Source organism: Phycisphaerales bacterium (assembly GCA_020852515.1).
In the GTDB taxonomy this organism is placed as follows: domain Bacteria; phylum Planctomycetota; class Phycisphaerae; order Phycisphaerales; family UBA5793; genus UBA5793.
In genome coordinates, this window is record JADZAS010000015.1 from 1 (window position 1) to 56,335 (window position 56,335).

Here is a 56,335-nt window from a genome sequence, read left to right on the forward strand (position 1 = left end):
ACAGCATCGCCAAGCTCGCGCAGTTCGGCGGTGGCGGACTTTTCGCGACCGTGCTGACGCTCGCGGCGACGACTGATATCCCGCCGTCGATTCTCATCACGGCGCTCATCTGCGCCGCGCTGCTCGGACTGGCGCCCACGCTCCACTACATCGCCAGCCGCCGCGCACTCAAGTGCGAGCAGTGCCGGGCCCAGGCGGATGTGAACAAGACCATCGTCGCGAAACAGGCCGCCGCAGCGGGAAGGGACACCGCGCGCACGGCCTGACCTATGGGTGGCTGGGAAAGCGCACGGAGGCGCTCCCCGGCCTTGAACGTTTCACGCAAGGAACGCGATGTTCACACTCGCAACGAACTCGATGGGTTGGAACAGCCCCGCCTGGCTCATCGTCCTGATGTGCCTCGGCTCGTTCCTGTCCTTCGTATCCGCCGCCGGCGTGACCGTCATCGGCTGGTACATCTACGGCGTGCGCGATCGCATGGGGCGCATCGAAGACCGCCTGGAGCGCGGTGATGAGAAGTTTGAAGAGATCGTGCGCGACCAGGCGACGGCCGCCGTCGACGTCGCGATGAAGAACGGCGACGTGCGCGAGCAGATGTACCGGAACTTCGTCACGCGCGAGGAGTTCGAGAAGCACGCCGACCGCATGACAGGCTTTGAAACCGAGACGCTCAAGGGCATGGCCAGCGTCGGCACCAAGCTCGATCTCCTGCTCAGGCGAGAGGAGGCACGTCATGACACCTGAGCAGGCCGCGCTGCGCGATGAGAAGCGGCAACGGCGCGGACAGATCCTTGAGGCGCTCGCCATGTTCCGGGAACACGGCAGGGCGAGCGTCTCTCTCAACCAGCTCGAATCGCTCCTACGCAACGTGCCGCGCGCCGAGATCGAAGCGCACATCGACTTTCTCATCGAGGCCGGCTACGTCCAGGACGCGGCGCCACCGACGAACGTGCGAGTGCGCCACCAGGTCACCGAAGTGCGCATCACCAACAGTGGCAGCATTCTCGTCGACGGCTGGAAGGGCGACGACGGAGTCAAGTTCGGAGCATGACCAACCAGGTCAACAGCACGATGCCCGCTCCCGGCGAGATTCGTCTCGACCGGGATTCGCTCGTGCGCCTGGCGCTGGAGCGCATGTCGATGGAGACGCGGCGCGGCACGCGCAGCGCCATCGACGATCTGCCCGAGGGCGTCAGGCACAGCATCGGCATCCTCAAGGCCCAGGGCTGGAAGCATGCCGACATCCACACCGAGACGATCAAGGCCCTCGGGCTCGAGCCTGATGATGACGAAGCGCCGAATTACCACGCGATCAACCGCTGGCTGGTGCGCTACGAGTTCGTGTACAACCTGGTCCGCGCCGCCGAGCGGAGCAAGCTCGTCGCGCAGATCGAACTGGCCAAGGCGACCGGAGATCTCCGCGACGGCACGATCATCGCCAACCAGATGATCCTCCAGCGCATCATGGACACGATGGCCGAGTGCCCGGACTTCCGCGATCTCAACAACGGCCAGATGGGCAATCTCATCAGCGCCCTGAGCGTGGCGACGAAGGCCGGCCTGGATGATCGCAAACTCGACAAGGCCATTCAGCTCGCCGATGCGCGGATTGCGAACCTCACCACGCGCACGGTCGAACTCCAGACGAAGATCGACAATCAGCGCAAGGCCGTCGAAGCGGCCAAGGCGCAGCTCGAAGCGAAGGCGCAATCCGGCGACGGCAAGACGGTGGACCTCCAGTCCGTCGCCGCCATGCTCGATCAGATCATGCGGGAGGCCGCATGACAGAAGCACCCATTGTCATCACTCTTCCGAAGGCACGCAGCCCGCTGCTGCCGTACCAGCAGCGGTGGATGGCCGACGAGTCGGATCTCAAGATCTGGGAGAAGTCGCGGCGCATCGGCGCGACCTACGTCGAAGCGTGTGATGTCGCGTTCAGCCGCCTCAGCGGCAGGCGCAACGAGGATTACTGGTTCTCATCCGCCGACGAGTCCGCCGCGTTCGAGTTCATCGAGTACGTCAAGTTCTGGTGCAAGGTCGCCGGCAGGGTGCTCGAATCGTTCACTGAGCAGGTCGACGACGGCACCCGCAACGGCGCGACGGCGTACTGCGTGCGCTTCCCCAGCGGCAAGCGCTGCACCGCGATGAGCAGCAATCCGCGGCGCTTCCGCTCCAAGGGCGGCGACGTCGGCCTGGATGAGTTCGCCTTCCACGAGCAGGCGAGCGAGATGTACAAGGCCGCATCGCCGTGCACGACGTGGGGCGGGCGCCTGCGCATCCTCTCCTCACACAACGGCGAGCAGAGCAAGTTCAACGAGTTCGTGCAGATGGCCCAGCGCCACGCCGCCGGGAGCCCCAAGGCCGGCGATGTGAAGTTCAGCCTGCATCGGACCACGATCGAAGACGCCGTCGCCGACGGACTCGTTGAGAAGATCAACGAGGTCAAGGGCACGACGTACACGCGAGAGTCATTCCTCGCCGATTGCCGCGCCAAGTGCGCCACGCAGGATGACTGGCTGCAGGAATACATGTGCGTGCCGTCGGCCGAGACCGAGGCGTACCTGCCCTACGACCTGCTCAACACCTGCCTTGCCAGGCACGGCCTGTGCGCGGCGCCGACGGATGACCTGGCGAAGTATGCCGACGACCTGCGCGCCTACACGTCCGGCGCCTCGGCGATTTACGCCGGCAACGACATCGGCCGCACCAATGATCGCTTCGTGCTCTGGACGATTGCCCGCTTCGGCGGCACCTGGTCGACGGCGGGGCTGCTCCGCTGGCAGAATCGCAAGTTCAGCGCGATGGAAGAGGCGATCGCCGCGACCATGAACTTCCGCAGCGCCGATGACAAGCGTGTGCGGCGCATCTGCATCGATCGCACCGGCCTGGGCATGCAGCTCGCCGAGCAGGCGTGCGAGAAGTTCCGCACCCGCGCTGAGGGTGTGCATTTCGGAAACGAGACGAAAGCGGAGATGGCCCCGCGCGTGCTCGTTGCGTTCCAGGAGGGGACGATCAAGATCCCCGATGACCGCCTGCTCAAGGATGACCTGCACAGCCTGCGCAAGAGCATGACGAGCAGCGGCAACGTGCGCTACGCCGGCGAGCGCGGCGCCAACGGCCACGCCGACCACTTCTGGGCGCTCGCTCTGGCGCTCGAAGCCGCCGACAAGCCCGTCGCCCAGGGCCGCGCCGTCACCGTCACCGGAGGATCGATCTAATGGCGATCGCCACCGCGACGAACCTCCGCGAATCCGCCGCCGACAAGGCCCGCTACAACGCCATGCGCGATCGCGTCTGCATGGGCCGCAAACTCTTCAAGGGCGCCTGGCGTCAGCTCCTCAAGGACCTCAGCCAGTTCTACTTCCCCTCGATCAAGAATCATCGCGGCGTCGTCGAAGAGCTGATGGCCAAGGTCAACGCGTACCGCCTGGCGGTCATGACGCACACCAAGTTCCTCGCACTCAACGAGCCCACCATCACCTTCGCCGACGGCTTCGAGATGCAGGCCCAGCGCTGGGCCGAGATCTCGCGCGACTGCCTGTTCTCGCAGCGCGTCTTCGAGTCGATCCTCACGCAGTACCGCGACAGCGTGTCCTGGTGGCGCATCACCGCGCGCGAAGGCAGCGCCTGCCTGAGCGTCGCCGACGCCCTGCAGGTTCATCCCCTGGGCGCCTTCGGGCACGACGACCAGCCCACCGCGGTGGATCTCCGCTGGGTCATCACCAAGACGATCGACCGCAAGGATGTGCACTACCTGCTCGTCGAACGGCACACGCCAGGGCTCATCGAAAACGTCGCGTACCAGGTCGACAGCAAGTACGCCTGCGCCATCCCCGACAAGGCGCAGCCGGTCGATCTCAAGAGCGTCCTGGGCGATGAAGCGCCCGAGCCGATGCAGTCCACCGGCGTCGATCGACCGCTGCTGTTCCGCGCGGCGCTGTGCGTGGTGGATGATGAACCGCTGGCGCTGATCGAGAAGGAAGACTTCGACATCCTGGACGCCAACGCCAAGGCGCTCAGCCAGCTGCTCATGAATCAGGATCGGCACGGCTCGCCGTTCCTGCGCGTGGACGAAGGCCATCTCGAGAAGGACGGCACCTTCGACGCGAGCAAGCGCGCCCGCATCGACCCCGACAAGCAGCTTGAGTTCGTCGAGTTCGACGCCAAGGTCGTCGAGGGGCTCGACGCGTTCGCGCGCATCCTTCGTTATCTCATGATCCAGCTGGAAATGTCGCCCGAACTCATCGGCCTCAAGGAAGGGGCGGCCGTTGAGAGTTACGAGAAGCTCATGCTCCAGGCCGTGGTGACCACGAGCCGGGCGCAGCTCACGCGGCAGTACAACGAGCCAGTCATCGAGCGCGTCATCGACACCGCGTGCGCCTTCGACGCCCATCTCCATCCCCTGGGCTACGCCACGGCGCCCGTCGATGTGACCATGCACCCGGGCCTGCCGCGCACGCCCGAGGAAACCAACCGCGGTCTGGCTGAGATGCACGCTGCCCGTCAGATCGACGGCTTGAGCATGCTCGAACAGATCCACGGCCCGGTGAAGGCGAAGACGATCGCTGAGCGGCTGCAGGCGGAAGATGACCGCCGCGCCGCCGATCTCATGCGCGGCTTCGAGGCGGCGGCATCGACAGGCGGCGAACCGGGCGAAGGTCTCGACACAGAGAACACGGAGAGCGCCGAGCGAGGCACGGCGCCGGCGGAACCCGGGATCGATCCCGTCACCGGCGAGCCGGCCGACGTCGCCCCCGCCGTCGTCACGACCGAGCGCGTCCTCAACGGCGCACAGATCCAGGCGGCGACGCTCATCGTCCGCAACGTCGTCGACGGCGTCATGCCGCGCGACGCCGGAATCGGCCAGCTCATCACGCTCTTCAACCTCACCAACGAGCAGGCCGAGGCGATCATGGGCACCGCCGGCAAGGGCTTTGTTCCCAAGGTCATCACTCAGGAGACTGCGCCCGCATGAAACTCTTCGTGCCCCTTTGTGTCCTTTGCGCCATTGTGGTGAGGGTTCTCATGGTCGACCTGCCGCAGAACTACAACTCCGGCGTGCCGAATGCGGCCGTCGCTGAGATGGTGAAGATCTACGACCGCGCCGCGAGCGAGATCGTCAAGGCCCTGGCCGTCGCCATCGACACGACGAATCCGAGCGAGCAGTTCAAGCGTGCCCGCGCCGCCCGGCTCGCCCTGGCGATCGACAACGCGACGCGCCGCTTCGGCGCCTCGATCCGCCCGCACATCGAAGACGTCTCGAGGGAGTCGTATCAGCTCGGCCTGCGTCAGGGCATCAGCCAGTTGAAAGCCCTGGGCGTGCGCGACCATGACACGTTCCGCGGCACGTTCGCCGGCGTCGATGAGCGCGCTGTCGAGATCATCGCGCGGGACATCGCCGTCGCGAGCGTGCAGGCCGTCGACCAACTCGGCCAGCAGAGCCAGCGATTCCTCCGCGCCATCAGCGCCAAGGAGATCTCCGATCCGGCCGTGAGCCGCGCCATCGCGCAGGGCTTGGTCACCGGCGATCCCCGCATCGCCATGCGCGAGGTGCGCGAACTGTTCCGCGAGCCCGGCAGCCAGGAGGATTTCCGGCAGCTGGGCAATCGCCAGGTCAAGGTCGGCAAGGCGACGATGTCTGTTCGCGCGTACAGCGAGATGCTCGTGCGCACGCGGACGCGCGAGGCGACGGTGCAGGCGCGTCACAACCGGCTGCGTGAGAGCAACGTTGACCTGGTCATCATCACCGGCCGCGTGAGCAAGTGGTTCTGCACTTCCTACCTCGGGCTGATCTGCTCGATCGACGGCAAGAGCGGCAAGTGGCCGGCGCTCAGCTCGCTGCCGGGCGGCGGCCCGCCGTTTCATCCCAACTGTTCGAAGGGCACTCGACCGTACGTCGAAGGCCTGTCAGACCCGGCCGAGGAAGAGGCGGGGTTGCGGGCGCTCAGCGAGTTCCAGGACCGCGGCTCATCGCGGCAGCCGCTGAGCCCCGACGAAGTTTCCGCCGCGCGAGGACGAATCTAATGGCACGCACCGCACTCACCGTTCAAACACTCGACCCCGCTTCGCCCACGGGCCTCACGCCGGCGCCAACGGCCGGCCAGGCCGATGGGCATTACTTCGCCAACGCGGCGAGCAACGCGCGCTACGGCACGCACTTCGCGCTGGTGACCAACAACGGCGTGGCGAGCCGCGACATCACCTTCCAGACCGGCGCGACGGTCGAAGGGATCGACATCGAGGAACTCACCTACGCCATTCCCGCGGGCGCGACGCGGATCATCGGCCCGTTCACGCCGCGCGTCTTCAACCGGCCCGCGGGCGGCGCCGATCCCGACACCGTCTACGTCGATTATGACGCCGGCAACGAGGCAGACCTGGACATCGAGATCTTCGAGATGCCGGTCTCGTAGCGCACATCAACTGGCACGGACACGCCACACACGTCAACACGAGCAACACCAGAAAGGACGCTCACCCATGACACCCGAAGAGATCAATGCAGCGATTCAGAAGAGCGTGACGGATGCGCTCAAGCCCATCACCACGCAACTCGCCACGTTCAGCGAGAGCATCAAGCCCATCGCCGCGCTCCAGGAGCAGGTGAAGGGGCTCGTCGAAGCCGATTCGGCCAAGACGATCGAGGGCAAGGGCAAGGCGCCCGAGAAGGGCAAGGAGACGGACGCCGCCGCGACCGGCGCCGGCCTCACCACCGAAGCGGCGACGGCGCTCTTCCAGAAGATGCTCGCTGATCGCGACACGGCGGCGCAGACCACGGCGCAGCAGCAGGCCGCGCACGAGGCGTGGATCAAGAAGAACGCATCCAAGCTCGCCGGCACCCCGACGGGCAAGCGCATCTTCGCCGGCTGCAAGACCGACGAGGAGCGCAAGGCCGCGCTCGACGAGTACGTCGCCGATCTCAAGGCCAGCGGCGTCAAAGCGCCCGACCTGGGCGCGACGGCTGAAGGCGAGGGCGGCGCCGCCACCGCCGCCGACACCGCCGAAGCGAAGAAGGCCGCCGCACTCGAAGCCGCCAAGGGCCTCAAGCCCGTCACCCTGTAACACGCCACAGGCCGCCGGCCTGAGACCTCCGGTCGGGAGAGAGAGCCCGGCGGGGAGAGAGATCAAACGTACCCCTCAACTCTGAATCGAAAGCGAGAATGCAATGAATCCCAACACGACCAAGGCCTTCGGCGGCGTGATGTACCCCGAGGTCGCGCAGCAGATCTTCGTCAACATCGCGGCCAAGGATGCGCCGCTCACCGCCATCCTGCTCGGCACCCAGCGCGAGCGCCCGACCTCCAAGCCGGAAATCAACTGGTACGGACAGGGCCTCGCCACGCGCACGACGCAGATCAATGAGGCCGCAGGCTACCTGTCCACCGACACGGTTCTGACCGTCGACGCCGGCGAGGTGTTCGTGGCCGGCGATCTCATCCATGTCGAGCGCACGAACGAACTCATGAAGGTCGTCTCCGTCGCCGGCGATGATGTGACGGTCGTGCGTTCGTTCGGCTCGGTCGCCGCCGCCGCCCTCGTCGATGACGACTACCTGCTCAACATCGGCCCGGCGAAGAAAGAGGGCGACACCAACTCGGACATGCGCACGAACGCGACGACGAAGTACACGTCGTACACGCAGATCTTCCAGCGCTCCGTGCAGCTCACGGGCACGCTGGATGCCAGCACCACCAACACCGAGCAGGAACGCGCCCGCCTTCGCCAGGAGCAGATGTACGAGATCGCCCGCGACATGGAGCTGGCGGCACTGTACAGCAATCCCGGCGAGTACACCACCAACGAGGTGCGCCGCTCGACCTCGGGCATCATGTCCTTCGCCACCGCCAACGTCGCCGACGCCAACGGCACGCTCACGAAGGCCGAGTTCCTGGACTTCCTCTCCACGGTCTTCGCCAAGGGCAGCCAGAACAAGATCGGCTTCGCCGGCCCGGCCGTCGCGGCCATTCTGACCAGCCTCTGGTCCTCGACCGAGCGCACGACCGTGCAGAGCACCGTGGTCGGCCTCACGTTCCAGCGCATCGCCACGCCGTGGGGCAATCTCGATCTCATCGTCAACCCGCACATGACGGGCACGACGCACGGGGCCGAGCTGCTCGTGGTCGATCCCGAGCAGTGCGAGGTGCGCCCGCTGGTGGGCAACGGCAAGGATCGCCGCCTCAAGCTGCTGGAGGACACGCAGGCGAAGAACACCGACGCGGCCGAGGACAGCTGGTTCGCCGAACTGGGCTTCACCTGGGGCAACCCCGACGCCCACGGCATCCTGAGCAACATCGACGCGGCCGGATAAGCCGGCTCCTGACGCGGGGGTGCGGGCAGGAAGAAGGGCCTGCCCGCACCATACCGCGACGACCCTTCAACGCCTCTTCGAATTCAACTCAACCCCCACACGACACGCAACGGAGATCATCCATGAGCAAGAACGAAACGAGCAAGGGCGCTGGATCATCCGGCGTCACCTTCGCCAGCCGCAGTCCGAACTTCACGCTCTTCCTGGACAGCGGCCGGCCGGTGCCCGGCCAAAACGGGCAGATCGAGTACAAGGACCGCATCACGATCCGCTTCCAGAACAACCGCTACAGCACGAGCGATCGCAGCGTCATCACGGCGATGCGCATGTGCAAGTCGTACGGGAAGCAGTTCCAGGAGGTCAACGAGCCGGCCCGCGCTGAGGCCGCCGGGGCCGCTGCGCCCGCCGCCTGACGATCGAACCCCACGAGAGGCCGGCTCGGGCGGAAACGCTCGGCCGGCCATTTGATGAGCGACAGCAAGTACTACATCGTGCGCAATCCGATCGAGCAGACGTGGGATCGCACGCGCACGACGCGCGAGGCGTCCGACCGGCATCGCTTCATCGGCCAATCGCGCGAGGCGACGGCTCGCACCAACGCCGACGGCACGCAGTCCATCGTTGAAGTGGCGCCGCGCGAGGGCGCGCCGCAGGGCGTGCGCATCGTCGCCGGGCCAATGACGTCGATCGAGTGCCGGGACTATCTGGCTGTGCACCGCCGCGACTGGCTGGCGCTGCTGCCCAATGAGGAGGGACGCTGATGGCCACGCCCTTCTCTGATGCGCTCAACACCATCTTCGGCGCGAATCTCGTGCGCCACTGGAAGATGTGGGAAACCTCCGGCACCGTCGCAGACGATGCGACCGACAACGTCGACGCCAACTATGTCAGCGGGCCAACGATCAATCAGACCCCACTCTCGGCCGACGCGGGCGCGAAGTCCGTGCTGCTCGATGGCGTCGATGACGCGGTGAGGCAGGCGACGGGCGGCATCTTTGGCGCGACGACCGGCGCCGAGTGGACGTGCGGCGTCCTGTTCAACAGCAGCGATGCCGCGCAGTTCGCCGCGATCATCTCGATGGGCCGCACGAACACGTCTTTCGGCCACATGATGCTCTACGTGCAGGACGGCGATCTGAAACTCGGCTACTGCAACACCGACGGCACGTCCTGGACGACGCAGTTTAACTGCACGGTGGATGTGTGCGACGGACAGACGCACCTGCTGACTTTCACTAAGACGACCAATATCGAGAACCGCGTCTACGCCGACAACGACAAGACAAGTTCAACATTGGGCACCGGCAACCCGGTGGACAATTCGAACTTCCGCATGTTTGTGGGTGAGCCGACGCGGGCGCTAGCCATTGGTCCGACCGACCGGTTCGACGGCAAGGTCGAGCAGTTCTTCTTCGCCAACCAGGCCATCACGGATGAACAGGTGGCGACACTGGTCACAGCGATCACGCCCGCCTCGGGCCAGCCGGCGCGGAAGCGCTGGGGCGGGATCAACTACGCCGCCGCGGGACAGAGAGGGGTGTGGTAGATGGCTGAAGTCACGGCCATGCGCAACAACGCCCTGCCCTATCCCGTCTACGCCGCGCCGTACGCGCTGGTGTTCCCGATCCTCGACGCCGACGGCGATCCCGTCACCAGCGCGGTCACGCCCGACTCCGAGGTGAGCAAGAACGGCGACACCTTCGCCGACTGCACCAATGAGATCGTCGAGATCGGGGCCACCGGCATCTATTACCTGCTGCTCACCGCGGCCGAGATGACCGCCGACGTCGTCGCCGTGCGCGTGACGACGGGCTCGGCCAGCGCCAAGACTTCGGTGCTCACGCTCTACCCGCGCAAACTCGTACCCCTTCGCAGCGGCACCGCCCAGGGCGGCGCGGCCGGATACATCACGCTCGACGCGGGCGCGGGCGCTGTCAATGACAAGTGGAACGGCGTGCTGTGTGTGGCCACCATCGACGGCAACGTCGAAGCCCGCATCATCGACGACTACGACGGCTCGAATCAGCAGGGCAGCGTCACGCCCGACTGGAACGTCGCGCCCGACGCCGATGACACGTTTGTGCTCTACCTGCCCGAGGGCGTGCAGATCCCCAACGGCGAACCGATGCGCGGCACCGACAGCGCCTTCCTCGCCGCGAGTGCGCCCGACAACTTCTCCGCGCTGCTCATCAACGCCAATGGCCACATCAGCCGCGTGAGCCTCGTCGATCTGCTCACACTCATCGACACGAACGGCATCCCCGCGGCCGCTCTGAGTGCCGCCGCCGTCACCAAGATCGAAGCGGCGCTGCTCAACGAGGGCGATGGGCAGGCTCTGATTGACGCCATCGTGCAGGCGATCGACGCGGCCGACATCGACACGGACATCCTGCCCGCGCTCATCCGCGACGCCATTTTGAATCGCGTGCTCGCCGGCAACCACGACACCGCCGGCAGCGTGGGCAAGGTGCTCCAGGACATCATCGCCGACACCGGCACCGACATCCCGGCGCTCATCGCAGCCCTGAACAACCTCAGCGCCGCCCAGGTGCGGACCGAGGCCGACGCCGCGCTGGCCGCCTACGACGGCCCGACGAACACGGAGATGAACGCGCGAACGCTGGCCAGCGCTTCGTACGCCACGGCCGCCAACCAGACCACGATGGACGGCAAGCTCGACACGCTGCTCACCCGCATCACCGCCACGCTGTTCGCGGGCATCACGAGTCTGGCCAACTGGCTCGGCGCCATGGCCGGCAAGCACGCGCCCGATGCAACCGCCGAAACCGAGATCAACGCGACCGGCGCCGGCGGCGGTGACTTCAGCGCGGTCACTGACTCACTCCAGGCGAATCGCGACAGCGGCGGCGGCGGTGGGGGCGGCACCAACGTGCACGTTGAGCAGCAGAGCGTGGTCATCAAGGGGAGCGCCTCGTAATGACCGACCTGAAACTCCGCATCGTCGCCAGCGAAGGGGGCAGCCCGCCCGATGCCGTCGTGCTCAGCAGCGCCGATGGAACCTTCGGCGTGCGCCGCCAGGACACGCTCGCCGTCATCGTCGCCGATGGCACGGCGATGGTGCAGGACGCTGGCGATCCCACGGTGTGGACGTATACCGTCGCGGGCGTCGTCGCCGGCGTCGTGTACGAGTGGGTTGCCGAAGTCCAGTTCCCCAACTCGACGCATCACTTCGAGGGCGAGGTCACCGCGGCGGCCGAGGCCGACTGCGCTGCGATGATCAGTATCGCCGACGCCGATGCGCTGCTCGCTGTTCACGTCCTCAGCAGCGAGCTGGCCGACTGGTCGGGCCTGAGCAGCGCTGACAAGGGCGTGCTGCTCTGCCGCGCGCAGCAGATGATCGAGGCCGGCCGCTGGGACGGCGTCGTGTACGACGACGACCAGGCGTACGCGTTCCCGCGCAAGGATGACGACGGCGATCTCATCGGCGATGACAATCCCGCCGATCCCGACAGCCCGCTCGCGCCCCTGGCCGTGCGCGAAGCGCTCGCCCTGCTCGCGTTCAGCTTCGTCAACCGCGCCGATGCGTGGGAACAGCACGAGTCGCGTCTGGCCGGTCTGGCGAGTCACAGCGCCGGAGGCATCTCCAAGGCCTACACGACGCCCGCAGGCCGCAGCCACGCCCAGCAGGCCCTCCAGGTCATCCCGGCCGTGTGGACCCGCCTGGCGCGATTCTGGTTCCGCGGAGGGCGCATCGTATGAGCCTCACCTCCGGCCTCACCGGACTCACCAACGCCAAGCTCACCTCGTGGCGCAAGCTCGAAGCCGCCGACGAGCAGGGCCGCGCCCAGTACGGCGCTGAGCAGATCGCCGCCTGGCAGCCGCGCATCGTGGTGAGCCTGCCCGGCTACAAGCACACGAAGACCGCCGAGGCCTCGGGCTTCGCGGTGTCGGCTGTGCTGCTCGTGCCCATCAGCCTCGATGTCAACGCAGGCGATCGCGTCATGAGCGATCATCCCGACGTCGCCGGCAAGGCGCTCATCATCCGCCTGCGCAAGACGGTCAACGTGCCCGGCCTGAAGGCGCGCGAACTCCTGTGCGAATGGGAGGTCGGCGCGTAATGCCTGGCGAGACCGGAATCAAACTCGACCTGACCGAGTTCAACGCCAAGCTCGAGGAGTTCGTGCGCATCAGCGACGGTGAGGCCGCGACGTTCACGGTGCAGGTCGGCGAGGCCATTCTCTCGCGCGCCCAGAAGCGCACGCCCATTTTGACCGGCTTCCTCCAGAATTCGAGCCTGCGCGTCGAGGTGAACGGGAGCAAGGGACTCGCCCACGAGATCGGCTTCACCGCCAAGTACGCCGCCGCGGTGCATGAGCGGCCCGAACTCACGCACAAGCAGGGCCAGGCGTTCTACCTCAAGGCCGCGATCGACGAAGACGGCCCGGGCATCATGCAGCGCGCGGTGCCGCTCATGGCCCAGCGCATCGCGGGGAGGCTGGGCTCATGAACGCGACGCCGACCAACCTGCTCACCGAACTGGCCAAGGTCGTCGCGACCGCGACGACCTTCATCCTCGATCCCGGCCAGGGGCAGAGCCGCAGCCTGTACATTCATCACCTGCCCGACACGCATCAGGGCTGGCAGCGGGATGCGGTGCTGCGCATGGCCGGCGGCGCGGCCAAGGCGCACGACCCGCTCGACCGCCTGAGCGTGCAGATCATGGTGCGGGCGGCGGACCAGGCGTTGGCGTGGGACGGGGCGTGGAGCATCTACAACGCGTTCGTCGACAGCGTCGGCCTGCCCAAGCGCCGCGTGAGTCTCGGGGACAACTGGCTCGCGCTCGAACTCGACATCGCCGCGCCGCAGTCGATCGGAATCGACGGAAGCGGCCGGTACCTGATCACGATGAACCTCAACCTCACCGCGGGCCAGCTCGCGTAGGAGAAGTGCAATGCCGTTTCATCTCAAGAGCAACTTCTGGAATGGCGAGGGCGTGCAGATCTTCGACGGCGCCGCCGCCGGCACCAACATCGGCATCACCGCCGAGGTGACCATCGAACGCGTCTACACACTCAGCCCCATCAAGGGCCAGACGACGGGCGAGACGATTCTGGGCCATCGCGTGACGGGTTGCTTCTACCGCGTCACCGTCGACTTCACCGAGATCGGCGAAGCGAATCACTTCCTCAACTACTGGTTCGACGGGCACGCGGCCGCCGGTGGCGTGATCGACCTGCATCCGGGCCGGAGCTTCACGCTGCCGACGCGGCGCATGCGCTTCCACCCGGTGAGCATGGCCGCTGACACGACTCGCGACTTCGTGTTCGAGGCGCTGGCGCCCGTGAGCGGACCGAGCGCCACGTTCAACGGCTCGGGCGAGCATCGCCACCGCGTCGTGTTCGAGAGCATGCCCGTTGAGGCGGATCTGCCCACGCTCAACGCCGGCAAGTTCAACTACGTCCCGGCTTGATGACGCGCCGTCGACGGCGCTTTGACGACTGTTGAATCACCCATCGTGGAGGCATCATGCGAGAGATCATCGACATCGACCAGCTCAGCCAGTGGTGTGTGCCAGTGCGGGTGCGCGGCCATCTCATCGAGACCCGCAATCCCCTGCGCGGCGACATGACGCTGCTCGACACGCGCATCAAGCGCGGCGACTACGAATCGGATGCGGAACTGTCCGCGGCCCGCAAGAAGCTGCTCGACGAGATGATCGACGCAATGTTCGTCGGCGACGAGTGGGGCAAGCTCAAGGAGAAGATCGCTGCGGGACAGGAAGAGCCGCTGTCGATGTTCGAGAAGCTCTCGATCGTGCTCCAGTACAGCATCGCGCATGAGTTCGCGGTGAATGGGCGCGAAGCGGCCGCCCGCCTGGGAGAGCGCCCGTTCACGCTGATCGAAGACGAATCGCCGGTCGCGCCGGCAACCGCGGCGTCGCCGGCAGTGCGCAAGCGGGATCTCCCGCCGGGCCTGATCATCGGCGGCGACGGCGGCGAGCGACCCATCAGCGAAGCGAACCTCGGCGTGGAGGAACTGGCGGCTCACTGACTCGATGCCTCGCGCCTCGATGCCTTGATGCCTGAGTGAACCAACATGCCCGGCTTCGACCTTGGATCAATTCGCGCCACGATGGGCCTGGACAACAGCAACTTTGTTGCTGGCATGCTCGACTCGCGCACCGCGGCTGGGATCTTCGGCCAGGACATCGTCAACCTGGTCAACAATCCGCTGCTGGGCACGATCAGCATCTTCAAGCGCGTGGCCGTCGGTGCGGCCGAGGTCGTGAAGGAAACCGCGTTCGCCAATCAGGAGTTCGCGCGGATGGCCGATCGCACCGGCGCGAGCATCCGCACGCTCACTGGCCTGCGCGTCGCCTACGAAGACTTCGGCCTCACCGTCCAGGACATCGAAAAGACCTTCTCCGAACTGGCCAAGCGCATCGAGGAGACACGCACGAGCGAGGATGCCAAGAAGCGCTTCGCCGACCTCGGCGTGCAGGTCAAGGACACGCAGGGCAACCTCCGCGGCATCGACGAGATTCTGCGCGACGTGTCCGACGGTCTGGCGAACATGGAGGACAAAACCCGCGCGATGGCCATCGCGCAGCAACTCTTCGGCGACAAGGGTGTGCAGCTGCTCTCGATCTTGGGGAAGGGGTCTGAGGCGATCGACGACTTCCGCAAGAAGGCTGAGAACATGGGTTACGTGCTCACTGAGAGCGCCGCGAAGCAAAGCGACCGGTTTGCCGGCGCCCTCGGCGATCTCAAGTTCTCGATCGACGGCGTGAAGGAGGCAATGGCCACCGCATTTATCGAGGGATTCGCCGGCAACCTCACCGATGCGCAGCTTACCTCCGACGGTCTGGCGAGGGCGATCAAGGACACGCTGGTGCCGGCGGTCAAGGAACTCGGCGAGGCGATGTCAACACTGCTCAAGATCCTGCAGCCTGTGCTCCAAATCCTCACACTGCTCCAAAAGGCGGACCTCGGTCACAAGCTCATCGGCGGGCCGATTCTCAGCGGGATCAACAACCTGCTCGACCGCGTCGATCTGGACGGTGATCCGGTCGAGTCGGTCCGACGCATCCTCAGCGCCCAGCAGCGGCAGATTCGGGCGCTTGAGTAATGGCCCCGACGCAGACCCAACTTCGCACGGTGAACAAGTTCACCTTTGGCAGCGCCACCCACCGCGTCCTCGGCTCCACCATGACTTCGCGCCTGGAGCGGCGCGGCGCCAACCACGACGCCTTCCGTGTCTACACCTTCTCGATCCGCAGTGAGATCGAGGGCGCGAGCAAAGCAGACCTCAAAACGCAGCTTGACACGCTCCGCAGCGAGTGCATCGCCTCTGCCCAGAACTTCAGGCTGTACCGTGAAGATCAGATCACGTATGAATTGCTCACCGCCGACTGCCATCATGGCCCGGTGGCGACGATCCAGGCGGACGGGCGCGAGCAGCACGGCCTGATCGAATCGTTCACGCTGAACGTCGAGGCCTCGGTTCCTGTGAGCGTCGATGGTGAAGGCCTTATCGCCCATCACTACACCGAGCGCATCAGGGAAGATGAGGATGGAACGGCCGAGACCGTCCGCACCGGCCAGGTGACCACGGCCGCGGGCGACAGCGCCGCCGACTGGATCAGCGCCAACGTGCCCGCCCAACCGGCCGGGTACCTGCGCACGCTGGAGATCAGCGCTGACGACACCGACACGGAGGCAACCTACACGCTCACCGATGCGCGCAGCGATCGCCGCAACGTCTCGGCGACCGTGCGCAATCACATCTACACGCACGCCACGGTCAAGATCGACGGCGACCTGACGCAAGAAGTCTGGAGCGGCAGTGTCACGATGGCGCCGGCCAACAGTGCCCGCGCGTTCATCGAAGCGAACCTTCCAGCGCAGGGTGAGAAGACGAGCCGGACTGTCCAGATTGCCAATGCCGATGATGATCTCACCGGCACCTACACCGTCACCGATGTACCTGCTGAGTGGAGCACACTCCCGGGCATCGAAGAGGGCAGCCAGTCCAACCAGGTGGAGACGGATGAGCACAACCGGCTGCGCTACGTGCGCAGCGGGTACTTCATCGGCGCCACCGCGCAGCAGCAGATCGACCAGGTGCGCGAGACGCTCGCGGCCCTTGGCCGCATTGTGAGCCAGACGCTCACCTATGACCTCTACGGCGATCAGCGCATCACGTTCCAGTTCACCGCCCTTGCCGCGTCCGACGGCACGGGCATCATTTCCTGGGAGGAGAGCGTGAGCCGGCGCGGCGGCCGCAAGCGCCGCGTGGCGGATCTCTCGCCCGATCAAGAGCCGTATTTCTTCTTCGACCTGACCCAGCCGATCGTCGTCGAGATCGTCGGCCGCGCGGTGGCCTTGCGCAATGCCGACGGCACTGATCGCTACGTCAAGCCGCCCCTGCCACCCATCCTCGAAGGCGGCATCTTCTACGCCGACTGGCAGGACGGAGACACCGAGTACGAACTGGCGCGCGTCGATGCGCATCACTGCCAGACGACGTGGCGGCAGACGTTCTTCGTCCCTGTTGGCACGCCCATTCCCGTTCCCCGAGGCCCCTTACCCGACTTCTTCTGATGCCACAAAGCCCGTACCTCATTCATCATCTGCTCGTAACCTACGGCGACGATCCGCCGCAGAACGTCACGGTGCGTGGCATGGTCAAGGGTGCTGTCGCGCGCGGCCTGGGCATCTGGCCCGAGCAGGTCGTCGTGAAGATCAATCAGCCTCAGCGCGACCTGCTGCCCGCTGACCTGAGCACCATCAACGCGATCACCTTGCGCATCGGCCTCAGCAACACGGAGTATGTCGACATCGTCGGTTGGGAGATTGTCGATGTGCGCGAGGCCGAATGGGGCTCGACGACGAGATCGGGCAACGCGCTGCCGCGCGTGTGGGATCTGTACCTCGAAGATTCACGCTCGAAACTCAATGGCGGTCGGGGTGGCTGCCTGTTCGACGGTCTGCTCAATCCGGTCGATCCCACAGGTCAGATCGTCACACCGATCACCACGTGCAGCGCCCTGGTGGCCAAGTGCATCGACGCCATTGGCGTGCTGACCTATCGCGAGGGCTCCCTGCCAGGATCGCTCATCGAGTCGCTCGATGTGTTCGACCCTCCGATGGAGATCCTCTGGGCCGGTGCTGATGCGCCCGTGGAATTGCAGCGTTTGCTTGAATGGACGAGGCACGCCTTCGCGTTCAATCAGGATGGCACCTATTCGATCGTTAAGCTGGTCGATCCGCCCACGTCGCCCACGGCGCCCGACGTTGGTGTGCCGCCGATGCCATCGGCCGAGATCGCCATCAAGCCCAACACGCCGGGCAAGTGCATCATCACCAGCGCACCGACGCGCCATCTCATCGAACGCAACCGCACGCTGGTTAGCGGCATGGGCGAGTTGCCGATGGAGTTCGTCGGCCTCGACGTGGATGGATCGATTGCGCCTCTCACGACCCTTTCATGGTGGCCCAGCGGCAAGACGGCGATCGAAGTGTTCCGCAACGAGTACGCCGCCGTCGCCGAGGAGCATCGCGGCCTGGCTGAGGCGTCGATCTACCGCATGTTCCGGCTGCACGCGGATGACATCGCCGAGGGCTGGACGTTCGTCTCGCGCCTCATCGACGCCGCGGGCGATGACCCGGCCAAGTTCATCCTCAAGAGCCGCGCCGCCCGCGAGGACAACTTGAAGATGTGGGCGAACCCGGCCAATGACGCCGTAGAGAGCGGCGCCCAGTTCGACCTGCGCAATGGCGTCATCACCACTCCGCGCCCGCTCGTGCGCGTGAGCGGCCGCACCGCAACCTTGAACGCCGCCGCGGTGCAGCTCGGCGATGATGAACTCGACTTCACCTTCGGCCATCATCCCAGCGCTGGCGACTACACCGATTACTTCATGAGTGTGTTCTACTTCACTGGCGGCGGCGCTGTGGTTGGAGATGACACTCCCTCAGTGATCGATGATGCGCTGGCTGAGGGGGTGCCGGTGTACAAGTTCACAGATCTGCAGGTGCAGTATCGTGAGACGCCTGGCACGCCCGGCCCGGTCACCGAAGTTAACCTCGATGAGATCAAGGCGATCGCCCTGCAGTACGCCACGGCGCTGCTCAAGCAGCAGAGCGCCAAGATCCAGATCAAAGAGTACCGGGGCATGCACGACGTCGATCCCGACGGCTCGGTGACGCGCGTGGCGTGGGTGGCCAGCGGCGGCGTGCTGCGCACCGTTGTGCACTTGGGCATGCACGATCAGATCACCAGTGAGTACCTTCAGCGTGTGATTGCTTCGCGAGCATCGCGCGGCCCGGGCGTTGGCGCGGCGGCAGCCCGCGGTAATCTGATGGGGGTGAGCCGAGCCGCGTCTGGCCCGGCCGGATCGAAACTCTCCGGCCCGTCATCGGGCGCACGCGATGGTGTCACGCACGCGCAGGCGCCGGCGCCTCCGGCCACGCGCACGCCCTTGCTGCCGTTCAGCGCCAAGATCACCTCGCAGACGCCTGGCACCAACGTGTGGACCTACGGCTTTGAGGAGGTCTACAAGAGCGACACCGGCTTCGGATCATCGAAGTGGACGACGGTTAGCGGCGGCATCAGCGGCAACGCGATGAACCGCTTCGAACTCATCAACGACGCCACCGGCGCCAACTACCTCGGAATCGGCGTGACGAATGACGAGTTGAACGACACGGCCAACAGCGGCGCCTGCGCCCTTGACCTGCGGCCCGTGCCCATCGGCATGATCGTGCAGATGTGGCCCGAGGTCGTGCGCAAGAGCGATGGCACCGTGGCCATCGAGTATCTCTTCACCTGGGCCAATGGAGTGTTTGAAGAGTAATGCCCCTGCTGCTGCGACGAGAACGGTGCTGCAGGTGCGGCGATGTCTGCACGGCATGCTGCTACGCCGGCGAGTCGGCCGGCTTCACCGAGCGCTGCTGCCTCGGCCTCAAGTCGATTACGAAACCGCACGTGACGGCGTGGTCGGCCAGCTGGAACGTCGAGAGCAATGACGGCCCGCTTTCGGGCGAGACGGCCAACGCGTCATTCACGATGGCGGGCGGGCCGTACGAGATCACCAAGCGCATGGACGGCGACTGCGAAGTCACCATCAACGTCAACGGCAGCTGGACCAGTTCGCTCTCTGAAGACGTACAGACGTTCACGAATGAGCCGCTCACGATCCGCCTCGATCGATTCTCGGGCTGGTGGACGATGGACTTCCCGCATCACCCCGACTCGGATGTCGATTGCCTCGCACCGCACAACTGCATCACCGGCTCGGTTTCCGGCGAGCACACCTGCAGCGGCGTCGACTTCTCCGCGCCCGGCAGCGAGATCGTCGACTGCGAAGACTGCCTGGGATTCCCGCTGGACGTGCTCAGCGCGGCCTACGAACTGACCATCGGCGATGCGCAGCTCGATGCGTGCGAGTGGGACTCGCTGGAGGGCTGTGTATGCCTGTGACGCGGCAGGAGATGATCGAGGCGCTGCTCAAGCGGCCACGCAAGGCCAGCGGCCGAGCGTGCCGGCGATGCGCACCCGTCGATGCTCACGCGGGCCGTCTGCTCCAGGTGAGCATCGAGGGCCGGCGCCATGACGTGGCGCAGTGGTCGCGGATCTGCCGGGTGATGAGCGAGCGGCCGCTGGAGTGCGCGCAGTGCATGCTTCTCACCCGCTGGTCCGGGCTGTACTGGTGTGGCGCGCCGTGGCCGGTGCGCCAGTGGCGGCGGTGGATCGCCCCGCTCCTGGAGGAAGTGACGTGCGGCCTGGTGCCGGCGATGCGATCGACGCACGACGCCGGCTGCGCATGCTGCCTGAATGTGAAGTGGAGGATGCTCACCACGCCGCGCACCTGGTGGCGCATGGCGGTGGCGACGGTGCGATCGCTCGCCCTGGGCGAGCCGTGGGAGTGGGAGGAGACCGAGGCGGCGTGTCCGTTTGGACGATGGCCGGCCGCCCTTTGACGGGTGTTCGAATGGCCGTTCAGCGGCCCTTCAAACGCCCGTCGACAACCCGTTGAGGGCTGGCTCATCAGCCCACGAAAAAGCCCGGGCAAGGCACCCGGGCGATGTGCTGCGCTAGATGGTCTGGCGGTTTCGTGTCGCATCTGGCGGTTTCGGTCGCGCCGCTACGAGAAAAGCCCGGGCAAGGCACCCGGGCGATGTGCTGCGCCCTGTGGTGTTGCCACTTTGGTTCCCAAAACGCCACTTTGATCGTCCCGCTACGCCTGAACGACCGCTCGATCGGCCGGAGTGAGGAACAGCGCGCGATGCAGAACCCAGTCGTCATCGCTTCGCTGCTCGGGCCGCTGGTCGATCAGCACGCCGCGCCCGGGGTTATTTTGAGAATTCGGATCCGCCGCCGCCACGTTCTGGAGGAATTCGCTTGACATGACGGCAGTAGTATGTTAGGCTTTTATACGGTGTCAAGAGGAGAGTTTACGAAGTCGTGAACAACGCGCGCCCCTGTGCGCGAATCTGAAGCGGGAACCATCACGGCCAGAGCGGAAGAGACTCCAACAGAATCCGTAACCGGTTCGGATCCAGAGTCTTACGTCCGCAACGTGCTCGCCCGGCCGTGAATGGTGAGTTTGAGCGGAGCGACACATGCCCGGAATCGGATGCATGATCAGGCAGCGCCGGCGGTCTCTGGGGCTCACGCTCCAGCAGGTCGCCGATCGTGTCGGATGCGGCCGGGCGTACCTGTCGATGATCGAGACTGGCGCCCGCTCCACCCCCGGCGAGCCGCTGCTGGCGGCGCTCGAGCAGGCCCTGAACCTCGATCCGGGGCAACTGGTCGATGCCGCGTCATGGGAGGCTACGCCGCGCCCCATTCAGCGCGAACTCGAAGCGATGCGCCAGCGCGAACAGCGCGCCGCCGCCGTGGCCCGCTGCCTCATCCAGAATGGACCGAACCTCGATGCCCTGCTCGAAACCGGCATGTTGCGGCGGTTCATCGAGGACCACACCGCCAATCTCGACGGCCCCGAGCCGTTGCGCATGCGCGTGCCGGTGATCAACGACGTCGCCGCCGGCGTGCCGCGCGACTTTACCGACCTGGACTACCCCGCGGCCATCGCCGATGACTACCTGCCCTGCCCGGACCTGGGCGACGCCGACGCGTTCGCGGCGCGCGTGGTGGGCGACTCGATGGAGCCGCAGTACCGCGAAGGCGATGTGATCGTCTTCTCCCCCGCCGCAGCCACGCCCAGCGGCAGCGACTGCTTCGTCCGCCTCGAGCGCGACGCCGAGACGACGTTCAAGCGCGTGTTCTTCGAAGGTGATGACGAGCGGCTCATTCGCCTCCAGCCGCTCAACGGCAAGTACGAGCCGCGCCTCGTCGATCGCGAAGAGGTCGCGGGCCTGTACGCGGCGGTATACGTGATGCGCCCGGTGGGGCGCTGAGCCATACGATCCAGCAGCGGCCAGCGCGAGCCGGTGCCAACCGACTCCGGACTCAGTCCCTGGTCGCTACTTTTACATCTTCGACACGCCATACCCGCCCCATGACATGAGCGCGGTCCACAGCGTAAGCAGTACGAGCACCACGGCCAGCGCCCACCAGCGGCGCGAGGCGAGGTAGGTGGCGCCGCCGAGGATGATCAGCGTCGCCGCGCCCATGACGATGAACTCCAGCGGCTCGCGGGGATGGAGCAGGAAGCCGAAGTAGAAGCCCGGCATGATCGGCCAGAGCCAAAGCCACACCTGCTGATGCTGGAACGGAATCCAGAAGGCGAACGGCGCGTAGGCGCAGATGAGCACCGCGATCAGCACTGCCCACCAGCGCGGCCGGCGGATGGACTGCTCTTTCGCCAGCGCCGCCGGGTCGAACGGTTCGCCGCACTCCGGGCAGCGGTTCTCGCTCAGGCCCGTCAGGTCGTAGCGGCACTTGCGGCAGTGCAGTTTCACAGGAAGTCACCGGTGTTGAGCGAGTCGATGTCGATCTCAGCGCCGTCTTCCAACGCGTCAAACGGCGCTCGCTCGCGTGATCGCGTTTCAGCCGCTTGCGTGTTGCCACGATGATCGCGCTCGCGCCGCAGCGCCTTTGGCGCGTGCGTGACGCGCGGCTCCTGCTCGGCCATGCGCGGATCGAGGCCGAAGTACTGCCTCCACCACTCGATGCTGCCGGGGTCGAGCGGGATGCTGTACGCCTGCGTCGGCGGCGCGGCCTTGCGTCCCGCGCGGCGCCAGTCGGACTCGAGCGTTTCAAGAAAAACTTCCGAACCCATCACGCGGCAGCGCCGCCGGCGCGCCGCGCGCACGATGCGCCGGTCCGATGACACCACGTTGAGCCGGTGTGGATCGGTGCAGGCGCGCACGGCGCGCTCGATGTGCGAGTCCGCATCGCGGTGATTGCCCGCATAGTAAATCGTGATGCCGTGATCGACGGCCGTGCTCGCCTCGTCGGGGCCGCGCACGCCCGGGCCGAGCCCGTCGCACACGAGCACCACGGGCATGTGGCGGAAGCGGCTGGTCAGGATGAGATCGCGCAACTCGAGCACGCCCAGCCCGGCCAGATCGGGCGGCAGCACGCCGGTCGTGTGCAGGACGTTGTAGGTGTCAACGAGCAGCGCCATGGGCGATGGTAGGGCGCGGCAGCGCTCCGCTGCGCAGCGCTAGATGCCTCGATGCCCGCACCCCCTCCGCCTCACACCGCCGCGGATATGCGCGGCGTGAGGTCGGCGCCTGACGGGCCGCCGGACTTCTTGTTCTGCGGCCCGAGGCGCAGATCGCGCGGCGCATTACTGAGCGACTTTCCCGACTGGCGGTCCTTGTCCTGCTGAAGTTCATCGGAGAGTTGCCGGTCCCACGGTTTCATGCCGTCAATGTGCGCCGCCTTGGCGAGCATGTGCGAGCCGACCGGCGCCGCGACGAAGGCGAAGACGATCGTCATCAGCGCCTTGGTCGTCACCGCCAGCGTGCCCACGTGAAACACCGCCGCCAGCGCCAGGCCCATGATGCCCAGCGTCGAACACTTGCTCGTCGCGTGCAGGCGGTTGTAGGCGTCGGGCAGGCGCACCACGCCGATGGCGCCGACGAACATGAAGAAGATGCCCGCCAGCGCGCAGAAGATGCTCAGCGCATCGCCGATCGTTTGCCAGATCATGATTCCGTCCGCCTCTTGAGGTTGCCGATGTACTGCGCGAACGCAAGCGTGCTGGCGAAGCCGATGATGGCCACGACCAGCGCCGCATCGAGATACACGGTCGATTCGAGCCGCACCGTGAGCAGAATGACCAGCCCGACCACCTGAAAGGCGAGCGTGTCGCCCGAGAGGACGCGGTCGGCCAGGTGCGGCCCGGACACCATGCGATAGAGACACAGCATCATGCCCGCGATGGCGAGCACGGCTCCGAGTTCGAGGACGAAGAACAGCACCGGCTGCAGCGGGCTGGCCGCGTGGCTTGCCGAGACGAACTCGTGCCCCGCCGGCCCTTCGGCCAGGGTCAGGATCATGGAGCGCAAGTGGTTCAAGTGAACACCTCCTGCTTGAGCCGGTTGTGGAGATCGCGCAGTTCGGCGATCGCGCTCGACCGGTCGAGAGCATACATGCAGTGGACGTAGAGCCACTTGTGGTCGTCCGAGACGTCGATGACCAGCGTGCCGGGTGTGAGCGTGATGCTGTTGGCCAGGATCGTCAGTTGCGTGTCGTTCAGGTCCGACACGTCGTGTCGGAGGATGCGCGGCGTCTGCGAAAGCCCGGGCGTGATGCACTCCCACGCGATCTTCAGGTTGGCCTGCACGAGGATCTTGAGGAAATACGCGCCAAAGCGCGCCAGCCGCCAGACCTTCCCGGGATAGGTCGGCCCCTTCCTGGTCAGCCCGGAGACCGAGATCACGAAGAAGCCGATCGCAAAGCCGACGATGACGTTCGGCGTGGACGAGTTGGCCGTCAACATGACGTAGACGACCGTCAGGAACAGGTTGAGCAGAAACCCCCAGATCATGGCGTCACCTCCACGGCCGCTGCGGCCAGCGCCGCCGACTCGGCGCGGGCCCGCGCCAGATCCGCAATCACTTCGGGGCCGAGCACAGCCTGAATATACGCCTCAGGCGCGGCCAGTTGCTCGCCGGCGCGATAGGCGATCTCATACACCGGCTGCGCGCCGAAGCCCAGGAACAGCGCCACGCACACCAGCAGTGTTGCCCCGACGTATGCCGGCCGCAGCGAGCTCGTGTTGGGCATGTTCGCCGGCGTGCGCTCGATCGACTCGCCCGAGGGCGACGAGAAGCAGTAACTCCAGATCTTGAGCATCGACAGCAGCGTGAGCGCGCCCGTGAGCAAGCCGAAGATCGACAGCCACCACATGCTCTCGCGCCAGCCTTCGCGGATGATCACGAGTTTGCCGAAAAAGCCGCTCAGCGGCGGTAGACCGACGAGGCTCATCGCGGCGATGAAGAACACCACGCCGAGGTACGTATCGCGCTTGAGCAGCCCGCCGGACTTGTCGAGATCATCCGTGCCCGTGTGGCGCTCGACGATGCCGCAGCACAGAAACAGGCAGCTCTTGACCACCATGTGCTGGATCATGTAGAACAGGCAGCCGGCCAGAGCGACTCTGGTCATCAGCGCCAGGCCGAAGACCATGTAGCCCACCTGGCTGATGACGTGCACCGCGAGGATGCGGCGGATGTTGTGGTGCGATACCGCGCCCAGCACGCCCAGAAACATCGTAAACGCCGCTGAAATCGCCAGCAGCGGCATGACGACTTTGGCGGCGTCCGAGTTGCCGTGCGCGAAGATCATCGGGAAGGTGCGGGCGATGGCGTAGATGCCGACCTTGGTCAGCATGCCGGCAAACAGGCCCGCGATCGAGACGTTGCAGGTGTAGTACGTGTCGGGCAGCCAGAACCACAGCGGGAAGATGGCGCCCTTGAGCCCGAAGACCAGCAGCAGCGAGATGGACAGCGCCGCAAAGCCCGGCGGCAGCGCCTCGCCGCGCGCCTGCCGCTCGGCGACGAAGCGCGCCAGGTCGGCATAGTTCAGCGTGCCCGTCATGCCGTAGACGAGCCCGGCGCCGATCACGAACAGCGTGGAGCCGACAAGGTTGAGCAGGACATACTTGTACGCCTGGGTCATCTGCAGCCGCGTGCCGCCGAAGGTCAGCAGGCAGTACGACGCCATGAGCATGATCTCGAACGAGACGAACAGGTTGAACAGATCGCCCGTGAGAAATGCGAGATTCACCCCGAACATGAGCAGCTGCACCATGGGGTGGAAGTAGCGCTTCTCGGCGACGGGATCGACCGTGGAAAACGAGTGCACGTAGCAGGCCAGCGCCACGACCGACGACGCCGCCAGCAGCAGGCCCGACAAACTGTCGAAGACGACCGAGATGCCAAACGGCGCCGGCCAGGCGCCCATCTGCGACACGAGGATCCCCGTCGGATCCGAGCGCAGGTGCACGAGCAGGCCGATCGCCAGCGCCGAAGTCGCCAGAAAACTCAGCACGCCCAGCACGCGCGCGAGCTGCACTCGCTGCTTGAGCAGCACCCCGATGACGCCCGTGCCCATCGGAATCACGATGAAGAGGATGATGAAGTTCTCGAGTTCCATGAATTCAGTCGTCCTGCGTCGCCACGACGCCGAGTTCTTCGATGCTCAGCGTGCCCGTCTTGCGCGACGTGAGCACGAGCAGCGAAAGGAGAAAGGCCATGACGGCAAAGCCGATGACGATCGCGGTCAGAATAAGCGCCTGCGGCAGGGGATCGACGATGCTGCTCATGGGATGAGCCGGATCGAAGCCCTCTGTGAGGATCGGCGCGCCCTTGAGCAGTTGGGGCTCGTGCCGCACCGGGGTGCGGCTCATGGCGATGATGCTCAGGTTCGCCGCGTGTCCCAGCAGAAACACGCCCATGGCGATGCTCTTGAGTTCGCGGCCGGTCATGAGATACAGGCTCACGGCGAACACGACCGCGACGCAGATGGAGAGGATGACGGTCATTCCAGTTCCTCGCTCAGTTGGCTGATCATCCCGACCCCCACGCCCACGACCACGAGCATCACGCCAAGGTCAAAGGCCATCGCCGAGGCGTAGTGAAACGCGTGGCCGCTGAAGGGCAGGTGGAACACGCCGACGGCCGAGCGCAGAAACGGCTCGCCCAGCAGCAGCGGCACGGTGCTCGTTCCCAGCGCCAGGCCCAGGCCCAGGAAGATGAACACGCGCGGGTGCACGGGCATGAGGCGCAGCTGCGCCGCGAAACCGTGCGACATGCGATAGGTGCAGATGGCCGTGGCCATGATCATGCCGCCGATGAATCCGCCGCCCGGCTCGTTGTGCCCCTTGAGCATCGCGTACAGCGCGTAGAGCAACATGAGCGGCAGGATCAGCCGCATCGAATTGCGCAGCACCGGTGAGGAAATCGTCATAGCGCCACTCCCCTGGCCATCTGGTCGTCAAACTCGAGTTCCGTCGGCAGCGGCTTGCGGCGCGGGAACAGCGAGAACACGCCCAGGGCCGCGATGGACAGCACGGTGATCTCGCCGAGCGTGTCAAAGCCGCGGAAGTCAACGAGGGTGACGTTGACGATGTTCTTCCCGCCCCCGCCCCGCCCGTCGGTCATTTCCGTGCCGCTGTAACTGTGCTGTGCAAAGAACGCGCCCAGCCGCGGCTCGGCCCCGCTCTGCGCCGAGACCAGCGTGAGCCAGCCGATCGCCACGCCCGTCAGCGTGCCCAGCGAGAAGCGCCACCAGCGCCCGCTGGCGCGGTCCGTCTCGCCCTTGTCGGGCAGCATGCGCAGCACGAGCACGAAGAGGATGACCGAAATGATCTCGAACATGAGTTGCGTCAGCGCCAGGTCGGGCGCCTGGTAGAGCAGGTACATGCCCACCACGCTGAAGCCGCACGAGCCGAGAATGATCACCCGCACCACGCGCGACTGCACGATGGGCATGAGAATCGCCGTCGTGCAGATGATCGCTCCCAGCAGCATGCCGGGGAAGAACTCAAACGGCGATTCGACCTGCGGCCAGTCAAGCATCGTCGGATCGAGCACCATCGACGCGACGTACGCCGCAAGGAACGCCAGAAGCACGAAGACCAGGTAATTGCGGAATCGCCCGGTCTGAACAAGCCGGAACGCCCGTCCGCCGCCGGTGACTGACAGCCAGTACATCGCCGGGTAGATGCGGTCGTGGATATCGACGATGGCGCCTCGCATCAGGCCGCTCAGGCCGATCGACACGCCGCAGATGATCGCGATGAGCGACACATAGAGCGGCACGCCGGGATGCGTAAACGCGTGCAGCGCGCTGGGCACGCCCTCGGCGAAGTGGTGCATGTTCGTCTCAAGCGGCGCAAACCACTGCGACCACAGCCCGGGCGCCAGCCCACCGACGTACTGCAGCGACACAAGCGCCAGCGCCGGAATCCAGATCATCTGCGCCCACGGGCCGTGCTCGTGCTCGCCGTGGCCGTGACCGTGACCGTCATCATGCCCGTGGCTTGCCGCCGGCTTCATCCCGCCGGGCCAGCCCATGAGCGTGGTGAGCAGGCGCACGAAGATCGCCACGTTGCACATCGCCGTCACCGCCGCCATGGCCATGAGCAGCATCCACCACGGCCCGATCGACTCGGCCGACTCGTGGATCGCGTGCAGGAAGAACTCCTTGGCGGGGAAACTCACCGTGCCCGGCCCGGCCGCGAGCGCGTAGCCGCCCAGCAGCATGGTGAGCACCATCCACGGCTGCTTCCTGAACGCGCCGTTGAGTTCCGTAATGTCGCGCGAGATGTAATGCCCCAGCGCGCCGGCGATGATGAACAGCGGCGCCTTGTAGAACGCGTGGTTGGCGATCTGCGTGATGCCCCACTCGATGTTCGGATGCCCGCCCGCTTCCATGCCGCCAAGGCCGTACACGCACATGAGCAGGCCGAGCTGGCTCACCGTCGTGTAGGCGAAGATGCGCTTGAGGTCATGCTGGTTCAGCGCCACCACGGCGCCGAGCACCATGGTGAAGGCGCCCAGCGGCACGAGGATGTTGCTCCACAGATGCAGCACCGCAAACACGGGAAACATCCGCGCCACCAGAAACACGCCGGCCTTGACCATCGTCGCCGAGTGCAGGTACGCCGACACCGGCGTCGGGGCCGCCATCGCGCCGGGCAACCAATAGTGGAACGGCCACTGCGCGCTCTTCGTCGCGGCTCCGAACAACATCAGGGCGAACGATGCGATGATGAACGGATCGCTCGGGCTGATGCGGCCCGGGCCCAGCGCCAGCACCTCGCTCCAGCGCCATAGCCCGCCACCGCCGTGGCCGATGTCCGTGGCAAAGCCGAACATGAGTACCCCGCCCATGAGAAACATCCCGCCCAGGCCGGTCGTGAAGAACGCCTGCATGGCGAGTTTCACCGCGTGCTTGTCGTAGCGGTCCCAGCCGATGAGCAGGAACGAACTGATCGAGGTCAGTTCCCAGAACAGCACTGTCACGAGCAGGTAGTCGGAGAGGACGATGCCCATCATCGCCGTGGTGAAAAAGCCCAGCGTGGGGTAGAAGCGATAAAGCGATGCTTCATCGGGTCCGAAGTAGCCGCGCGCGTAGAGCACGATGAGGATGCCGATCCCCGAGACGAGCAGGCCGAAGAACGCGCCCAGCCCGTCGGCCAGAAACGACAGGTTCATGTTGAGCAGCGGGATCCACGAGATGACCGGCGTCGCGACCGGCTCGCCCGCCACCGCCACGCCGTGGCTGCTCAGGTGCTGCCCCAGAATGACCATCGACAGCACCGGGCCGGCCAGCGCCAGCAGCGTCCGCACCGTGATCGCCTTCCTGGGCAGAAACAGCGTGGCCAGGCCAAGCAGCGTCGGCGCGAGCACGCACAACAGAAGCCAGATCGTCGTGGATGCGGTCATGATCTTGACTTGCACTCCTTGAGCGCGCGGCCCCGTGTGCCTCGGCCGCGCCGATGCCAGACGAACCGTCCGGATGGAATCGGAGCATCCGGCACGGGTCCGGGAATACATCGTCAAAAAATCAGGCCCCTCCGCGAAATCGCGCAGCGCACGGGGTGAATTACCTCAAATGGACGATGCGCTCGCGCGGCACGCGCAATTCCTGCGCCCTGCCCCGAAGACCGAAGGCCGAGACGAGCCGCGCTTGTCAGGGTCTGTTGCCCAAAGGTGCGCCGGCACCGTCATGCCTGCGCAGGCATGACGGCATGCGCCGCGACGGCGCATGCCGGAGCCCTTCGCGGCTCACCCCACCGGCAGCACGCGCTGCAGCCGGCGGACCACCTCGACGATCACCTCGACTGCGCTTTCGATCTCCGCATCCGTCGTCTCCTGGGCGAGGCTGAAGCGGATCGAGCCGTGTGCCAAGCGCTCTTCGATCCCCATCGCCAGCAGAATCGGCGAAGGATCGAGCGAGCCGCTGCTGCACGCCGCGCCCGCCGAGGCGAACACGCCGCGCTCGCTCAGGCCGAGCAGGATCGCCTCGGCCTCGAGCCGGTCAAAAGCAATGTTGGTCGTGTTCCACAGCCGCCTGGCCGGGTCCGTCGCACCGTTCACGGCGCAGCCGGGCACTTCATTAAGGAGTCGCTGCTCGAGCCGGTCGCGCCGCGCCGCAGTCTGCCCGGCCGCGGGATGATCACTCTGCAAGTGCCGCAGCGCCAGCTCCGCCGCGACTCCCAGGCCGATGATGCCCGGCACATCCTCCGTCCCGCCGCGCCGCTCACGCTCGTGCGGCCCGCCGAGGATCTGCGCCTGCAGTCGCACGCCCTTGCGAACAAACAACCCGCCGACGCCCTTGGGCCCGTGGAACTTGTGCCCCGCGAAACTCAGCAGATCGACCGGCAGGGCCCGCACATCGCACGGCAACTTGCCCACCCACTGCACCGCGTCCGTGTGAAAGAGCGTCTTGCCATCCGCCTCGCGCACCGCACCGAGCAACGCCTCCATCGGCTGGATCACGCCCGTCTCGTTGTTGGCCCAGATGATCGACACCAGCGCCACGCGCCCGGCGTGTTCCGCCATGGCCGCGGCGAGATCATCCGGCCCGATCAGCCCCTCGCGTGACACCGGCAGGCGAACGACCGTGAAGCCTTCCTTCTCCAACCGCTCCATCGGCTCGCGCACCGCCGAATGCTCGACGGGCGTGGTGATGATGACATCGCGCGCGAGGTGGCCCTGCTCCCTCCCCCGGCTCTGCGGGGGAGGGTCGGGGTGGGGGCTGCCTTTGTCATTCCCGCGCAGGCGGGAATCCAGTCTCCCTCCCCCGGCTCTGTGGGGGAGGGCCGGGGTGGGGGTCTTCTTCCCCTGCTCCCCTGCTCTCCTGCTCACCTGTCTGTATGCCACTCCAAAGATCGCCAGGTTGCACGACTCGGTCCCGCTGCTCGTAAACACGATCTCGCCCGGCGTTGCGTTGAGCAGCCGCGCAACCGACTCGCGGGCCAGCTCCACTTTTGCCCGCACCTGCTGGCCGAAGCGATGCACGCTCGACGGATTGGCCCAGTCGCAGCGCATCGCCTCCGCCATGGCCTGCACGACTTCATCGGCCGGCCGCGTCGTTGCGTTGTGATCGAGGTAGATCGCCCGCATGGCGGAGAATCATAGATCGCAGCGCGGCAGCGCCCGCTGGTGCCAATCGCCGTCGCGCACGGCCAGCTTCACGGAGAATGCATACAGGGCGGCGTGGCGCTTTCGCCCCGGAGGGGCGCCAGTGTGTAGCCACGGGTGGAGCGAGCCGAGGCGCAGCCCGGCGAGTGGAACCCGTGGTCGGCGGCGCGCAAAGATTTCACCGCCCCGAAGGGGCGGCGGAGGCGTGCGCCCGCTGCACGCACAGGACGAACGAAAGCGCGCGCCTGGACTTCGACCGTCTCCATCGCCCCATCCGGGGCGAGTCGAATCGAAGAGCGCCCGCATCCACGGGTTCCGCGATGCAAAGCATCGCTCCACCCGTGGCTACCCTCCTGAACCCCTCCGGGGTCAAATCCAACAACTCCGCGCCCGTGCCATAAGCCTGGACTACAGGCGCACCGCCCACTCTGACTCACTCATCTCGCTCAAACCCGTACGCCTCGGCCAGATCGATCGTGAACGACACCGTCGTCCACGGCGAGACTTCGATGACCTCCGGCCGGTAGTCGTTCACATCCTCGCGCGGCAGCATCCACGGGTCCACCGCCTCAACCGGCAACTTCGCCGCCCGTTCTCGCGCGGGTCGCTGTTGTCCGTTGTCGAGAACCACACGCGCGGGCCCAGGTGCAGGTAGCGGCCGCGGCCGATCGTTCCGATCTCCTCGAAGCGCGCGTGCGCCAATGGAAGCGGCACGCCATCTTCGAACAGCCGCAGCCCGGTCTGCCGGTCGTCGCGCTCGTTGGGCGCGAGCAGGGGAATGCGGGCGACGTAACACAGGCCGCGCTCGGCCTTGATGTCCGTCAGCGGCAGACGGACCTGGTCGATCGCCTCGATCGCCGGCCCGCCGCCCGAGGCCGACTCGGCCGCCGCGGGCGACTGGGCGCGCAGCACTCCGTAGCCGCCGGCGCCGACAGCCATCACGGTCAGGATGACCAGTTTGAGGCGTGTTCGAAGCGTCGTGTGCATTCGAGCGACCTCCGCTCAGGGGCGGCCGGGGCTGGCCGCCGGACCCCCCCGTGCAGGGCAGGGATCCGTCGCATACTAGCCCACCGGGCACGACGGGGCCCGCCTTGGCGCGTATCATCTCCGCTCAATCCGCAACGCGCCGCGCATCCACGGCGGGAGAAAAATCATGAAGTCCACCGAACTCCGACCCGGCAACGCCGTCCGCATCGACGGCAACATGTACGTCATCACCCAGTTCCAGCACATCACGCCGGGCAACTGGCGCGCCATGGTCAACCTCCGCCTCAAGAACGTCCAGACCGGCCTGGTCATGGAAAAGCGCTTCCGCTCCGGCGAAGACATCGAGCAGATCGACCTCGACCGCCGCGAGATGGAGTACCTCTACACCGACGCCTCCGGCCACGTCTTCATGGACAACGTCACCTACGACCAGTTCACCTTGTCCGACGAATTCCTCGGCAACGCGATGCAGTTCATGAAGCCCAACACGACCGCCAACGTTCTCGTGTGCGAAGGCAAGCCGCTGACCATCGAACTGCCCGCGACGGTGGACCTGCTCATCACCGAGACCACCCCGGCCATCAAGGGCGCCACCGCGACCAACCAGCTCAAGGAAGCGACCCTCGAAACCGGCCTCAAGACGCGCGTGCCCCCCTTCATCGAAGAAGGCGAACTCGTGCGCATCAGCACCGCCGACGGCTCCTACCAGAGCCGCGCGAAAGAATAAAGAGCAGGCGCACGCCCAAGTCCGTCATTCCTGCGCAGGCAGGAATCCAGTCGAGCGTGCTGCCAGGTTCGTTGGAGCCTGCCTGCGCAGGCATGACGGCACCCTCTACCGCAGCGCCAGCGTCAACCCATCGTTCATCCGCTGCTCGCCGAAGGTCGCCGTTACCTTCAGATGCGCTTCATCAGGCAGGCTCTCGACGCCCTCGAGACCGAGGCGGAAGAGGTATGTGCGCGTCACGTCGTCGTAGTGGTCCATGCTCGTCTCCACGGCGCGCACATCGATCTCCCACTCGGCCAGGCGCCGACCGCCTTCGCCGGCGCTGAGTTCAAACCGCACGAGCGCCAGTCCCTTGGTGGTGTCGCCGAAGCGGTCAAAGAACTCGAGCCTCGCCTCAATGATCGACGCGGCCTCCTCGCCGCGCAGCGCGTGCGTCAGCGGGTGAAGGCGCATCGACTCGGGTCGAAACGGCCAGTTGATGGCGCGGCCCTGGCCGCCGGCACCGGAGCGATCGGGCCGCTCGGAGCTCGCGTTTGTGCGAGGGGGGCCGTCGTCCCAATGGGTGGTCGGTTCGAGCGGCACGTGCTGCTCGGCGGTGTCGGTGATCCCGCGCTTCTGCCCGCACCCGGGCAGGGCACAGGCGACGGCGAGGATCGCAACCGGGATGCTCTGCAGGAATCGTCGCATGATCGAAGATGGCCGCGCGCCCCGCCCCGGGCGCCATCCTCCAACGATAGATGCCCTCAGCCCGCCTGATCCAACGGCCGGGTCCGCGGAAGGGCCGCCCGCGACTGGCGCAACTCCCCCGCCACCTGCTCGCACGCCTGCGACAGCCGCTCCTGACCGCTGTGCACGGCGGCCAGCGCCGCGGTGTTGTCCTTCACCACGCCGATGAGTTCGCCAAGTTCGGTGCGGCTTTCCATGAGGCGAACGTGCGCTTCGGTCAGTTCGCGCTCGCGCTGCGCCCCGTGCCGCCGTTCGAGCACCCAGAGCAACCCCATGAGCCCCGCCGCCCCCAGCTGGGCAAGATGTTGAACGATGGTTTCTTCCATTGGTGCGAGCCCCTTCCATCACTGCCGTGAAGCGCTCCGCTCGGCAAAGCCTCCGCGTCGTCATTCGACCCTGAGGCTCATGACCCGAAGGGCGGCGAACTGAGCGCCTGCTGCCTCGGTCCCTTCGATGCCTTGATGCCTCGATGCCCCGATGCCTTCTTCCTCACCACCTCACAAACTGCACCACGTTCAGGTGCCGCACGACATCGACCTCGCCGTCGCCATCGAGATCGAGCCGCACCCGGGCCCGCTGCCGCGCCGACGAGAAGCGGTCGCGATACGACGCAGCCCGCAATCGCAGATACGGCTCATCCGCCAGGATCGACGCCGCCGACGCAAAGATGCCCTCCAGCGCACCCAGCGCTTCGACCATGGCGATCTCATCGCCGTTGAGCACTTCATCGACCATCGGCGCTTCGCTCGGCTCGCCCAGTCCATCCGGCTCGATGCCGGCGGCGCGCATGATCTGCCGGTGCAGCATCTCCAATTGCGGCCGAAACGTCCGCACGCCATAGGTCAGCGCCGCTCCGGCCGGTGGCGGCACGGCCGGATCTTCCGAGTGCGCCCGCAGCAGCGAGACCGTCAGTTCGGTGCCGGAGACGACTTCGATAACTTCCACCGGCACGTCGCTCACGAGCACGACGTGCCCGGCGTCGATCCCGGCGGCGACAAAGTCCGCCGACGCTGAAGTGAACGACGTGCCCGACACGACGCCGTCCGTGCCGCCGGCGAGCAATTGCGAGGCGAATGCGATGTCGCGAAAGAGATTCGGTTCGAGCACGAGCAGATCGCGGTCGGTTGCAAATGCCATGAATGGCCTCGTTTCGTTCGGAGTGGGGAAACCGGCCGCGAGCCTTTCGGCCCGCGACCGGGAGCGGGAGGAGAGATGAGTTACGAGCTGGTCGTGCCCAGGGCGCGGATGACCGCGTGGGCGTTTTCGTTGCGCATCTCCAGCGTGTACTCGCCGATCAGCTGGCCGACCTCCGAGTCGCCCGTGCTGCTCAGCGGTTTGTAGTGGAAACTGCGCCCGCCAAGGGGCATCACCGCCAGACGCGAGCGATCAAGCAGCAGCACCGTGTCCGCCGGCACCCAGCGGCTGAGGATCACGCGGCACACGCCAAAGTCCGACTCGTACACCGAGACGAACTCGCGCAGCCGATCGTCGTCGGCCGAGTAGCTGCGGTTCGGAAACAGCATCGAGTTGATGCGCCGCTTCTGGAAGCCGTTGACGACGATCGTGTCGATGGTGCCCGAACTCGACTCCCACGCGATGCGCAGGGCCGCGTTGAGAATCTCCTCGGTGAGCAGGTCCGAATTCGTGCCTTCGCCCGGCGGGATCTCGCCCACGCCCGGCTGGAAGATGTTCGTGCTCACGCGGCGGATGATGCCATCCATCGTGCGCCGCACCGTGCTCGAACCTTCCGGATCGGCAGACGGCGACGTGCCGTTGATGACACAGTTCTCCAGGTCGCGCACGAGTTCGCGCAGGCGCTGCTGCTTCTGGTAGTCGGCCTCGTCGGCGATGGCGTGCTGCCGCGCCGCCTGCTGCGAGCCTGAGACCTCGACGCTGGCGGTGAAGATCTGCGTGAAGTTGCGCTGCCGCGTGCGATTGGTAAAGCGGCTGGTGGGCCGGTCGGCGCCTTCGAGGGCCGCGTTGCCCAGGATGTGCAGCACCTGGTTGTCGGCGAGATTCTCGGCCGTCGTGCCACCGTAGCCGCGCACCACCGTGATCGAGCCGAGGCCCGTGTTCACCGTCGTCACGAGCATGACCTCGCGGCTGCCCTCGACCTGGATCTGGTCGCCGACCTTGAAGATGTCTTCATCATCGACGCCGAAGGTCGTATCCGCCATCGGATCGGTGTAGGTCGCGTCATTGATCTGCCCGCGATTGGGCAGCAGCGTGTCTTCGAGCCACTCGTGAATGGTGCTGACCGCCGGCCGCTGAGCATCGCCGAGATGATCGAGCAGCGGCGTCTCGTAGGGGCTGACAATTCCGATGATGTCGGCGACGTCTTCGACGAGTTCGGGGAGCGTGGCGCCCGCGCTGTACGTCGCCTTTCCGGTAAATGGCATGTGCTGTTCCTTTCAATGATTCGCTGGTGTTTGAGTTGTCTTGGGGCGCCTGTCCCCCGAGGTGCAGCGACGGTGCGAGACCCGCTTGCGTCTTCGCCTCTTCCGCACTTCAACGCGGCGCGCTGCGCCGCAGATTCATGTAGTGCATCACATCCGCGTTGTGTCCGCTGCGCCGCGCGATGTTGGCCGCCCGCTGGATGTCCCGACTGCCGTGGTCGGCCGCGTGCACCGCCGGCCCCATCGCGCTGCCCGCCGCCGCGCCGGCCGCGCGGAACAACTGCGGCCGCTGCCGCCGCACAGCCTGCACCGCCGCGGCGACTTCCAGGCCGGCATCTTCGCTCAGCGCCGCCTCCACGAGCAGGTGCGCCGCCTGCAGGTCCGCCGCGCCCGCCTCGGCAAGTTGCGCATCAATCGCCGCGCGCCGCTCGACCTCCGCCAGGCGATCCTGCACGGCCTGCGCCTCCTGCTGCGACTCGTTCAGTTGCGTGCGCAACTGCTCCAGTTCCTTCTCCGCCGCCTGGGCTCGCTTGCGATAGCGGATGGCTTCGGCCACGTTCACCAGGCGCGGCGATGGCGTCTCCGCATCGTTCGCCTCCGCCTCGCCTGCCGGATGAGCCTCGCTCGCCTCGATTTCCACCGGATCCAACTGCTGCCGCACGTCATTCATGGGTTCAACTCCGTTGTTTCGAATGTGTCAGGCCGTCAACTGCCGCCTCGGCGCGGCGAAGCACCGGGCCGGTCGCCGTAGCCCAGTTCAGAGAGAATCACTTCACTCGGCACGCCGAGGTCGCGCTTGACCAGCGCATCCGCCAGCACGCGCGACTCATCCTGCGGGATCGGCGGCGCCCACAGCGGCTCGACGCAGCGGTCGCACTGCTCGGTGCGCAGCCAGCCCGCCCGGTCGAGCGCCGTCAAAGCCATGGTGATCAGATCGCTCAGGCCGCGGCCGTAGAGCTGCCGAAGGCGCAGCGTCTTGCTCAGAATGCCCAGCAGCGAGATGCGCATCGCGTTCTCGCTCGAGAGCGTGCCCACCTTGGCGCGGATCAGCCCCGCCGCAAGAGGCGTCACCGCCGAGATCTTGTCGAGCGCTTCGCGCACTTCGCGGATGTGGTTGTCTTCGCTGGGGCTCTCGGCGTCGCCGCCGAACGCCTGGATCGACGCCTCGGGATTCTCCGTGATCCACATCTGCCCCGGCGAGACGGGCCGGTCGCCGAAGCCGTCGATGCCGCGGCCGAGATACATCTTGAAACTCTGCAGCGTCACGCGGTTGGCCCGGTCGCTCAGGCGGGTGTTGAGTTCGTTCTGCAGCGCGATGAGCGGCTCGACCTCGCCCAGTCCAGCGTACTCGAACGGCCGACGCTGGTGCTGGATGTGAATCGCCGGCACGAAGCCCAGCGCATTGGGCTCGCTGAGCACGAGCTGCTCATCCTCGTACACCTGCCGGTGGGTCGCCGAGATGATCTCCGTCACCGTCGTCGTCGCGCGCCGGGGCGGCGCATCGACCCGGCTGCGCTTCATCCACAGCCCGAGCCTCGACAGGAACCCGCCGTCTTCCACGTCGTTAAGCCATCGCTCGTGATGAATGATGAACGCATCGATGCGGCGATAGTCGCTCGCGTTGAGCAGCGCCAAGGCGCGGGGGCGCTCGATCACTTCGATTCTCATGGAGCGCGCGACGTCGAGGAGCGCCTCGAGGCCCGCTTGCGCCTTCGCTTCTCGCCGCGGCAGTTCGCCGACGCGCAACACCAGGTCCACGTGCCCGTAGATGGCGCCCAGCAGAACCGCCTCCTGGATCAGTCCCGTGCCGCCGTTTGCTTCGAGCAGCGCCTCGACGACTTCGCCGACGATCTGCGCCACCTCGCCATCGCGGGCCCGCGGCACGAAGGACACCTCGCGCCCCGCGACGTAGTCCACCACCGTCTGCACGCGCCAGCCGATGTCGTTCTCGATCACGATCTCCTTGGGCGGCGCGCCGTCGATCGGCCGCGTCAGCCGCTCGGGCAGGCCGGCGATCTGTGCCGGCCGCCAGTTGACGGCCCCGTCGCGGCCCGGCGCCGGCTCCTCGTCGTTGCGAAAATACGACAGAAGTCGATCGCACGCGGGCAGCGTCGCCTCCTCGTGCTCTTCGATGAGCAGCCGCAGCAGCGATTCGGTGAGTTGGATGTCGGCAAAGGGTGCGAGTTGGTAGGGCACGCCGCGCTCCTCGTGATGCATGTGGCCGGCGCATCGCCGAGCCTCTGCACCACGCTGCGAGCGCGCAGCGGCGCGCGGCGGCGGGCGCGCCGGAGATCGAATCGGCGCCCGCGCCATGCGGGACGCGCCTTGCGAAAGCCCTTTGCCGCCATTTTCAGAAAAGCACAACGTGCGCGGCGGGCGGTGCGCCCCTGCGCGCCGGCGGAACTACGCGCCGTGAGCCGGATCGATCTGCTCGATCAACCGCTCGATGTAGCGCCATGCGTTGAGTTCGTGGCGGATCGCGCGCAGCGGGCTGTCGCCGTCCGCCTGTTCGGCCTGGCCAAACAGTTCGCCCACGCGCCGGTGATGCTCCGCCCGCTGCGCATCAGCCCACTGCTCAACCTCGCGTCGGGCTTGCGCATCGCCGGCTTCCATCGCCTGCTCAAGTTGCTGGCGCACGTCGAGGATGTCCATGAGAAATCCGTCGGGCAGGCTCTTGTCATCGCCCTTGCCCGGCCCGCCCAGCAGCGCCAGCAGCGCCTCGGCGCGCTGCTCGTCATCTTCGAGGATGTCTCGCGCGCCATTGACCTCGGCGGAGCGCTGCTCGGCTTGCCGCCGCTCGACCGGGTCGGCGAAGCGATCAGGGTGCCACTTCGCCGCCTCGGTCAGATACGCGCGCTGCACGCGCGCGCGATCGACGTCGTAAGTGCGCTCGAGTCCCAGCACGGCAAATGGATCGAACATGGGCGATGATACGTCCTCGCCCGCGCAGACGGTGGAGTTCCCGCGCTGAGGGAATCACGCCGGGCCCGCTGCTGCGAACGTCAGCCCGCAGCGCGCGTGGCGCTTGGCCGCCCGCCGCGCGCCTGGCGCTTGCTCGACGAGGCTCCTGCGGTGCCGCCTGGCTTGCCGTGCTTGCCATTGCCCTTGCCATTGAGCAGGTGGCAGCCGAATCGGCCGCGCGCTTCGATGAAGAAACGGCTCGGCTTGTCGCCATTGATCTGGTCGTTAAGTTTGCTCAGCGCCTCGCACTCGATCTGACGCACCCGCTCGCGCGTCAGCCCGATCTCCCGGCCGACTTCTTTGAGCGTGCGCGGCTCGCGCCCGTCCAGGCCGAAGCGCAGTCGCAGCACCGTCGCCTCGCGGTCGTCGATCGCTTCGAGCAGCTTTCGAATGGTGCGGATCTCATCGTCGTAGATGATCGACTCCTCGGGTTGATCGCTGCGGTTGTCCGCGAAGATCTCCGAGAAGTTGATCACCTCGCCGTCCTTGCCCGCCGGGGCCTGCGTCGAACACTGCAGAGCCCGCACGGCGCGCCGGATGACGAGCACTTTCTTCACCGGCAGTTCGAGCACTTCAGCCAGTTCGTGCAGCGACGGCGAGCGGCCCAGCGTCCGCTCGAGATCGTGCGTCGCCTGCTTCCACTTGGCGATGTGCTCGACCATGTACGCCGGGATGTTGATCGGCTGGCCGGCGTTAATCAGAGCCCGCTTGATCGCCTGCTTGATCCACCATGAGGCGTAGGTGGAGAACCGCGCGCCTTGGGCGGGGTCGAAACCTTCTACGGCCCGAATCAGCCCGACGTTGCCCTCTTCAATAAGGTCCGCCAGGTGCATCCCTCGGTTGAGGTACTTCTTGGCGATGGAGACGACCAGGCGCAGATTCGCACGCACGAGCAGATCGCGCGCTTCGGGATCGGAGTCGTTGACGACGCGCCAGCCGAGGTACTTCTCCTCGAGCGCTTCGAGCAACGGTGTTTCGTTGATGTGCCGGAGGTACAACTGCAGCTCAGTCTGCAGCCCTGCATCCTCGGCTGTCCCCTTGACGCTTCGCGTGCTCAAACGAGACCTTCCCCTGCCTGGCGCCAGTGCCGTTGTCGTGGCTTGATCCACCGGGCCGGCTGTGCTGGCGCTGCCCGATGGTATTCACCCCCAAGATCAGCCACCACGAGAAGCGAATCGACCGCAGCGACGGTGCGGCTCGCGCCGGGGCGGAGGGCCTGAGGCCACCGTACTATTCGTCCGTACTCCATTTTGGTTCGACTATTGACGAGAAACACTTGAGGCCGACTCGCCGCAAGAAGGCCTCTGCGCAATGGATGTCGGGCCGATAAGGATTTCCAGCATGACCGACGATGATCTCACGCCCATCTTGCGAAACTGGCCCTACGTCAGCGGTGAGGTCAACGTCCGCCTCATCCAGGCCGGCGACGGCCGGATGATCATCCAGATGCGCGTCGATCTGGGCATTCTCCAGATGGAAACCTCCGGCCGCCCTGACGGAACCCGGCCGGACGGATTCGAATCGCTCCTCGAGGCCTGCGCCGCCGCCCTGCAGAAGCACGTCGATGAGCACGACGACGCCGAGGGGTTCATGCTCACCTCCGACCACTGCCGCCGGCTTCGGGAGGAAGCCATCCAGTATTACCACCGCTATGTGAGCCTCCTCGCCCTCGAAGAGTACGACGGCGTCATGCGCGACACCGAGCACAACATGCACATCATCGAGTTCTGCCGCGAATTCGGCGAAACCGAATTCGATCAGACCGTCATGGAGCAGTTGCGCTGCAACACCCTCATGATGCACGCCCGCGCCGAGGCCAGCCAGGCTGTCGCCGCCAAAGACACCCGCGCCGCCCTGGCCGCCATCGACCGCGGCCTGGAAGCCATCCGCGAAGCCCTTGAAACGCAGGACGTTGAAGAAGAGGAGGCGTTCGACTCTTCGGCTGAGGTGCAGTTGCTTCGATCCATGCGCGAGGCCCTCGTGCCCAAACTGCCCGTCAGCCAGCGCAGCGAATTGCACGATCGCCTGAAAGCGGCTTTGGCGGCGGAAAACTACGAACTCGCCGCGATCCTCCGCGATGAACTCCGCCTGCTCCGGGATGAGTGATTTGCAGCCCCTCGGCGTGTCTACGCCGCGCGAACGGCAGCCGCGTGCCGCAGACCGATGTGGAAGTGCCGCGGCCGGATCACTGCGCCCGTCGCGCAGTCGATCTGAGCGGGGATCTCTTCGCAGCGCACCACCTGCGCGATGCGGCCGCGCACGCGAAACGGCGCCAGGCGCACTTCGATGTATTCACCGACCGGGATGGCCCGCTCGCAGCGCAGGCCGAGGCCCGATGGGCTGACATCCGCCAGCTCCGCCGTGCCGCCGAGAAATGACTTGAAAGGATCGAGACAAATCACGCGCGCCCAGCCGGCCGTGCTCGCCCGACTCTCGCGGCGCCGGTCAAAGGGCAACGGGCGATCCAGATCCGCGCCGCGGAGCGCGTCGGCCCGCTGCGGCTTGGGGATTAGAAGATTCGCATGGTGGCTGAGTTTGAGCGCCATTCTATCGATCCCGGCGGAGCAGTCGTTTAGATCATCTGCCCCCTCAGGCGAAATCATCGGACGCTGCCCCCGACGCCTTGAAGCGGACCGCTGTTTTCGGGCGTCGGCAGCCGCGCGTCCCGGACACCGGCTCACGCCATTTCAGGAAGGGAACTCGGCGTCCTTGGGACAAGGGCCCGATAACCAGACGTCAAACCGGATTTCCAACTTTTTTCAGCGACTGGGATGCTTTTGGGGTTGACGACCACTCGCTTTTGAGGTATTACCTTACCAGCACTTCGGAGGAGGGCCGATCGCGGGCAGTCGCCCAACGTCGCTTGATCCGTCTGATTTGCCGCCGCGGGCGTGGCTGTCCCGGGCTTCGTGGCTTCTTGTGTCGTTTGATCCAACTCAGAAGGGGAGACTTCCGTGAAACCTGTATTGACTGCCTTTGCATGCATGGCCAGCCTCGCGCTGGCGCCCGTCGCGATGGGCGACGTGCTGAACGCGAATCCATCGGCGAACAACGGCGGCTCGGCCGGGTGGGGCATTTTCTTTGACCTGACCTCCAATGGCTCGGCCCTCGACGTCACTCACATGACCACCGCCAGCAGCGCCCCGGCATTCGCCAACTTCAATATCGAAATCTACGTCCGCGATGGCAGCGGCCTGGGCAACCCCGGCCCCGGTCAGTCGCCCACGGGCTGGACGTCGCTGGGCGTCACGCAGGCGACTCAGGGCAGCACTGGCAGCGGCATCTCCCAACTCATCGACATTCCCGACATCGCCGTCGGCGCCGGCCAGACGGTCGGCGTGGGCATCGTCTTCACGGTGTCCGGGCCTCGCTACTTCGGCACCGGCAGCCCGCCGCACCAGATCTTCGAAGACGCCAACCTCAAACTGACCACCGGCGACGCACGCTCGGCTCCGTTCACCAGCGGCGGCTCGTTCTTCTCGTCGCGCGGCCTCGTCGGCTCGCTTACCTACGAAGTTATCCCGGCGCCCGGCACGCTTGCCCTCATGGGCATCGGCGGCTTCCTCGCCGTCGGCCGTCGCCGCCGCGACTGATCGCCCTGCTTCTCTTTCCTTCTTGTGCATCTGCTCAGCCCCCGGTCTTCGGATCGGGGGCTGTCGCTTGCGCTGCGCTCAGCGGTACGGCTTGAGTCCCTGCTGCGCCCGCCGCGCGTTGAGATCCGCCAGCGCCGGCGGGAACTCCTTGAGCAACTTGATGATCTGCGTTCGCGTCAGGTCCGTCAGGAGCGCCGCCTTGCCCACGTCATCGTGCACCGCGTGCATGACGTCGAGCACTTCGGCGAGGATCGCCGGAGCGTCGCGATGCGATGGATTGAGCGCGAGTTTCCCGCTGCGCACGCGGGCCCGCAGCCGCGCGCTCGGCTCGTAGCCGGGGCGCGGCACGCCCATGCGCTGCTCGAGCGCGAGTCTGACCCGCAGCCGCTGAATCGCCACCTGGCGGTTGCGTTCGGGCTGGCGCGATTCGCTCGCCTGGGCCTGCACGCCCGTGGGCTCGTGCGTGAGAAAGACCGCCGTGGCGACCTTGTTGCGATGCTGCCCGCCCGGCCCCGACGTCCGGCCGCGCGTCATGCGGCACTGCTTGAGAAACACTTCCTCATCGAGCGCCGCAGGATGCGAATAGACAAACTCACTCACAGCGCATGATAGAGACGGCGAAGCGCCGAGAGCGTTGGCGGCAAACTGCCGAAAGAGTGGAGAGTAGAAAGTCCAGAGTTGGCCATGCGGCCTCGATGCCTTGCTGCCTTGCTGCCTTGCTGCCTTGCTGCCTTGCTGCCTTGATGCCTCGGTGCCTTGCTGCCTTGGCGCCTTGGCGCCTCCCCTCATGCCTGGTCCCTAGTGCCTAGTGCCCGGCGCTTCGCCGCCCTGTCGACGATCCTGAGCCCAGTCGAAGGGAGCGAGGCTTTGCGAGTCGAAGGGTCACTCAAACTCATGCACGACGAGTTGGCTGATGGCGCACTCGTTCTGGACGACGGCCTGGAAGAGGATCGACTTGTTCTGCGCGATCAATGGGACGGTGCGGGTGATGGTGGCGGTGCCGTTGGCGTCGGCGATGGCGGTGCCGATGAGTGTTGGATTCTCAAGTTGGAGGGCGTTCTGCTGAATGGTGCAGCCCGGGATGACGGCGCCGCCGCCGTGAATGGAGTAGTAGAAGCCGATGGTCGCGCCGGGCGTGGCGCCCATGATGCGCAGAGTGTTGCTCACGCCGGCGATGCCGGGCGAGGGCGCTTCGAGCGTGAAAGTCCAGTTGACGGGGGTGAGGAGGAAGGCGTGGCCAATGCCAAAGCCGCTGTCGGCGCCGCGCTTGCCATGCCCGACCATCTGGGCTGAGTCGTTCAGGTCATCGACCGTTTCGATATTTCGCCAGAGCGACTGCGGCGGAAGAAGATCCTGCACCTCGGTGTAGGGAGCATCCGCGTTGGGCCAGATCACGTAAACATCATTTCCACTACTATTTCGCTGCACGCGGCCGACGATGTGGCCGGAGTTGTTGATGTGCAGTGCAGTTACACCGCTGAAATCATTCGGCCGGAGGCGGAGAGCCTGCGGGACGCCGTGGTCCCAGAGGAGCGCAAGAGTACCAGAGCGGGCGCCAACTATTTCAGCGGAGTCATTCATCCCCCTCGCATTCGTGGTCTCGCCTTCGGCCCATTCCAGTTCTGTCATGTCACCATTCCGCCACAGGAATGCTCTGCTCACGTCGCCGCTTGATAGACCGACAATCTCGCCGACTTCGTTGATGTCGTGCGCAGTCGAGCGATCATGCCCCGGCAGCGGCAGCACGCCGAGACTGGTCATTTGCCCGTCTTTCCATAAGATGGCTCGCCGGAGTTCGTTAACCGATGGATCATTGGCCTCGCCAGCCACTTCTCGGGCATTGTTGATCGCCCACGCCTTTGAATAATGGGTTTGCCACGTGTCGAGATCGCTTACCCGGCCCTGAGCATCCCAGAGCGTCGCGGTCACCAAGCGTCCGTTGGTAAGGTACGTCTCGCCGACAACTTCGTCGAGGTCATTGATCGCGCGGCCGAGAGCGTCGCGGCCGTCCGCCAGCAGCGGCAACTCCGTCATTGCACCGTCACGATAGATGTACGCGCGGTAGGTAGTATCGCTTACGAGATAAGCACCGCCGGTGACGTGACCGAAAGAATTGACACCGCGCGCGCTCGTGAATTCTCCGCCAAGCCCTGGAATCGTGACAATCGCGAACCGCGGGGGGTTTGACTCCGGCCCTGACGCCAGAAGCGCTGCTGCGCAAGCGAGAGTCAGCGTGGAATGAATCATCGTAATCTCCCGGCAGGCGCCGACGATCCGTCGCTGAGTCTTCGCGTCCTTCGGTCACAGAACCCATCCCACCCGACGAGCAACGATCCTGGGGCGGCGGGAAAGCCGCAATACAACCTACCCGATCCTGCGGACTTGTGCAAGGGCGAATGAGGAAAAGTAGTTGGAATTGGGCGCAAGCAGGGCAGGCTCCCCGGAGGCGGGTGATCAACTTCACGGCCCGCCTCGCCCCCTAAACTCCCCCGTGATACTGCCTCGGCATCTTCGTCTGCCCCGGGCCCTGCTGTTGTGGTGGTCGCTGTGGCTGCTGGCGTCGTGGATCACGGCCTTCGGCTGGCGCTGGGGCATGCAGCCGTCCATCGCAATGTACATGACCGCGTCCAAGCGGATGATGCTCAGCGTGATGCTGGGCGTCACGATCATCTGGCCGCTCTATCGCCTCGTGCTGCGGCCGGCGCACACGCCGCGCCTGCTGCCGCTGCTGGACTGGGCGGCGATCTTCGCGACGCTGCAGGTGCTGCTCTGGCCGATGCGCGTGCCGACGCAGTGGTCGGCCCTGGATGTGCTGCTCATCGACCTGACGATCTTCGCGTGGGGCCTGCTCTACGCGGCGCTCATCGCCATCGGCACCGCGGGCGCCGGCCGGCGGCACCGGGCGCTCATGATGCTCGTGTGCATTGCCATCGCCGCAGCCGCGCCACTTGCCGCCGCCACCTCAAGCACGTTTGACACGATCGCCCAGAGCGACTGGCTGCACTGGTCGCCGATCACGTCGCTGTGGCTGCACATCAGCCGCACCACGGTGCAGATCGAGCCGCAGGCGTGGCAGCGCACGGCGATCGTCGCGGCTGCGGCGCTGCTCGTGTGGCTCGGCCTGATGCTCTGGCCGGTGAAGACGCCGCCGCGGCGCGGGCGATCGGCGCCGACGCGCCCCGCCCGGCCTGCTTACTGATCGCCGGCGCGGATGAGCAGATCGAGTTCGACCCCGCGTCCCTTGGAGATGAGCGTGCCGCGCACCGTGCCGATCAGTTCAGTTTCCAGGCCCATTTCGCGCGCGGCAGCGTCAAACAAGTCGCGCCGGTCGCGGTCGATGATCACGCCGCGCACTTGCCCGCTGTTCAGCGCCTCGGCAGCGCGCGCCGGGCCGAGCAGTCGCGTGAGCGTGCCGAGTTCGAACACCAGGCTCGGCTCGTGGTCGCCCACGGCGGCCCAGGGTTGAGCGCCGGAAAGGCCGCGCGCTTCGATCAGCCTCGCGACGGAGCGCGTCGGCCAGAGGGCCTCGATGCGCGGCAGCACAACCATCATCGTCGGCCCAAGCAGCAGCGCCGAACACAGGGCCAGCACACCCAGCGCCGCCGGCGCTGCATCGAGCCGCCGCACCGCGGCAAAGCCGATCGCGACACAGAGCAGCGCGGCCCCCGCCGGGAGCAGCGACCAGGGCTCCAGCGCGCCATCAAGCGCGATCGGCAATGCGATGATGACGGCGGCGAGCGCGAGCGTGACGAGCGACCAGACGATCCAGCCGATGAGCAGCGCGCGCCGGCTCGGCCGCTGCGGCTCCACCGGACCCGCCGCCCAGCGCACCACCTGCGCGGCGGTGATCGTCGCCAGGGCGGGATAGAGCGGCAGCACGTAATGCGGCAACTTCGTCGGCACGAGTTCAAACACGATCCACGCCGGCACGAGCCACGCGAGCATGAAGCGCATGAGCGGCTCAGTCTTTTCGCGCCATGCGCTGCGCAGCGCAAAGCCCGCCAGCAGCGAACCCGGCCAGAACGTGAGCGTCACCAGCAGCAGGTAATAACCCGGCGGAAAACCGTGCGACTCCTGCCCCGAAACGAGTTTGGGAAACAGATCGCCCGCGAATGCATCGACAAAGAACGATCCGCCCGTCGCGCGCGACACGGCGAGCACCCACGGCAGAATGATGAGCAGCGCCAGCGGCAGGCCGATCCACGCGTGCAGCAGGCGCAGCGGCCGCACGCGCGCCCCGCCCAAGCGCATGCCCAGCAGCGTGAAAATGGAAACCAGCGGCGCGATCGGCCCCTTGATGAGCACCGCCAGCGCCTGCGAGATCCAGAATACCAGCGACCACGCGAGCGGGCGCGCATCAGGCTCCATCAGCCGGCGCATGAGCGCTCCTTGCGATGCGACGACGCAAGCCAGCAGCAGCGCATCAGTCGTCGCCAGGCGCGCTTCCACGCTCATCAGCACGCTCGATGCGAGCAGCGCCGCAGCCAGCAGCGCAGCGCCCTCGCCCGCGATCGATCGCAGGAAGAAATACAGCAGCCACACCGCCAGCGCCGCGCCCAGCACCGACGGCAGCCGATACGGCCAGATCGCATTCTCGTCGGCAAGCGGCGCGGATAACCTGGCGGCGGCCGCCTGCGCCCAGTGAACGCCGATGGGCTTCTTGTGGCGCGGCTCATCCTGGAACCGGATGTTGATGAAATCGCCCGACTCGATCATCTGCCGCGTCGCCTGCGCGAAGCGCGCTTCATCGCGGTCCACCACCGGCAGCGACCACAGTCCGGGCAGGTAAAGCAGCGCGCACAACGCCAGCAGCAGCGCCGTGGGCCAGAGTCGGACAGGTGCAGCAGATCTCGCAGCGGCAGGCATGGGATGGCAGTGTAGATCGTTCGCCCACCTCGCCAAAGCACGCCTGAAGGCACGCGCCGCCAGGCCGCACGCCCAGAGCCGCCGCGCCTCACCTTCCGCCGCGGCTAATCTTTCCTGCCGGATGAGTGACACGCGCGATTCACGAACCTCTCCCATCGCCTTTCCCTACCCGCACTTCATGGCGCTGGCGCCGCTCGATGCGTGGGCGCGGCTGCTCCTGTCACCGCCGCTGGCGGTGCCGCCGCGCTACTGGCTGCGCCTCGCCGCCGGCCTGGGGACGTCGCTCCTCGGCACGGCCATCACCTTGCCCGAGCGTCTGCTCCTCTCGCCGTGGCTGAGCATGTCGTTTCAGTCAGGCGGCGGCTCGCTCGATCACGCCCCGGGCGCGCTGGTCGTGCTTGGCTACTTCCGCACGGGCACGACGCACCTGCACTACCTGCTCAACTGCGATCAGCGCTTTATCACGCCGCGCTGGGCGCACGTGACCGCGCCGCAGGGTTTTGTGGCGAGCTGGATGTTTCTGCGGCTGTTTCTCGTGCCGTTTCTGGCCAGCCGCCGGCCGCAGGATGACGTCGCCTTCGGGCCCGACTGGCCCGCCGAAGATGACTTCGCCTGCCACAACTGGGCGTGCGCTTCGAGCCTGCGCGGCCGGCTCATCGCGCCGTCGCGCTACGACTCTGACCGGCGCTTTCATTTCCTCGACGGCCTGACCGCGCGCGAGATCGAGCGCTGGCGCTATGTGCAGTGGGCGTTCCTGCGCAAACTCATTGTGTTCGCGCCGCGCCGCCCCCTGCTGCTCAAGTCGCCCAGCCACACCGCGCGCGTCCCTGAGCTTCAGCGCCTGCTCGGCCGCGAGCGCGTGCGGTTCATTCACATCAGCCGCGATCCGATCGACGTCGTCAACTCCAACGTGGCGATGCTCAAGCGGCTGTCGATCTTTCATCTGGAGGATCCGCCGGAGGATGAAACGCTGCGGCAGCGCGTGATTGCCGAGTATGCCCAGACCGAACAGGCGTATCTCGAGTCGCGCCGCCTGATTCCGCCGGGCCAGTTGCACGAGATGCGCTACGAAGACCTTCGGGCTGATCCGATCGGCGAGATGCAGGCGGCGTACCGCGCGCTCGATCTCGCGTGGACGCGCGATGTGGAGCGCAGCGCCGCGCGCTACCTGCACTCGGTGCGCGACTACCGGCCGGCATCGGATTCGAGCGCCCGGCAGCGCGCCCTGGCGGTCATGCATGAGCGCCTTGAGTTCATCGTGCGGGCATTTGGGCACGACCAGCCCGCCGCGGCGCCGGGCCCCGCGCCTGAGCCTGAGCCTGATGCGCCGCCGCCGCGCGACCGGATGTGGCCGGCGTGGGCGGGCGCGATCCTCGCCGCCGTGCTGCTGGGCCTGCTCTGGCACTGGACGGTGCGGCAGACGCTCAACCGCTACGACGCGTTCGCGTGGCCGGTGGGCATCATCATCGGCGCTGTGGCGCTGCGCCTGGCCCGGGCCGGCTCGGCGCGGCTGGGCTGGTTCTGCGCGGTGCTGACCGTCATCGTCGCGCTGAGCGTGGCCGTGCCCAACACGCGCTGGGCGTATTACAAGCGCTACGACCCGACGCGGCAGCACGTCAGCGCGCGCGACCTGCTCGTCTCGACGCGCCAGGAACTTCTCACGGGCATGAGCCTGTTTCTCATCTTCATGGGCGCCGCCACGGCCTACCGCTTCGGCTCGCGCCCGCCCATCACCCCCCGTTAAAAAAAGGTGCCAGGTACCTTTTCCGTCGGGTACCTGGCCCCTGGATTTTCCTGCTCTGGTCGAGCGACGTCAGCGACCGATCAGCCGCCGTCCCTGGCCGGCTCGGGCTTCTCCTCTTCTTCGCCTTCGGGTTTCTCATCGCCGCCGGCGTTCCGCTTCTCGACGAGCGCCTTGATGTCGGCGGGAAGTTCGAACTTCTCGGCCGGCACGCTGTCGAGTTCGACGGTCGTAAACGTGAGCACGCGGGTGGCGCCCATCATCTCGATCTCGGTTCGCACCGGCATCTTCACGCCGCCGAACTCCTTGAACTCCTTATTGATGTTCGTCATGTCCATCGGCCCCATCGGCCCTTCCTGCGTCTGCGACATGCCGCGCAGCAGGCCCGATTCGGTTTCAAAGTAATGGGTCGATTCGTTGTCGGAGTTGTCAACCATCTTCAGGGCGTAGCACTTGACGCCGTCGAACTCGCGCTCGTCGATGGTCTCCATCGACTTGTAGCGCTTGTCGAAGTTGAGTTCGCTGTAGAAGTCTGCCTGCTCGCGCATCTGCTCGAGTTCGGCGCCGTCGAGGATGTTGGTCCCCATCATGGGATCGATAACCCATGCGACCTCGCCGTCATAGCCCTGCTTCATCTCGCCGTAGCCCTCCATCGAGAACTCGAAGAGCATCTTGTTTGGCGCGGCCGAATAGATGGCGAGATCGGCCGACATCTCTCCGCCCATGCCGTCCGGGAAGGTCATCTGGCCCTTCATCATGCGCGAGCTGTGGCTGCGAATGGCGGCCTCGCCGCCGATGGCCTTGACGTAGCGGGCGATGACCTCCTTGGCCTCAGGGACCGAAGCCGCCTCCGCCTTCGGATGCTCGCCGGTGGGATGCTCGGTGGGATGGTCCTGGGCAAACAGCGGCGATCCGGCCATCGCCATGGCAAAGCACGCGGCAGCCATGCCGGAAGTGATGCCAAAACGACTCGAAGACAACGATTTCATTGAGTGATTTCCTTTCAAGGTGAATCCGCAAGTCTAGGGCTGCAAGGCTCAGGCGGACAGGGACGCGAATCCTTGCCCACCGCCGCCGGCCCGCCCCAGAGCTCTTCTTTATCGCTCTATCCGGATGAACGGTTGAAAGCACTTCTCCGCCCCTCTATCCTCCTTCGGCCGGCCTCCGCCCCGGGCGCTGCGCCGGCCGTCCTCTGCCTGATCGGATCGGAGCACCTCCATGAGTCTCTTCCTGCGCCACGCCGCCCAGCGCGTGCTGTTCTTCGACGGATCGATGGGCGCCACCATCCAGAGCCTGCCGCTGGAGATCGATCGCGACTACCTCGGCCGCGAGAACTGCGTCGATGTCCTCGTGCGCAGCCGACCCGAACTGGTGCAGCAGATCCACGAGTCCTTTCTCGCCGTCGGCGCCGACGCCGTCGAGACCGATACCTTCGGCGCCAGCCGCCACGTCTTCGCCGAGTTCGACGAAGAACTTGTAAGTTGGACCCGCGCTCTCAATAAGGAAGCGGCCGAGATCGCTCGCGCCGCCTGCGATCGGCATTCGACGTCCGACAAGCCGCGTTTCGTCGTCGGCTCCATCGGCCCGGGCACCAAGCTCATCTCCCTCGGCCAGATCACCTGGCAGCGCATGCTCGACAGTTACTGCGAGCAGGTGCGCGGCCTGCTCGACGGCGGCGCCGATGCGCTGCTCATCGAAACATGCCAGGACCTCCTCCAGGTCAAGTGCGCCATCAACTCCTGCCTCAAAGCGCTCGACGAGCGCGGCAAGGGCCCCACTGATATTCCCATCATGGTCAGCGTGACCATCGAGACGACCGGCACGATGCTGCTGGGCTCCGAAATCGCCGCGGCCGTGCACGCGCTCAAGCCCTATCCCATCGCCAGCCTCGGCCTGAACTGCGCCACCGGCCCAGTGGAAATGGCCGAGCATCTCAAAGTGCTCAGTCGGCACTGGGATCGGCTCATCTCCGTCATGCCCAATGCCGGCCTGCCGGTGATGGTCGAGGGCAAGACGACTTTCCCGCTTCAGCCCGCCGGGCTGCGCGATGCGCTGCGCAAGTTCGTCGATGACTTCGGCGTCAACTTCGTCGGCGGCTGCTGCGGCACCGGGCCGGAACACATCAGGCAGGTGGTTGAGGCCATCGGCGTGCACAAACCTGTGCCGCGCGGCTGCGAATCGACCGGCCCCTCCGGCCTCACGCGCCTCGCTCCCGTCGAGAGCGGCCTCTACGTCCAGCCTCCCGCCTGCGTCACCTCGCTCTACAGCCCCGTCGAGTGCCGGCAGGAGAATTCATTCCTCATCGTCGGCGAGCGCCTCAACGCCTCGGGCTCGCGCAAGTTCAAGCGTCTGCTCGAAGAAGAGAACTGGGATGAGATCATCTCGCTCGCCCGCGAGCAGAAGCGAGAGGGCGCCAACGTGCTCGATCTCAACGTGGACTACGCCGGCCGCGACAACGCGCGCGACATGGCCGAGATCGTCACCCGCGTGGTGCGCCAGGTTGACTGCCCGCTCATGATCGATTCGACGCAGATCGCCACGCTCGAAGCCGGCCTCATGCACGCCGCGGGCAAGTGCATCATCAACTCCGCCAACTTTGAAGAAGGGCCGGAGAAGTTCGACGAAATCTGCACGCTCGCCCGGCGCTACGGCGCAGCGCTGGTCATCGGCACGATTGACGAGGACAAGGAAGCGGCAATGGCCCGCACCGCCGATCGAAAGTTCTCGATCGCGCAGCGCGCCCTGCAGCGGGCCACGCAGGTGCACGGTTTCGACCCGGCCGACGTCTTCTTCGATCCGCTCGTGCTGCCCATCTCGACGGGGATGGACGCCGACCGCCGCTCGAGCCTCGAACTCATCGAGGGCACGAAGCGCATCAGCAAAGCCTTCCCGCAGTGCCAGATCACCTGCGGCCTGAGCAACGCGAGTTTCGGCCTCAAGCCCGCCGCCCGCGTCGTGCTCAACTCCTGCCTGCTGCACGAACTGCTCGAAGCGGGCATGACCAGCGCCATCGTCCACGCGTCGAAGATCCTGCCGCGCAATCGCATCAGCGATGAGCAGTGGAGCGCAGCGCTCGATCTCATCTACGATCGTCGCGCCGAGTCCAAGGGCGGCACGGGCCTGCCCGAAGGTGTCACCGACGAGTCCTTCGATCCCCTTCAGCACTTCATCGGCCTCTTCAAGGACGAAGATGCCCTCTCGCACAGCGTCGAAGAGCGCGTGCACTCGCTTGAAGAGGCGCTCCAGGCCCACATCGTCGAAGGTGAAAAGCAGGGCATGACCGAGCGCCTCGACGAGGCGCTGCAGAAATATTCGCCCCTGGAGATCATCAACGACCATCTCCTCGCGGGGATGAAGACCGTCGGCGAACTCTTCGGCAGCGGACAGATGCAGCTGCCCTTCGTCCTGCAGAGCGCCGAGGTCATGAAGATGGCGGTCGCTCACCTCGAGCCGCACATGGACAAGGTCGCCGGCACATCGCGCGGCTCGATCGTCCTGGCCACGGTCAAGGGCGATGTTCACGATATCGGCAAGAACCTCGTGGACATCATCCTCACCAACAACGGCTACAAGGTGCACAACCTCGGCATCAAGCAGCCCATCGGCTCCATCGTCGATGCGCTGCGGGAAACCGGCGCGCTGGCCATCGGCATGAGCGGCCTGCTCGTCAAATCCGTCGGGGTCATGGAGCAGAATCTCGCCGAGATGAACGAGATGGGCATCGACGCCCCCGTCCTGCTCGGCGGGGCGGCGCTGACGCGCAAGTACGCCGAGGGCCGGCTGCGCGGCCTCTATCGCGGCCCGCTGTTCTATGGCCAGGATGCATTCGAGGGTCTCCGCATCATGGATGCCATCACCTCGGGCCAGGCGGCCCGGCTCAACGGTGAAATCGACCAGCGCGTCGTCGAACGCGGCTGGGGCGAAGCGCGCGCCGATCTCGAAGCCCACTCCTGCGCCGCAGCCGGGGCCGAAGCGCGCAGCGGCCGGGCCGGCGGCAGCGCCATCGCGACCGTCGCCGCCGTCAGCGCTCCGCCCGCCGCGCCCGCTCCGCTCGAGCCGGCCGATGTTCCCGCCGCGCCCTTCCTGGGCACGCGAGTCATCGAGTCGATCGACCTCGATCAGATCTATCCCTACATCAACACGACCGCGCTCTTCCGCGGCCAGTGGGGCTTCAAGCGCGGCTCGCTTTCCGATCCCGAGTACCAGCAGACGCTCACGCAGACGGTCGAGCCGCTGTTTGCCCGCCTCAAGACGGAGATGCGCGAAAAAGGCATCCTCACGCCGCGCGTCGTGTACGGCTATTACCCCGTCGCATCGGAGGGCAACGACGTCATCGTCTTCGATCCGAACGACCCGCAGCGAGAGATCGAGCGATTCTCCTTCCCCCGCCAGCAGGCCGGCAAGCACCGCTGCATCGCCGACTTCTTCCGCCCGGTCGGGTCCGAGGCGCCGGATGTGCTCGGCCTGTTCGTCTGCACGATGGGGCCGCAGGTGAGCGAAGTCGCCCGCCGCCTCTTCGAGGGAAACGAGTACACCGAGTACCTCTACACCCACGGCATGGGCGTCGAGACCGCCGAGGCCCTGGCCGAACTCTGGCACAAGCGCATGCGCCAGGAACTGGGCATCGACGGCGACGACGCCACCGAGATCCGCCGCCTCTTCAGCCAGAAGTACCGCGGCAGCCGCTACTCCTTTGGCTATCCCGCCTGCCCGAACATGGAGGACCAGGCGATCCTCTTCCGCCTCCTCCAGCCCGAGCGGATCGGCTGCCAGCTGACGGAGAACTTCCAGATCGACCCGGAACAGTCCGTCAGCGCCATGGTGGTCCACCACCCCGGGGCCAAGTACTTCAACGCCTGAGCGGATTCCGTAGCCGCTCGCCCCCCTGTTGCTGTGGGCCGCAGGGCGGCTATACTGGTAGGCGTCAGTTCTGCCTGCCATGGGGGCCCCGCCCCACAGGCCGAACGCCAAAGCAGGTGAGAGCCCGGGTATCCGCAGCGGCAACAGTATGACAATCTTCTCGGGCTGGAAATCTGCATCGTGACGAACATCTACGTAGGCAACATCTCCTTCAAGACCACCGACGCGGAACTCGAAGCCCTGTTCAGCGAACACGGCAAAGTGGACCGCGCCAACGCTGTCATGGACCGCGAGACCGGCCGGTCGCGCGGCTTCGGCTTCGTTGAGATGCCCGACGCCAACGAAGCGCGGGCAGCCATCGAAGCGCTCAACGGCAAGGAGTACGGCGGTCGCACCCTCACCGTCAACGAGGCCCGCCCGCGCGAGCCGCGCTCCGGCGGCGGCGGTGGTGGCGGTTATGGCGGCGGCGGCGGCGGCGGCGGCGGCGGTTATGGCCGCGGCGGCGGCGGCGGCGGCGGTCGCGGCGGCAATCGCGGCTACTAAGCCCGAGCGCTCCGGCTATTGACAACTCGTCAGCCCACCATGACCACGCCGCCCGTCGGCGTGGTCATGTGCTTTTTCTCCGCGCCGATGCGCCATCCTTTGCGCGTCTTGGCGCGATCCGCCGCGACACCATACAATGCACCGCATGCCCAGAGACGCCGCCACTCCCACTGCTCAGGTCCTCATCATCGACGATGAGGCCGATCACGCCGACGTCATGGCCGATGCGCTGCGCAAGCCCGGCCACATCTGCACCGTCCGCCACAGCCTCGATGAGGCCCGCGTCGAACTCGAAGGCGGGCACTTCGACGTCATCGTGACCGATCTCATGATGCACGGCCGGCCCGATGGCATGACCATCCTCGCCGAGGCCCGCACGCGCCAGCCCGGTGCCAAGACCATCATGGTCACGGCTCACGGCGACATTCCCACCGCCAAGGAAGCGATCCGCGGCGGGGCGTACGACTTCATTGAAAAACCCCTTGATCTCGAGGTGTTCCGCAACCTCGTCAACCGCGCCGCCGAGGCCGCGGTGCTCCGGGCTCAAGTCGATGCGCTGAGCGAACAACTCGGCCAGGAATACTCCCTCCAGGGCATCGTTGGCGCCAGTCCGGCGATGCGCCAGGTCGTCCGCACGCTTGGGCAGATCGCGCCCACCGACATTCCAGTGCTGCTCATCGGCGAGACGGGCACCGGAAAGGACCTGGTCGCGCGCGTCATTCACCAGCATTCCCGCCGGGCAAAGCAGCGCTTCAAGCCGGTGAATTGTGCCGCATTCACCGAGTCACTGCTCGAGAGCGAGCTGTTCGGGCACGTCAAGGGCGCGTTCACCGGCGCTGAGAAGAACACCGAAGGCGTGTTCGAATACGCCAACGGCGGGACGCTGTTTCTCGATGAGATCGGCGACATGCCGCTGGGCATGCAGAGCAAACTGCTGCGCGTGCTCGAATCCGGCGAGGTGGTGCGCGTCGGCTCCAACGAGCCGCGCACCGTCGATGTCCGCTTCGTCTCCGCCACGCACCGCGACCTCGAGTCGATGGTCAAGGATGAGACGTTCCGACAGGATCTGTTCTTTCGAATCAAGGGGGCCGAGATCCGCCTGCCGCCGCTGCGCGAGCGGCGTGAAGACATTCCGCTTCTCGCGCAGCATCAGATCAATGTGCTGAACCAGCGCAACGGCCGCAACGTGGTCGGCCTGTCGGACCAGGCGGCGCAGCGGATGATGGCCTACGACTGGCCGGGCAACGTGCGCCAACTCAACCGCGTCATCGAACTCATGTGCGTGTTCGCGGAAGATGGCGGCGAACTCGAGGCAGCGCACCTGCCCGCGGAGATCACCGGCGCCGCGGAGAACAGCGCCGGCGGGTCGGCGTCGCTGGCCGGCATCGATCTGGCCGAACTCGAGAAGCGGGCCATCCGCGAGACGCTCAAACTCACCGGCGGCAACCGGGAACAGACCGCCAAGATGCTCGGCATCGGCGAGCGGACGCTGTATCGATTGCTCAAGGAGTACGGGTTGAGGTGAGGGAGAAGGCATCGAGGCATCGAGGGAATGAGGGAGCGAGGCCGCTGGATCGGCTCTTCTCTCTCCTCTCTACTCTTCACTCTCTCCTCTCTCGGCGCCTCGCCGCTGGCGCTTCGCCGCGCCCCCTGACCTTGACCGAACATCGGGAAGTCGTACACTGGCCTTCGATGGCCAAGCGAGTCAGCCGCAAGTCGGTTCCGCGGAAGAAGGCTTCGAGAGCCGGGGCATCGGAGCGAATGGGCCGCTCAGGCACCGCTACCACCGCGGCGGCTTCGTGGCGTTCACATCTACCACGTGCCGTGCCGTTCGCCAACTCACTTGGTAGGATGATTCGGCCCTCTCACCAGTTATAACAATCTAAATCGGGAGTAGGCGCAGAAGATGTGAGGAGTTGATTCGATGAACAGGGGTCAGCGTCGCGTCATTGCCGAAATGATTGCTTCGACCGTTCGAGTCCTCGAACTGTTGGGCCTGGATTATGAAGTGACCGCCCCGAAGAACCAGCGGAAGAAGGGCAACAAGTCGCCGCGCGTGGTCTACGCCAAGATGAAGGACGAAGAGATCGTTCGC

At 66.1% G+C, this 56,335-nt stretch carries 60 protein-coding genes (1 of these 60 cut by a window edge); 36 read left to right on the forward strand and 24 right to left on the reverse strand.

Going from position 1 to position 56,335, the window contains the following annotated elements:
* The 27 genes from IT430_09790 to IT430_09920 form a co-directional block, all read left to right on the forward strand.
* The coding region (locus IT430_09790; GenBank protein ID MCC6908218.1) for a hypothetical protein at positions 1-266 on the forward strand (266 nt) is incomplete at its 5' end.
* Positions 267-333: 67 nt separating this feature from the next.
* Complete coding sequence (locus IT430_09795; protein ID MCC6908219.1) at positions 334-744, forward strand: hypothetical protein; 411 nt, start codon at positions 334-336, stop codon at positions 742-744.
* Entirely contained in the window at positions 734-1,051 is a 318-nt protein-coding gene (locus IT430_09800; GenBank protein MCC6908220.1) for a hypothetical protein, read from the forward strand. Before IT430_09795 ends, IT430_09800 begins: the two co-directional genes overlap by 11 nt.
* Positions 1,048-1,785 (forward strand): hypothetical protein, encoded by a 738-nt coding sequence (locus IT430_09805; protein MCC6908221.1) that lies wholly within the window; start codon positions 1,048-1,050, stop codon positions 1,783-1,785. Before IT430_09800 ends, IT430_09805 begins: the two co-directional genes overlap by 4 nt.
* Positions 1,782-3,218 carry a hypothetical protein gene (locus tag IT430_09810; GenBank protein MCC6908222.1) on the forward strand — a complete coding sequence of 479 codons (1,437 nt, stop codon included), beginning with the start codon at positions 1,782-1,784 and terminating at the stop codon, positions 3,216-3,218. The genes IT430_09805 and IT430_09810 overlap by 4 nt, the downstream gene beginning before the upstream one ends.
* Positions 3,218-4,975 (forward strand): hypothetical protein, encoded by a 1,758-nt coding sequence (locus IT430_09815; protein ID MCC6908223.1) that lies wholly within the window; start codon positions 3,218-3,220, stop codon positions 4,973-4,975. Before IT430_09810 ends, IT430_09815 begins: the two co-directional genes overlap by 1 nt.
* Positions 4,972-6,024 (forward strand): hypothetical protein, encoded by a 1,053-nt coding sequence (locus IT430_09820; GenBank protein MCC6908224.1) that lies wholly within the window; start codon positions 4,972-4,974, stop codon positions 6,022-6,024. The genes IT430_09815 and IT430_09820 overlap by 4 nt, the downstream gene beginning before the upstream one ends.
* The gene (locus IT430_09825; protein ID MCC6908225.1) at positions 6,024-6,413 is read left to right on the forward strand and encodes a hypothetical protein; all 390 of its coding nucleotides are present in this window, start codon (positions 6,024-6,026) and stop codon (positions 6,411-6,413) included. Before IT430_09820 ends, IT430_09825 begins: the two co-directional genes overlap by 1 nt.
* Positions 6,414-6,480: 67 nt before the next feature.
* A complete protein-coding gene (locus IT430_09830) occupies positions 6,481-7,062 on the forward strand; it encodes a hypothetical protein (protein MCC6908226.1) in 582 nt (193 codons plus the stop codon).
* 103 nt (positions 7,063-7,165) lie between these two features.
* Positions 7,166-8,308 (forward strand): DUF5309 family protein, encoded by a 1,143-nt coding sequence (locus IT430_09835; GenBank protein ID MCC6908227.1) that lies wholly within the window; start codon positions 7,166-7,168, stop codon positions 8,306-8,308.
* 122 nt (positions 8,309-8,430) lie between these two features.
* The gene (locus tag IT430_09840) at positions 8,431-8,721 is read left to right on the forward strand and encodes a hypothetical protein (protein ID MCC6908228.1); all 291 of its coding nucleotides are present in this window, start codon (positions 8,431-8,433) and stop codon (positions 8,719-8,721) included.
* A gap of 54 nt (positions 8,722-8,775) precedes the next feature.
* A complete protein-coding gene (locus IT430_09845; protein MCC6908229.1) occupies positions 8,776-9,069 on the forward strand; it encodes a hypothetical protein in 294 nt (97 codons plus the stop codon).
* Positions 9,069-9,854 carry a hypothetical protein gene (locus tag IT430_09850; GenBank protein MCC6908230.1) on the forward strand — a complete coding sequence of 262 codons (786 nt, stop codon included), beginning with the start codon at positions 9,069-9,071 and terminating at the stop codon, positions 9,852-9,854. Before IT430_09845 ends, IT430_09850 begins: the two co-directional genes overlap by 1 nt.
* Positions 9,855-11,246, forward strand: coding sequence for a hypothetical protein (locus IT430_09855; protein MCC6908231.1), 1,392 nt, complete (start codon positions 9,855-9,857; stop codon positions 11,244-11,246).
* A complete protein-coding gene (locus tag IT430_09860) occupies positions 11,246-12,028 on the forward strand; it encodes a hypothetical protein (protein MCC6908232.1) in 783 nt (260 codons plus the stop codon). Before IT430_09855 ends, IT430_09860 begins: the two co-directional genes overlap by 1 nt.
* Positions 12,025-12,387, forward strand: coding sequence for a hypothetical protein (locus tag IT430_09865; protein ID MCC6908233.1), 363 nt, complete (start codon positions 12,025-12,027; stop codon positions 12,385-12,387). The genes IT430_09860 and IT430_09865 overlap by 4 nt, the downstream gene beginning before the upstream one ends.
* The gene (locus IT430_09870) at positions 12,387-12,776 is read left to right on the forward strand and encodes a hypothetical protein (protein ID MCC6908234.1); all 390 of its coding nucleotides are present in this window, start codon (positions 12,387-12,389) and stop codon (positions 12,774-12,776) included. Before IT430_09865 ends, IT430_09870 begins: the two co-directional genes overlap by 1 nt.
* The gene (locus IT430_09875; protein MCC6908235.1) at positions 12,773-13,210 is read left to right on the forward strand and encodes a hypothetical protein; all 438 of its coding nucleotides are present in this window, start codon (positions 12,773-12,775) and stop codon (positions 13,208-13,210) included. The genes IT430_09870 and IT430_09875 overlap by 4 nt, the downstream gene beginning before the upstream one ends.
* Positions 13,211-13,220: 10 nt before the next feature.
* Positions 13,221-13,739 (forward strand): hypothetical protein, encoded by a 519-nt coding sequence (locus IT430_09880; GenBank protein ID MCC6908236.1) that lies wholly within the window; start codon positions 13,221-13,223, stop codon positions 13,737-13,739.
* A gap of 56 nt (positions 13,740-13,795) precedes the next feature.
* The gene (locus IT430_09885) at positions 13,796-14,320 is read left to right on the forward strand and encodes a hypothetical protein (protein ID MCC6908237.1); all 525 of its coding nucleotides are present in this window, start codon (positions 13,796-13,798) and stop codon (positions 14,318-14,320) included.
* A 45-nt stretch (positions 14,321-14,365) separates the two neighbouring features.
* Positions 14,366-15,397: a phage tail tape measure protein gene (locus IT430_09890; protein MCC6908238.1), complete on the forward strand. Its 1,032-nt coding sequence runs from the start codon at positions 14,366-14,368 to the stop codon at positions 15,395-15,397.
* Complete coding sequence (locus IT430_09895) at positions 15,397-16,872, forward strand: hypothetical protein (GenBank protein ID MCC6908239.1); 1,476 nt, start codon at positions 15,397-15,399, stop codon at positions 16,870-16,872. The genes IT430_09890 and IT430_09895 overlap by 1 nt, the downstream gene beginning before the upstream one ends.
* Positions 16,872-19,127, forward strand: coding sequence for a hypothetical protein (locus IT430_09900; GenBank protein MCC6908240.1), 2,256 nt, complete (start codon positions 16,872-16,874; stop codon positions 19,125-19,127). The genes IT430_09895 and IT430_09900 overlap by 1 nt, the downstream gene beginning before the upstream one ends.
* Positions 19,127-19,753, forward strand: coding sequence for a hypothetical protein (locus tag IT430_09905; protein ID MCC6908241.1), 627 nt, complete (start codon positions 19,127-19,129; stop codon positions 19,751-19,753). Before IT430_09900 ends, IT430_09905 begins: the two co-directional genes overlap by 1 nt.
* Entirely contained in the window at positions 19,744-20,253 is a 510-nt protein-coding gene (locus IT430_09910; protein MCC6908242.1) for a hypothetical protein, read from the forward strand. Before IT430_09905 ends, IT430_09910 begins: the two co-directional genes overlap by 10 nt.
* Positions 20,254-20,387: 134 nt before the next feature.
* Complete coding sequence (locus tag IT430_09915; GenBank protein MCC6908243.1) at positions 20,388-20,678, forward strand: hypothetical protein; 291 nt, start codon at positions 20,388-20,390, stop codon at positions 20,676-20,678.
* Between the two features lie 217 nt (positions 20,679-20,895).
* Positions 20,896-21,693, forward strand: coding sequence for a helix-turn-helix domain-containing protein (locus IT430_09920; GenBank protein ID MCC6908244.1), 798 nt, complete (start codon positions 20,896-20,898; stop codon positions 21,691-21,693).
* A gap of 72 nt (positions 21,694-21,765) precedes the next feature.
* Here the strand turns inward: IT430_09920 and IT430_09925 are convergent, their stop codons facing one another.
* From IT430_09925 to IT430_09975, 11 genes are all read right to left on the reverse strand, one after another.
* Positions 21,766-22,197 carry a hypothetical protein gene (locus IT430_09925; protein ID MCC6908245.1) on the reverse strand — a complete coding sequence of 144 codons (432 nt, stop codon included), beginning with the start codon at positions 22,195-22,197 and terminating at the stop codon, positions 21,766-21,768.
* Positions 22,194-22,865: an NYN domain-containing protein gene (locus tag IT430_09930; protein ID MCC6908246.1), complete on the reverse strand. Its 672-nt coding sequence runs from the start codon at positions 22,863-22,865 to the stop codon at positions 22,194-22,196. Before IT430_09930 ends, IT430_09925 begins: the two co-directional genes overlap by 4 nt.
* Before the next feature lie 71 nt (positions 22,866-22,936).
* Positions 22,937-23,395 carry a monovalent cation/H(+) antiporter subunit G gene (locus IT430_09935; protein MCC6908247.1) on the reverse strand — a complete coding sequence of 153 codons (459 nt, stop codon included), beginning with the start codon at positions 23,393-23,395 and terminating at the stop codon, positions 22,937-22,939.
* Positions 23,392-23,763, reverse strand: coding sequence for a hypothetical protein (locus IT430_09940; protein MCC6908248.1), 372 nt, complete (start codon positions 23,761-23,763; stop codon positions 23,392-23,394). Before IT430_09940 ends, IT430_09935 begins: the two co-directional genes overlap by 4 nt.
* A complete protein-coding gene (locus IT430_09945; GenBank protein ID MCC6908249.1) occupies positions 23,760-24,236 on the reverse strand; it encodes a Na+/H+ antiporter subunit E in 477 nt (158 codons plus the stop codon). The genes IT430_09940 and IT430_09945 overlap by 4 nt, the downstream gene beginning before the upstream one ends.
* Positions 24,233-25,846 (reverse strand): hypothetical protein, encoded by a 1,614-nt coding sequence (locus tag IT430_09950; GenBank protein ID MCC6908250.1) that lies wholly within the window; start codon positions 25,844-25,846, stop codon positions 24,233-24,235. Before IT430_09950 ends, IT430_09945 begins: the two co-directional genes overlap by 4 nt.
* A 4-nt stretch (positions 25,847-25,850) precedes the next feature.
* Entirely contained in the window at positions 25,851-26,234 is a 384-nt protein-coding gene (locus tag IT430_09955; GenBank protein ID MCC6908251.1) for an NADH-quinone oxidoreductase subunit K, read from the reverse strand.
* Positions 26,231-26,659: an MnhB domain-containing protein gene (locus IT430_09960; protein ID MCC6908252.1), complete on the reverse strand. Its 429-nt coding sequence runs from the start codon at positions 26,657-26,659 to the stop codon at positions 26,231-26,233. The genes IT430_09955 and IT430_09960 overlap by 4 nt, the downstream gene beginning before the upstream one ends.
* The gene (locus IT430_09965) at positions 26,656-29,142 is read right to left on the reverse strand and encodes a DUF4040 domain-containing protein (GenBank protein ID MCC6908253.1); all 2,487 of its coding nucleotides are present in this window, start codon (positions 29,140-29,142) and stop codon (positions 26,656-26,658) included. The genes IT430_09960 and IT430_09965 overlap by 4 nt, the downstream gene beginning before the upstream one ends.
* Before the next feature lie 342 nt (positions 29,143-29,484).
* Positions 29,485-30,825 (reverse strand): aminotransferase class V-fold PLP-dependent enzyme, encoded by a 1,341-nt coding sequence (locus IT430_09970; protein MCC6908254.1) that lies wholly within the window; start codon positions 30,823-30,825, stop codon positions 29,485-29,487.
* Positions 30,826-31,374: 549 nt separating this feature from the next.
* Positions 31,375-31,830, reverse strand: coding sequence for a hypothetical protein (locus IT430_09975; GenBank protein MCC6908255.1), 456 nt, complete (start codon positions 31,828-31,830; stop codon positions 31,375-31,377).
* Between the two features lie 166 nt (positions 31,831-31,996).
* On the opposite strand from IT430_09975, the gene efp reads away from it, so the two are divergent.
* The gene (gene efp / locus IT430_09980) at positions 31,997-32,557 is read left to right on the forward strand and encodes an elongation factor P (GenBank protein ID MCC6908256.1); all 561 of its coding nucleotides are present in this window, start codon (positions 31,997-31,999) and stop codon (positions 32,555-32,557) included.
* A 105-nt stretch (positions 32,558-32,662) separates the two neighbouring features.
* Here the strand turns inward: efp and IT430_09985 are convergent, their stop codons facing one another.
* The 8 genes from IT430_09985 to IT430_10020 form a co-directional block, all read right to left on the reverse strand.
* Positions 32,663-33,241 (reverse strand): hypothetical protein, encoded by a 579-nt coding sequence (locus IT430_09985; GenBank protein ID MCC6908257.1) that lies wholly within the window; start codon positions 33,239-33,241, stop codon positions 32,663-32,665.
* A 56-nt stretch (positions 33,242-33,297) separates the two neighbouring features.
* A complete protein-coding gene (locus tag IT430_09990; GenBank protein ID MCC6908258.1) occupies positions 33,298-33,606 on the reverse strand; it encodes a hypothetical protein in 309 nt (102 codons plus the stop codon).
* A gap of 163 nt (positions 33,607-33,769) precedes the next feature.
* Positions 33,770-34,417: a hypothetical protein gene (locus tag IT430_09995; GenBank protein MCC6908259.1), complete on the reverse strand. Its 648-nt coding sequence runs from the start codon at positions 34,415-34,417 to the stop codon at positions 33,770-33,772.
* Positions 34,418-34,497: 80 nt separating this feature from the next.
* Positions 34,498-35,679 carry a DUF5309 family protein gene (locus IT430_10000; GenBank protein ID MCC6908260.1) on the reverse strand — a complete coding sequence of 394 codons (1,182 nt, stop codon included), beginning with the start codon at positions 35,677-35,679 and terminating at the stop codon, positions 34,498-34,500.
* Between the two features lie 109 nt (positions 35,680-35,788).
* On the reverse strand, positions 35,789-36,346 hold the full coding sequence (locus IT430_10005) for a hypothetical protein (GenBank protein MCC6908261.1): 558 nt from the start codon (positions 36,344-36,346) through the stop codon (positions 35,789-35,791).
* Positions 36,347-36,381: 35 nt separating this feature from the next.
* A complete protein-coding gene (locus IT430_10010) occupies positions 36,382-37,872 on the reverse strand; it encodes a phage portal protein (GenBank protein MCC6908262.1) in 1,491 nt (496 codons plus the stop codon).
* A 207-nt stretch (positions 37,873-38,079) separates the two neighbouring features.
* Complete coding sequence (locus IT430_10015; GenBank protein ID MCC6908263.1) at positions 38,080-38,598, reverse strand: DnaJ domain-containing protein; 519 nt, start codon at positions 38,596-38,598, stop codon at positions 38,080-38,082.
* An 80-nt stretch (positions 38,599-38,678) separates the two neighbouring features.
* Positions 38,679-39,695, reverse strand: coding sequence for an RNA polymerase sigma factor RpoD/SigA (locus IT430_10020; GenBank protein ID MCC6908264.1), 1,017 nt, complete (start codon positions 39,693-39,695; stop codon positions 38,679-38,681).
* 283 nt (positions 39,696-39,978) lie between these two features.
* Here IT430_10020 and IT430_10025 point away from each other — a divergent pair, with 283 nt between their 5' ends.
* Positions 39,979-40,743, forward strand: a complete 765-nt coding sequence (locus tag IT430_10025) for a UvrB/UvrC motif-containing protein (GenBank protein ID MCC6908265.1) — start codon at positions 39,979-39,981, stop codon at positions 40,741-40,743.
* Positions 40,744-40,763: 20 nt separating this feature from the next.
* On the opposite strand, the gene IT430_10030 is transcribed toward IT430_10025, so the two are convergent.
* The gene (locus IT430_10030) at positions 40,764-41,183 is read right to left on the reverse strand and encodes a PilZ domain-containing protein (protein MCC6908266.1); all 420 of its coding nucleotides are present in this window, start codon (positions 41,181-41,183) and stop codon (positions 40,764-40,766) included.
* 408 nt (positions 41,184-41,591) lie between these two features.
* On the opposite strand from IT430_10030, the gene IT430_10035 reads away from it, so the two are divergent.
* Complete coding sequence (locus tag IT430_10035) at positions 41,592-42,230, forward strand: PEP-CTERM sorting domain-containing protein (GenBank protein ID MCC6908267.1); 639 nt, start codon at positions 41,592-41,594, stop codon at positions 42,228-42,230.
* 78 nt (positions 42,231-42,308) lie between these two features.
* On the opposite strand, the gene IT430_10040 is transcribed toward IT430_10035, so the two are convergent.
* Together IT430_10040 and IT430_10045 are read right to left on the reverse strand one after the other, a co-directional pair.
* Positions 42,309-42,830, reverse strand: a complete 522-nt coding sequence (locus IT430_10040) for a hypothetical protein (GenBank protein MCC6908268.1) — start codon at positions 42,828-42,830, stop codon at positions 42,309-42,311.
* A gap of 282 nt (positions 42,831-43,112) precedes the next feature.
* On the reverse strand, positions 43,113-44,264 hold the full coding sequence (locus IT430_10045; GenBank protein MCC6908269.1) for a hypothetical protein: 1,152 nt from the start codon (positions 44,262-44,264) through the stop codon (positions 43,113-43,115).
* 457 nt (positions 44,265-44,721) lie between these two features.
* Between IT430_10045 and IT430_10050 the strand changes: the two genes are divergently transcribed.
* Positions 44,722-45,429 (forward strand): hypothetical protein, encoded by a 708-nt coding sequence (locus IT430_10050; protein MCC6908270.1) that lies wholly within the window; start codon positions 44,722-44,724, stop codon positions 45,427-45,429.
* On the opposite strand, the gene IT430_10055 is transcribed toward IT430_10050, so the two are convergent.
* Positions 45,423-47,096, reverse strand: coding sequence for a glycosyltransferase family 39 protein (locus tag IT430_10055; GenBank protein MCC6908271.1), 1,674 nt, complete (start codon positions 47,094-47,096; stop codon positions 45,423-45,425). The genes IT430_10050 and IT430_10055 overlap by 7 nt on opposite strands.
* Positions 47,097-47,217: 121 nt before the next feature.
* On the opposite strand from IT430_10055, the gene IT430_10060 reads away from it, so the two are divergent.
* On the forward strand, positions 47,218-48,840 hold the full coding sequence (locus IT430_10060; protein MCC6908272.1) for a sulfotransferase: 1,623 nt from the start codon (positions 47,218-47,220) through the stop codon (positions 48,838-48,840).
* Positions 48,841-48,920: 80 nt separating this feature from the next.
* Here IT430_10060 and IT430_10065 read toward each other — a convergent pair whose 3' ends face one another.
* Positions 48,921-49,826 (reverse strand): hypothetical protein, encoded by a 906-nt coding sequence (locus IT430_10065; GenBank protein MCC6908273.1) that lies wholly within the window; start codon positions 49,824-49,826, stop codon positions 48,921-48,923.
* A 229-nt stretch (positions 49,827-50,055) separates the two neighbouring features.
* Here IT430_10065 and metH point away from each other — a divergent pair, with 229 nt between their 5' ends.
* From metH to IT430_10085, 4 genes are all read left to right on the forward strand, one after another.
* Positions 50,056-53,697, forward strand: a complete 3,642-nt coding sequence (gene metH, locus IT430_10070) for a methionine synthase (protein MCC6908274.1) — start codon at positions 50,056-50,058, stop codon at positions 53,695-53,697.
* A gap of 180 nt (positions 53,698-53,877) precedes the next feature.
* Positions 53,878-54,240 (forward strand): RNA-binding protein, encoded by a 363-nt coding sequence (locus IT430_10075; GenBank protein ID MCC6908275.1) that lies wholly within the window; start codon positions 53,878-53,880, stop codon positions 54,238-54,240.
* Positions 54,241-54,385: 145 nt separating this feature from the next.
* On the forward strand, positions 54,386-55,765 hold the full coding sequence (locus IT430_10080) for a sigma-54-dependent Fis family transcriptional regulator (GenBank protein MCC6908276.1): 1,380 nt from the start codon (positions 54,386-54,388) through the stop codon (positions 55,763-55,765).
* 399 nt (positions 55,766-56,164) lie between these two features.
* Positions 56,165-56,335: the 5' portion of a hypothetical protein gene (locus tag IT430_10085; GenBank protein ID MCC6908277.1), read on the forward strand. Its footprint extends 123 nt past the window's final position; the window shows 171 of its 294 coding nt (coding positions 1-171); its start codon is at positions 56,165-56,167; its stop codon lies off the right edge, out of view.

Excerpts from the sequence above, each read along its gene's own strand:
- IT430_09795 (MCC6908219.1), top strand. The coding sequence starts at position 334 with ATGTTCACACTCGCAACGAACTCGATGGGTTGGAACAGCCCCGCCTGG.
- IT430_09800 (MCC6908220.1), top strand. The coding sequence starts at position 734 with ATGACACCTGAGCAGGCCGCGCTGCGCGATGAGAAGCGGCAACGGCGC.
- IT430_09805 (MCC6908221.1), top strand. The coding sequence starts at position 1,048 with ATGACCAACCAGGTCAACAGCACGATGCCCGCTCCCGGCGAGATTCGT.
- IT430_09810 (MCC6908222.1), top strand. The coding sequence starts at position 1,782 with ATGACAGAAGCACCCATTGTCATCACTCTTCCGAAGGCACGCAGCCCG.
- IT430_09815 (MCC6908223.1), top strand. The coding sequence starts at position 3,218 with ATGGCGATCGCCACCGCGACGAACCTCCGCGAATCCGCCGCCGACAAG.
- IT430_09820 (MCC6908224.1), top strand. The coding sequence starts at position 4,972 with ATGAAACTCTTCGTGCCCCTTTGTGTCCTTTGCGCCATTGTGGTGAGG.
- IT430_09825 (MCC6908225.1), top strand. The coding sequence starts at position 6,024 with ATGGCACGCACCGCACTCACCGTTCAAACACTCGACCCCGCTTCGCCC.
- IT430_09830 (MCC6908226.1), top strand. The coding sequence starts at position 6,481 with ATGACACCCGAAGAGATCAATGCAGCGATTCAGAAGAGCGTGACGGAT.
- IT430_09835 (MCC6908227.1), top strand. The coding sequence starts at position 7,166 with ATGAATCCCAACACGACCAAGGCCTTCGGCGGCGTGATGTACCCCGAG.
- IT430_09840 (MCC6908228.1), top strand. The coding sequence starts at position 8,431 with ATGAGCAAGAACGAAACGAGCAAGGGCGCTGGATCATCCGGCGTCACC.
- IT430_09845 (MCC6908229.1), top strand. The coding sequence starts at position 8,776 with ATGAGCGACAGCAAGTACTACATCGTGCGCAATCCGATCGAGCAGACG.
- IT430_09850 (MCC6908230.1), top strand. The coding sequence starts at position 9,069 with ATGGCCACGCCCTTCTCTGATGCGCTCAACACCATCTTCGGCGCGAAT.
- IT430_09855 (MCC6908231.1), top strand. The coding sequence starts at position 9,855 with ATGGCTGAAGTCACGGCCATGCGCAACAACGCCCTGCCCTATCCCGTC.
- IT430_09860 (MCC6908232.1), top strand. The coding sequence starts at position 11,246 with ATGACCGACCTGAAACTCCGCATCGTCGCCAGCGAAGGGGGCAGCCCG.
- IT430_09865 (MCC6908233.1), top strand. The coding sequence starts at position 12,025 with ATGAGCCTCACCTCCGGCCTCACCGGACTCACCAACGCCAAGCTCACC.
- IT430_09870 (MCC6908234.1), top strand. The coding sequence starts at position 12,387 with ATGCCTGGCGAGACCGGAATCAAACTCGACCTGACCGAGTTCAACGCC.
- IT430_09875 (MCC6908235.1), top strand. The coding sequence starts at position 12,773 with ATGAACGCGACGCCGACCAACCTGCTCACCGAACTGGCCAAGGTCGTC.
- IT430_09880 (MCC6908236.1), top strand. The coding sequence starts at position 13,221 with ATGCCGTTTCATCTCAAGAGCAACTTCTGGAATGGCGAGGGCGTGCAG.
- IT430_09885 (MCC6908237.1), top strand. The coding sequence starts at position 13,796 with ATGCGAGAGATCATCGACATCGACCAGCTCAGCCAGTGGTGTGTGCCA.
- IT430_09890 (MCC6908238.1), top strand. The coding sequence starts at position 14,366 with ATGCCCGGCTTCGACCTTGGATCAATTCGCGCCACGATGGGCCTGGAC.
- IT430_09895 (MCC6908239.1), top strand. The coding sequence starts at position 15,397 with ATGGCCCCGACGCAGACCCAACTTCGCACGGTGAACAAGTTCACCTTT.
- IT430_09900 (MCC6908240.1), top strand. The coding sequence starts at position 16,872 with ATGCCACAAAGCCCGTACCTCATTCATCATCTGCTCGTAACCTACGGC.
- IT430_09905 (MCC6908241.1), top strand. The coding sequence starts at position 19,127 with ATGCCCCTGCTGCTGCGACGAGAACGGTGCTGCAGGTGCGGCGATGTC.
- IT430_09910 (MCC6908242.1), top strand. The coding sequence starts at position 19,744 with ATGCCTGTGACGCGGCAGGAGATGATCGAGGCGCTGCTCAAGCGGCCA.
- IT430_09920 (MCC6908244.1), top strand. The coding sequence starts at position 20,896 with ATGCCCGGAATCGGATGCATGATCAGGCAGCGCCGGCGGTCTCTGGGG.
- IT430_09930 (MCC6908246.1), bottom strand. The coding sequence starts at position 22,865 with ATGGCGCTGCTCGTTGACACCTACAACGTCCTGCACACGACCGGCGTG.
- IT430_09935 (MCC6908247.1), bottom strand. The coding sequence starts at position 23,395 with ATGATCTGGCAAACGATCGGCGATGCGCTGAGCATCTTCTGCGCGCTG.
- IT430_09945 (MCC6908249.1), bottom strand. The coding sequence starts at position 24,236 with ATGATCTGGGGGTTTCTGCTCAACCTGTTCCTGACGGTCGTCTACGTC.
- IT430_09950 (MCC6908250.1), bottom strand. The coding sequence starts at position 25,846 with ATGGAACTCGAGAACTTCATCATCCTCTTCATCGTGATTCCGATGGGC.
- IT430_09955 (MCC6908251.1), bottom strand. The coding sequence starts at position 26,234 with ATGACCGTCATCCTCTCCATCTGCGTCGCGGTCGTGTTCGCCGTGAGC.
- IT430_09960 (MCC6908252.1), bottom strand. The coding sequence starts at position 26,659 with ATGACGATTTCCTCACCGGTGCTGCGCAATTCGATGCGGCTGATCCTG.
- IT430_09965 (MCC6908253.1), bottom strand. The coding sequence starts at position 29,142 with ATGACCGCATCCACGACGATCTGGCTTCTGTTGTGCGTGCTCGCGCCG.
- IT430_09970 (MCC6908254.1), bottom strand. The coding sequence starts at position 30,825 with ATGCGGGCGATCTACCTCGATCACAACGCAACGACGCGGCCGGCCGAT.
- IT430_09975 (MCC6908255.1), bottom strand. The coding sequence starts at position 31,830 with ATGCACACGACGCTTCGAACACGCCTCAAACTGGTCATCCTGACCGTG.
- efp (MCC6908256.1), top strand. The coding sequence starts at position 31,997 with ATGAAGTCCACCGAACTCCGACCCGGCAACGCCGTCCGCATCGACGGC.
- IT430_09985 (MCC6908257.1), bottom strand. The coding sequence starts at position 33,241 with ATGCGACGATTCCTGCAGAGCATCCCGGTTGCGATCCTCGCCGTCGCC.
- IT430_09990 (MCC6908258.1), bottom strand. The coding sequence starts at position 33,606 with ATGGAAGAAACCATCGTTCAACATCTTGCCCAGCTGGGGGCGGCGGGG.
- IT430_09995 (MCC6908259.1), bottom strand. The coding sequence starts at position 34,417 with ATGGCATTTGCAACCGACCGCGATCTGCTCGTGCTCGAACCGAATCTC.
- IT430_10000 (MCC6908260.1), bottom strand. The coding sequence starts at position 35,679 with ATGCCATTTACCGGAAAGGCGACGTACAGCGCGGGCGCCACGCTCCCC.
- IT430_10005 (MCC6908261.1), bottom strand. The coding sequence starts at position 36,346 with ATGAATGACGTGCGGCAGCAGTTGGATCCGGTGGAAATCGAGGCGAGC.
- IT430_10015 (MCC6908263.1), bottom strand. The coding sequence starts at position 38,598 with ATGTTCGATCCATTTGCCGTGCTGGGACTCGAGCGCACTTACGACGTC.
- IT430_10025 (MCC6908265.1), top strand. The coding sequence starts at position 39,979 with ATGACCGACGATGATCTCACGCCCATCTTGCGAAACTGGCCCTACGTC.
- IT430_10030 (MCC6908266.1), bottom strand. The coding sequence starts at position 41,183 with ATGGCGCTCAAACTCAGCCACCATGCGAATCTTCTAATCCCCAAGCCG.
- IT430_10045 (MCC6908269.1), bottom strand. The coding sequence starts at position 44,264 with ATGACGGAGTTGCCGCTGCTGGCGGACGGCCGCGACGCTCTCGGCCGC.
- IT430_10055 (MCC6908271.1), bottom strand. The coding sequence starts at position 47,096 with ATGCCTGCCGCTGCGAGATCTGCTGCACCTGTCCGACTCTGGCCCACG.
- IT430_10060 (MCC6908272.1), top strand. The coding sequence starts at position 47,218 with ATGAGTGACACGCGCGATTCACGAACCTCTCCCATCGCCTTTCCCTAC.
- IT430_10065 (MCC6908273.1), bottom strand. The coding sequence starts at position 49,826 with ATGAAATCGTTGTCTTCGAGTCGTTTTGGCATCACTTCCGGCATGGCT.
- metH (MCC6908274.1), top strand. The coding sequence starts at position 50,056 with ATGAGTCTCTTCCTGCGCCACGCCGCCCAGCGCGTGCTGTTCTTCGAC.
- IT430_10080 (MCC6908276.1), top strand. The coding sequence starts at position 54,386 with ATGCCCAGAGACGCCGCCACTCCCACTGCTCAGGTCCTCATCATCGAC.